Source organism: Candidatus Accumulibacter sp. ACC007 (genome assembly GCF_907163205.1).
Lineage (GTDB): Bacteria > Pseudomonadota > Gammaproteobacteria > Burkholderiales > Rhodocyclaceae > Accumulibacter > Accumulibacter regalis.
In genome coordinates this window covers 1-57,671 of record NZ_CAJQUD010000008.1, presented here as the reverse complement: position 1 = coordinate 57,671, position 57,671 = coordinate 1, and the positions used below count along the sequence as shown (strand labels likewise).

The 57,671-nt window shown below is 63.8% G+C and carries 43 protein-coding genes and 3 pseudogenes (1 of these 46 running past the window's edge); 35 read left to right on the top strand and 11 right to left on the bottom strand.

Features of this window, described 5'->3' with window-relative positions; all coding sequences use genetic code 11:
- The 3 genes in view from QZ634_RS16400 to QZ634_RS16390 are tightly spaced (at most 58 nt apart) and all read left to right on the top strand, a layout consistent with a single transcriptional unit that may run on beyond the window.
- Positions 1-257: the 3' portion of a YciI family protein gene (locus QZ634_RS16400; RefSeq protein ID WP_291990673.1), read on the top strand. It extends 46 nt beyond the left edge of the window; 257 of the gene's 303 nt are visible here — the last part of the coding sequence; its start codon lies beyond the left edge, outside the window; the stop codon is at positions 255-257.
- A complete protein-coding gene (locus QZ634_RS16395; protein ID WP_291990213.1) occupies positions 254-571 on the top strand; it encodes a BolA family protein in 318 nt (105 codons plus the stop codon). Before QZ634_RS16400 ends, QZ634_RS16395 begins: the two co-directional genes overlap by 4 nt.
- Positions 572-629: 58 nt before the next feature.
- The gene (locus tag QZ634_RS16390) at positions 630-1,418 is read left to right on the top strand and encodes a peptidyl-prolyl cis-trans isomerase (RefSeq protein ID WP_043563088.1); all 789 of its coding nucleotides are present in this window, start codon (positions 630-632) and stop codon (positions 1,416-1,418) included.
- 135 nt (positions 1,419-1,553) lie between these two features.
- Here QZ634_RS16390 and purL read toward each other — a convergent pair whose 3' ends face one another.
- Positions 1,554-5,594: a phosphoribosylformylglycinamidine synthase gene (gene purL / locus QZ634_RS16385; RefSeq protein WP_291990211.1), complete on the bottom strand. Its 4,041-nt coding sequence runs from the start codon at positions 5,592-5,594 to the stop codon at positions 1,554-1,556.
- 240 nt (positions 5,595-5,834) lie between these two features.
- A complete protein-coding gene (locus QZ634_RS16380) occupies positions 5,835-6,554 on the bottom strand; it encodes a hypothetical protein (RefSeq protein WP_291990209.1) in 720 nt (239 codons plus the stop codon).
- A 304-nt stretch (positions 6,555-6,858) separates the two neighbouring features.
- On the opposite strand from QZ634_RS16380, the gene QZ634_RS16375 reads away from it, so the two are divergent.
- From QZ634_RS16375 to QZ634_RS16360, 4 genes are all read left to right on the top strand, one after another.
- Positions 6,859-7,770, top strand: a complete 912-nt coding sequence (locus QZ634_RS16375) for a histone deacetylase (protein ID WP_291990207.1) — start codon at positions 6,859-6,861, stop codon at positions 7,768-7,770.
- Between the two features lie 9 nt (positions 7,771-7,779).
- Positions 7,780-9,291: an NAD(P)H-hydrate dehydratase gene (locus QZ634_RS16370; protein ID WP_291990205.1), complete on the top strand. Its 1,512-nt coding sequence runs from the start codon at positions 7,780-7,782 to the stop codon at positions 9,289-9,291.
- Complete coding sequence (locus tag QZ634_RS16365; RefSeq protein WP_291990203.1) at positions 9,281-10,192, top strand: DMT family transporter; 912 nt, start codon at positions 9,281-9,283, stop codon at positions 10,190-10,192. Before QZ634_RS16370 ends, QZ634_RS16365 begins: the two co-directional genes overlap by 11 nt.
- 270 nt (positions 10,193-10,462) lie before the next feature.
- Positions 10,463-10,918, top strand: coding sequence for a DUF995 domain-containing protein (locus QZ634_RS16360; RefSeq protein WP_043563094.1), 456 nt, complete (start codon positions 10,463-10,465; stop codon positions 10,916-10,918).
- A gap of 25 nt (positions 10,919-10,943) precedes the next feature.
- Here the strand turns inward: QZ634_RS16360 and QZ634_RS16355 are convergent, their stop codons facing one another.
- On the bottom strand, positions 10,944-11,927 hold the full coding sequence (locus QZ634_RS16355) for a patatin-like phospholipase family protein (RefSeq protein WP_291990201.1): 984 nt from the start codon (positions 11,925-11,927) through the stop codon (positions 10,944-10,946).
- A gap of 280 nt (positions 11,928-12,207) precedes the next feature.
- Here QZ634_RS16355 and QZ634_RS16350 point away from each other — a divergent pair, with 280 nt between their 5' ends.
- Positions 12,208-12,666, top strand: coding sequence for an HIT family protein (locus tag QZ634_RS16350; protein ID WP_291990200.1), 459 nt, complete (start codon positions 12,208-12,210; stop codon positions 12,664-12,666).
- 31 nt (positions 12,667-12,697) lie between these two features.
- Here the strand turns inward: QZ634_RS16350 and QZ634_RS16345 are convergent, their stop codons facing one another.
- From QZ634_RS16345 to QZ634_RS16310, 8 genes are all read right to left on the bottom strand, one after another.
- The gene (locus QZ634_RS16345; RefSeq protein ID WP_291868312.1) at positions 12,698-12,841 is read right to left on the bottom strand and encodes a hypothetical protein; all 144 of its coding nucleotides are present in this window, start codon (positions 12,839-12,841) and stop codon (positions 12,698-12,700) included.
- A gap of 23 nt (positions 12,842-12,864) precedes the next feature.
- The gene (locus QZ634_RS16340) at positions 12,865-13,734 is read right to left on the bottom strand and encodes an SPFH domain-containing protein (protein WP_291990672.1); all 870 of its coding nucleotides are present in this window, start codon (positions 13,732-13,734) and stop codon (positions 12,865-12,867) included.
- Positions 13,735-13,742: 8 nt separating this feature from the next.
- Complete coding sequence (locus QZ634_RS16335) at positions 13,743-14,189, bottom strand: NfeD family protein (protein WP_291990198.1); 447 nt, start codon at positions 14,187-14,189, stop codon at positions 13,743-13,745.
- A 209-nt stretch (positions 14,190-14,398) separates the two neighbouring features.
- A complete protein-coding gene (locus tag QZ634_RS16330) occupies positions 14,399-15,142 on the bottom strand; it encodes a DUF2894 domain-containing protein (RefSeq protein WP_291990196.1) in 744 nt (247 codons plus the stop codon).
- Positions 15,143-15,173: 31 nt separating this feature from the next.
- A complete protein-coding gene (locus QZ634_RS16325; RefSeq protein WP_291990194.1) occupies positions 15,174-15,827 on the bottom strand; it encodes an OmpA family protein in 654 nt (217 codons plus the stop codon).
- Entirely contained in the window at positions 15,827-17,713 is a 1,887-nt protein-coding gene (locus QZ634_RS16320; protein WP_291990670.1) for a hypothetical protein, read from the bottom strand. The genes QZ634_RS16325 and QZ634_RS16320 overlap by 1 nt, the downstream gene beginning before the upstream one ends.
- A gap of 56 nt (positions 17,714-17,769) precedes the next feature.
- Complete coding sequence (locus QZ634_RS16315; RefSeq protein WP_291990192.1) at positions 17,770-18,543, bottom strand: DUF3348 family protein; 774 nt, start codon at positions 18,541-18,543, stop codon at positions 17,770-17,772.
- 543 nt (positions 18,544-19,086) lie between these two features.
- Positions 19,087-20,601, bottom strand: a complete 1,515-nt coding sequence (locus QZ634_RS16310) for a PLP-dependent aminotransferase family protein (RefSeq protein ID WP_291990190.1) — start codon at positions 20,599-20,601, stop codon at positions 19,087-19,089.
- Between the two features lie 171 nt (positions 20,602-20,772).
- On the opposite strand from QZ634_RS16310, the gene gabD reads away from it, so the two are divergent.
- The 27 genes and pseudogenes from gabD to glp all read left to right on the top strand — a co-directional run.
- A complete protein-coding gene (gene gabD / locus QZ634_RS16305) occupies positions 20,773-22,227 on the top strand; it encodes an NADP-dependent succinate-semialdehyde dehydrogenase (RefSeq protein WP_291990188.1) in 1,455 nt (484 codons plus the stop codon).
- 38 nt (positions 22,228-22,265) lie between these two features.
- On the top strand, positions 22,266-23,573 hold the full coding sequence (gene gabT / locus QZ634_RS16300; RefSeq protein ID WP_291990186.1) for a 4-aminobutyrate--2-oxoglutarate transaminase: 1,308 nt from the start codon (positions 22,266-22,268) through the stop codon (positions 23,571-23,573).
- A 178-nt stretch (positions 23,574-23,751) separates the two neighbouring features.
- Positions 23,752-24,750, top strand: coding sequence for a carbon-nitrogen hydrolase family protein (locus tag QZ634_RS16295; RefSeq protein ID WP_291990184.1), 999 nt, complete (start codon positions 23,752-23,754; stop codon positions 24,748-24,750).
- A gap of 163 nt (positions 24,751-24,913) precedes the next feature.
- Entirely contained in the window at positions 24,914-26,389 is a 1,476-nt protein-coding gene (locus QZ634_RS16290; protein ID WP_291990182.1) for a biotin carboxylase, read from the top strand.
- Positions 26,390-26,408: 19 nt separating this feature from the next.
- Complete coding sequence (locus tag QZ634_RS16285) at positions 26,409-27,467, top strand: C45 family peptidase (protein WP_291990180.1); 1,059 nt, start codon at positions 26,409-26,411, stop codon at positions 27,465-27,467.
- Entirely contained in the window at positions 27,454-30,219 is a 2,766-nt protein-coding gene (locus tag QZ634_RS16280) for an aminotransferase class I/II-fold pyridoxal phosphate-dependent enzyme (protein ID WP_291990178.1), read from the top strand. The genes QZ634_RS16285 and QZ634_RS16280 overlap by 14 nt, the downstream gene beginning before the upstream one ends.
- Positions 30,220-30,301: 82 nt before the next feature.
- Entirely contained in the window at positions 30,302-31,084 is a 783-nt protein-coding gene (locus QZ634_RS16275; RefSeq protein WP_291990176.1) for an enoyl-CoA hydratase/isomerase family protein, read from the top strand.
- Between the two features lie 10 nt (positions 31,085-31,094).
- A complete protein-coding gene (locus QZ634_RS16270) occupies positions 31,095-33,275 on the top strand; it encodes an acetate--CoA ligase (RefSeq protein WP_291990174.1) in 2,181 nt (726 codons plus the stop codon).
- Positions 33,272-34,060 carry an enoyl-CoA hydratase-related protein gene (locus QZ634_RS16265; protein WP_291990172.1) on the top strand — a complete coding sequence of 263 codons (789 nt, stop codon included), beginning with the start codon at positions 33,272-33,274 and terminating at the stop codon, positions 34,058-34,060. The genes QZ634_RS16270 and QZ634_RS16265 overlap by 4 nt, the downstream gene beginning before the upstream one ends.
- Positions 34,057-34,281, top strand: a complete 225-nt coding sequence (locus QZ634_RS16260; RefSeq protein ID WP_291990170.1) for a hypothetical protein — start codon at positions 34,057-34,059, stop codon at positions 34,279-34,281. The genes QZ634_RS16265 and QZ634_RS16260 overlap by 4 nt, the downstream gene beginning before the upstream one ends.
- 184 nt (positions 34,282-34,465) lie before the next feature.
- Positions 34,466-35,431 (top strand): TAXI family TRAP transporter solute-binding subunit, encoded by a 966-nt coding sequence (locus tag QZ634_RS16255; protein WP_291990168.1) that lies wholly within the window; start codon positions 34,466-34,468, stop codon positions 35,429-35,431.
- A gap of 105 nt (positions 35,432-35,536) precedes the next feature.
- Positions 35,537-38,140: a TRAP transporter permease gene (locus tag QZ634_RS16250; protein WP_291990166.1), complete on the top strand. Its 2,604-nt coding sequence runs from the start codon at positions 35,537-35,539 to the stop codon at positions 38,138-38,140.
- Positions 38,141-38,467: 327 nt separating this feature from the next.
- The gene (locus QZ634_RS16245) at positions 38,468-40,558 is read left to right on the top strand and encodes an O-antigen ligase family protein (RefSeq protein WP_291990164.1); all 2,091 of its coding nucleotides are present in this window, start codon (positions 38,468-38,470) and stop codon (positions 40,556-40,558) included.
- A gap of 299 nt (positions 40,559-40,857) precedes the next feature.
- Positions 40,858-42,240 carry a TIGR03013 family XrtA/PEP-CTERM system glycosyltransferase gene (locus QZ634_RS16240; RefSeq protein WP_291990161.1) on the top strand — a complete coding sequence of 461 codons (1,383 nt, stop codon included), beginning with the start codon at positions 40,858-40,860 and terminating at the stop codon, positions 42,238-42,240.
- A gap of 61 nt (positions 42,241-42,301) precedes the next feature.
- Positions 42,302-44,413 carry an XrtA/PEP-CTERM system histidine kinase PrsK gene (prsK, locus tag QZ634_RS16235; protein ID WP_291990668.1) on the top strand — a complete coding sequence of 704 codons (2,112 nt, stop codon included), beginning with the start codon at positions 42,302-42,304 and terminating at the stop codon, positions 44,411-44,413.
- Positions 44,410-45,768, top strand: coding sequence for a PEP-CTERM-box response regulator transcription factor (prsR, locus tag QZ634_RS16230; protein ID WP_291990159.1), 1,359 nt, complete (start codon positions 44,410-44,412; stop codon positions 45,766-45,768). Before prsK ends, prsR begins: the two co-directional genes overlap by 4 nt.
- A gap of 36 nt (positions 45,769-45,804) precedes the next feature.
- The gene (gene prsT, locus QZ634_RS16225) at positions 45,805-47,823 is read left to right on the top strand and encodes an XrtA/PEP-CTERM system TPR-repeat protein PrsT (RefSeq protein ID WP_291990158.1); all 2,019 of its coding nucleotides are present in this window, start codon (positions 45,805-45,807) and stop codon (positions 47,821-47,823) included.
- Positions 47,808-48,593, top strand: coding sequence for a tetratricopeptide repeat protein (locus QZ634_RS16220; protein WP_291990156.1), 786 nt, complete (start codon positions 47,808-47,810; stop codon positions 48,591-48,593). The genes prsT and QZ634_RS16220 overlap by 16 nt, the downstream gene beginning before the upstream one ends.
- A gap of 45 nt (positions 48,594-48,638) precedes the next feature.
- Positions 48,639-49,919 (top strand): nucleotide sugar dehydrogenase, encoded by a 1,281-nt coding sequence (locus tag QZ634_RS16215; protein ID WP_291990154.1) that lies wholly within the window; start codon positions 48,639-48,641, stop codon positions 49,917-49,919.
- Between the two features lie 89 nt (positions 49,920-50,008).
- Positions 50,009-50,976 (top strand): annotated as a pseudogene (locus tag QZ634_RS16210) (SDR family oxidoreductase).
- A 253-nt stretch (positions 50,977-51,229) separates the two neighbouring features.
- Positions 51,230-51,568, top strand: a complete 339-nt coding sequence (locus QZ634_RS21600) for a hypothetical protein (RefSeq protein WP_366145413.1) — start codon at positions 51,230-51,232, stop codon at positions 51,566-51,568.
- Positions 51,493-51,884, top strand: a pseudogene (locus QZ634_RS16200) (lytic transglycosylase domain-containing protein). The gene QZ634_RS21600 and the pseudogene QZ634_RS16200 overlap by 76 nt, the downstream one beginning before the upstream one ends.
- Positions 51,885-52,607: 723 nt before the next feature.
- The gene (locus QZ634_RS21595) at positions 52,608-52,766 is read left to right on the top strand and encodes a trypsin-like peptidase domain-containing protein (protein WP_366145412.1); all 159 of its coding nucleotides are present in this window, start codon (positions 52,608-52,610) and stop codon (positions 52,764-52,766) included.
- Between the two features lie 147 nt (positions 52,767-52,913).
- Positions 52,914-54,868: pseudogene (locus tag QZ634_RS16190) on the top strand (ATP-dependent DNA helicase).
- Entirely contained in the window at positions 54,868-56,202 is a 1,335-nt protein-coding gene (locus QZ634_RS16185) for a hypothetical protein (protein ID WP_291990153.1), read from the top strand. The pseudogene QZ634_RS16190 and the gene QZ634_RS16185 overlap by 1 nt, the downstream one beginning before the upstream one ends.
- Positions 56,199-56,726 (top strand): molybdopterin-guanine dinucleotide biosynthesis protein B, encoded by a 528-nt coding sequence (mobB, locus tag QZ634_RS16180; RefSeq protein WP_291990150.1) that lies wholly within the window; start codon positions 56,199-56,201, stop codon positions 56,724-56,726. Before QZ634_RS16185 ends, mobB begins: the two co-directional genes overlap by 4 nt.
- The coding region (glp, locus tag QZ634_RS16175; protein ID WP_291990148.1) for a gephyrin-like molybdotransferase Glp at positions 56,713-57,671 on the top strand (959 nt) is incomplete at its 3' end. The genes mobB and glp, both read left to right, overlap by 14 nt.

Below are 57,671 nucleotides of genomic sequence, written 5' to 3'. Positions count from 1 at the left end.
ACCGGCTCGCGGCCCGGCCGGCGCACGTCGCCCGTCTGAAGGCGCTGGAAGCAGAAGGCCGCCTGCTCCTGGCCGGCCCTTTTCCGGCGATCGACTCTCCGGACCCCGGGCCAGCCGGTTTCTCGGGAAGCCTGATCGTCGCCGAGTTTTCCTCGCTCGCAGCGGCGCGCGCGTGGGCTGACCTTGACCCCTATGTGGCCGCCGGCGTTTACCAGTTGGTCTCCGTCAAGCCGTTCAAGAAAGCCCTGCCGGCGTGAGCGATCAGCACGCTGCCGGTGCTGCTGCCGACAGGGAAGGGGTCATCCAGCAGAGGCTGGCGGTTCTGACACCACTACGTAGCGAGCTGATCGACGACTCGGCTCGGCACGCCGGTCACGAAGGGGCCCGTGGCGGCGGCGCGCACTATCGCCTGCTGATCGTTTCGCCCGCTTTTGTCGGCCACAGCCGTGTCGCCAGGCACCGCATGGTTCATGACGCTCTTGGCGATCTGATGCGTAGTGCGATTCACGCACTGAGCATCAGGGCGCTGACCCCCGACGAAGCTGCCTCGACGTCTGCGGTCAACTCCTGATCAGGCTTGTTTCACCAATCCACAAATCGAATCTCACTCCAACAGAAGGAAGACAGACATGCACAAACTCACCAAGCTGGCTAGCGCGCTGCTGCTCGGCGCAATGATTTCCCTGCCGGCGGTCGCGGCCAAGGGCGGTACCCTGGTGACCGTAAACGGCGTCGCCATTTCCGATAACGTTGCCGGCGCCTTCCTGGCCGAACAGGAAGCACAGGGGACACCCGCGACGCCCGAGTTGAAGAACGCGATCAAGGAAGAACTCATCCGCCGCGAGTTGCTCGCCCAGGAAGCCAAGAAAATGGGCCTCGACAAGCAGGCCGACGTCGCTGCGCAGGCCGATCTGGCACGGCAGGCGATCTTTATCCGCGCCTTTATCCAGGACTACATCAAGAAGCATCCGATCAGCGACGAGCAGGTCAAGGCCGCGTATGACCGCGTCAAGGCCCAGATGGGTGGTACCGAGTACAAGGTGCGCCATGTGCTGGTCGAAAACGAAGAGGACGCCAAGCTGATCATCGTCAAGCTCAAGAAAGGCGAAAAATTCGAAGACCTGGCCAAGCAGTCGAAGGATCCGGGGTCACGCGAGAAAGGCGGCGACCTCGGCTGGAGCAGCCCGGCCAACTACGTCAAGCCTTTTGGCGACGCGGTCACCGGGCTGGCCAAGGGCAAGTACACCGAAACGCCGGTGAAGACCGATTTCGGCTATCACGTGATCCTGCTCGAGGACAGCCGCCCGCTGACTCCGCCGCCCTTCGACCAGATCAAGCAGCAACTGGCGCAACGCTTGCAGCAGGAACAGATCCAGAAGCTGGTCATCGATCTGCGCGCCAAGGCGAAGATTCAGTAACTCGACTCTGTAGTACGCAATGAGAAAAGGCGCCGGCAAAGCCGGCGCCTTTTTCAATTCTGGCAGCCATCTGAAAGTGATGACGAACTGGCCCGCGGTGGCCATTCGGGCATCTCTACATACACCAGTCCTGCATTAGCCAACCCAGCTCCGCGCGTTGCGGAACATCCTTAGCCAGGGCGAATCGTGCCAGCCGCGCGCGTCCCAATCGGCCGGGCGCCACGACATCTGGACGCTGCGAAAAACACGTTCGGGGTGCGGCATCATGATCGTGAAACGGCCGTCCGCGGTCGTAACACCGGTGATGCCGGCCGGCGAGCCGTTCGGGTTGTCCGGATAGCGCTCGGTTGGCTGCCCGGCCGGATCGACGTAGCGCATGGCCACCAAAGCGCTTGCCTGCTGCCCAGCCGACGCGAAGACAGCGCGCCCCTCGCCGTGTGAGACGACCACCGGCAAGCGGCTGCCGGCCATGCCGGCAAAAAAGGCGGACGGCGAGTCGGGCACTTCGACCAGCGAAAAGCGCGCCTCGAACTGCTCGACGCGGTTGCGCTCGAACCGCGGCCAGGCGTCGGCGCCGGGGATCATCTCCTTCAGCGCACTCATCATCTGGCAGCCGTTGCAGACGCCGAGGGCGAAGCTGTCCGGGCGGGCGAAGAAAGCCGAGAAGCTGTCGCGTGCGCGCGCGTTGAAAAGGATCGTCCGCGCCCAGCCCTGGCCGGCGCCGAGGACGTCCCCGTAGGAAAAGCCGCCGCAGGCGACGGCGCCCTTGAAATCGGCGAGTTCGACACGGCCGGCGAGGATGTCGCTCATGTGTACGTCGATGGCGGCGAAGCCGGCGCGATCGAAGGCGGCGGCCATCTCGACGTGCCCGTTGACGCCCTGTTCGCGCAGAATCGCGACGCGCGGGCGCGCCCCGCTGTTGATCATCGGCGCGGCAATATCGTCGCCCGGATCGAAGCTCAGGGTCACCGAAAGGCCGCTGTCGGCACTGTCGAGGATGCGGTCGTAAGCCTGCTGCGCGCATTCCGGGTTGTCACGCAATTGCTGCATGCGGAAACTGGTCTCCGACCAGGCGCGTTGCAGTTCGACGCGCGGTTCGGCGAGCACTGCCTTGGCATTGCGGATGATGCGCACCTGGTCCCAGGGGTTGGGCGAACCGATGAACTGGCTGCAGGCGCCGAGCCCGGCAGCCCGCAGAATATTCATCACCTGGCTGCGCTCGGCGCGGCGAATCTGCAGCACCGCGCCGAGTTCCTCGCTGAACAGCGCGCGCATCAGCAGCTCGAAGGAACGTCCGCCGAGCAGATCGGGCCGCTTCTCGTTGCCATCGACGTCGTTGATCAGCGGGTCGTAGCACAGGCTGTCGGTGTCGATCGAGACGCCGCAGTGCGCGGCGAAGGCCATTTCGCAGACGGTGGCGAAGAGGCCGCCGTCGGAGCGGTCGTGGTAGGCGAGCAGCAGATCGCCGGCGGCCAGCTTGCGGACGGCGCCGAAGAAGGCGACCAGGCGGGCCGGGTCGTCGACGTCCGGTGCTTCGCTGCCGGTGGCGTTGAACACCTGCGCCAGCGCCGAACCGCCGAGGCGGTTGCGGCCCGCGCCGAGGTCGATCAGCAGGAGGTCGGTCTCGCCGGCGTCGAGTACCAGTTGCGGGGTCAGCGTCCGGCGGGCATCCTGGACGCGCGCGAAGCCGGTGACGATCAGCGACAGGGGCGAGACGACCTGTTTCTGCTCACCCGCTTTTTCGTCGCCGCCTTCCTGCCACGCGGTACGCATGGACAGTGAATCCTTGCCGACCGGGATGGCGACGCCGAGTTGCTGGCAGAGGTCGGAAACCGCGCGCACGGTGTCGAACAGGCGCGCGTCTTCGCCGGGGAAACCCGCGGCAGCCATCCAGTTGGCCGACAGCTTGACGTCGCCGAGCGCGGCGATGTCGGCGGCGGCGATGTTGGTGATCGCTTCGCCGACGGCCATGCGTCCGGAAGCGGGTGCGTCGAGCACCGCCAATGGCGTGCGTTCGCCGATCGCGAAGGCTTCGCCGAGGTAGCCGTGAAAGGCCATCAGCGTCACCGCCACGTCGGCGCAGGGCACCTGCCACGGGCCGACCATCTGGTCACGCGCGGTCAGTCCGCCGACGCTGCGGTCGCCGATGCTGATCAGGAACGTCTTGTCGGCGACCGCCGGCAGGCGCAGCACACGACCGGCCGCTTCCCTGAGATCCACCGCGGTGGCGTCGAAAGGCACGCCCAGCGGCGGCAGGTGCGTGGCGCTGCGCGTCATCCGTGGCGGCTTGCCGAGCAGCGCGTCCATGTCCATATCGACGGGCTGGTTGCCGAAGTGGCTGTCGGCGACGACCAGGCGCTTCTCGTCGGTGGTTACGCCGACGACCGCGAAGGGGCAGCGCTCGCGTGCGCAGAGCGCCGTGAATTCGGCCAGGCGATCGGGTGCGACGGCCATCACGTAGCGTTCCTGCGCTTCGTTGCACCAGATTTCGGCCGGCGACATTCCCGGCTCCTCGATGTTCACCGCACGCAGCTCGAAGCGCGCGCCGCAGCCGGCGCCGTGCGCCAGTTCGGGCAAGGCGTTGGAAATGCCGCCGGCGCCGACGTCATGCAGCGAGAGAATCGGATTGCCGTCGCCGGCCGCTGAGCCATCGCCAGCGGGGGCGCCCATCTGCCAGCAGCGGTCGATGACTTCCTGCGCGCGGCGCTGGATTTCCGGGTTGCCGCGCTGTACCGACGCGAAGTCGAGGTCGGCGGCGTTGCTGCCGGTGGTCATCGAGCTGGCCGCTCCGCCGCCGAGGCCGATCAGCATGCCGGGACCGCCGAGCTGGATCAGCAAGGTGCCTGCGGGCAGGGTTTCGGACTTGAACGACTGGCTGGCGGCGATGTTGCCGACGCCGCCGGCGATCATGATCGGCTTGTGGTAGCCGCGCAGCAGTCGCCCTTGAGGACTGTCGGCGCTCCCCGTGAACTGCTCGTAGGTGCGGAAATAGCCGGCCAGGTTCGGGCGGCCAAATTCGTTGTTGAAGGCGGCGGCGCCGATCGGCCCCTCGAGCATGATGGCCAGCGGCGAAGCGATGCGTGCCGGTCGGCCGTAGGCGGCCGATTCGGCTTCCCAGGGCTGCATGGCACCGGGGATGTTGAGGTTGGAGACCGAGAAACCGCACAGGCCGGCTTTCGGTTTCGAGCCGCGGCCGGTCGCGCCTTCGTCGCGAATCTCGCCGCCGGAACCGGTCGCCGCGCCCGGAAATGGCGAAATCGCCGTCGGGTGGTTGTGCGTCTCGACCTTGGCCAGGATGTGCGTCAGCTCCTCGTGCCAGACGTAGCGACCATCCGCGCCGGGGTGGAACAGTGGCACGGTGGCACCTTCGATGACCGAAGAATTGTCCGAGTAGGCAACGACGGTTCCCGCCGGGTGCGCCGCGTGCGTCTCGCGAATCATTCCGAACAGCGTCTCGCTGCGTTCCTGCCCGTCGATCACCCACGAGGCATTGAAGATCTTGTGCCGGCAGTGCTCCGAATTGGCCTGTGCGAACATCATCAGCTCGACGTCGCTGGGATTGCGCTGCCCCTTCAGGAAAAGGTCGACGAGGTAATCGACTTCGTCGTCCGAAAGCGCCAGTCCCAGGCGCACGTTGGCTTCGGCCAGCGCGGCGTGACCGCCGGCGAGCAGATCGACGCTGGCCAGTGGCTGCGGTGGAAAGTGGCGGAAGAGGTCGGCGGTCTGCGCGAAGTCGTCGAGCACCGTTTCCAGCATGCGGTCGTGGAGCAGGGCGGCGACCGTTGTGCGCTCGGCTGCCGACAAGCGGCGCTTGCCGGCGTCGACCCGGAAGGCAACGCCGCGTTCGATGCGCTCGACGGCGCGCAGGCCGCTGTTCCAGGCGATGTCGGTGGCCTTCGACGACCAGGGCGAGATGGTGCCGACGCGGGGGGTGACCAGGAAGAGTTCGCCTTCGCCGTCGGTGGACTGCGCGGCCTGTTCTTCGAGCAGTTCGGCGAGTTGGCGACGCTCATTCTCGCCGAGTGCGCTGCGCAGGGCGACGAAGTGCCAGTAGTCGGCAGCGGCGACGCGCATCCCGGCGACGCCGGGCACGGTGGCAGCGACACGCTGCTGCAGACCCTGCAAACGGAAAGACGAAAACGCGGTGGCACCGCGGAGAAACAGGATATCGGCCATGGCGGGCGGGCTGCAGAGAAGGGCAGGCAAGGCTGCGCGGAAGGGAAGCCAGGAAAGACCGGCGAGGAGCCGCGATTATAGCCGACCGCAGCGCTGCCCCGACGGTCGTGCGCTTGCCGGCGGGGCTGCGGGAGGTCCTGCCATGCCCCGCCGATCGGAGCGAGACGAGGCGCCGGGAAGACCCTGTCGCGGCCGACCCAGGTCGCTTGCGCGGGCTCCGGCTGCCTGCCAATTCGGCTGCTAATTCGTCTGCGGATTGAGCGCTCTGTCCGGCCAGTAGCGCGATCCGGTGAGCTTGGCCTCGACTTTCCAACCGTTGTTGGTCAACACGAACACGGCCTTGCCTTCGTTGAAACGCAGCGCGAACTGATCCTTTTGCTCACCGGCCATGGTGCCCACCTCGGCGGCGGCATCCAGGCCCCGGGCAATGAATTTCTCGAGCTCGGCGCCGTTCTCGAAGAGGATTACCACATGCGACGCGAAGCCGCCGAGACCGAAACTGAGGCTGCCGCCGGTGGTCGCCATCTTCATATAGACGCGGGCATCGCTGTCGGCGTCGACCGCAACCCCTCGCCCGTAGCCGGCGACGAGGTAGAAGCTTGCTTCGCGCTTGTCGAATACCGCGTAGCCGGCGCTGCGATCGAACAGGTCGCGGCTATCCGCTTTCTCCGCGAACAGCCGCGCCAGCGTCCTTCTCGCCATCGCATCGAGCTTGGCACGCGTCGCTTCGGGCGTCGCCTCGTCTCCCAGGCTTTCCGTGGTGCCATCGACGCTCTCCTTGAGCGCTTCGGTGGCCTTGCCCGCGACTTCTCCGGCGGCGTCGACCGCACTTCCCGTCGTTTCGCCGACCGCACTGGCTGCCCTGGCGGCGCCTGCCTTCAGGCTGTCGAATGAAATCTGGGCGTTTCCGATCGTTGGCGTGATTACGAGAAACAGCATGCATAGAGCGGGGATGTGCATCGTCAGGCAACCTCTAACAAAAAGTGTAATCCGAAATAATCGCCAATGTCATTTCTAGTCACCACCATTGGCGCGCAAGTCGGGGTCTTGACCCTTGCTCAGGGGCACAAGTTCAAACTGTCGAGGTGCCTTCCCTGCGTCAAGATCACCTGAGCAACCGGGGCCGCTCCCGCGGCACGTCCCCGATTTTCCCCGCGGCGGTCGGGATGCACCCGGGACGAGCCCGATTCATCGGGCGATCTCCAGCGGCCCGTGGCAACCCACGTCGGCTAGAATCGGGCTGCTTTTCCCGTTGGCCGTCCTCGTGAAACTCTTCTATACCGACACCTTTGTCCTGCCGCTGCCCGCCGGCCATCGTTTTCCGATGGAAAAGTACGCGCGACTGCGCGAGCGCTTGCGTGCTTCCGGCGCCTTTGATCACGGCGACTTCGAGACCCCGGAGGCCGCCACGACCGAAGAGCTTTGCCGCGCCCACGACGCGGCTTACGTCGCGCGGGTGAGCGCGGGGGAATTGAGCGCTGCCGAGGTGCGGCGCATCGGCTTTCCGTGGAGCACGGGCATGGTCGAACGGTCGCGGCGTTCGGCGGGGGCGACGATTGCCGCCTGCCGGGCGGCGCTGAACACCGGCTGCGCGGTCAATCTGGCGGGCGGGACGCACCACGCGCATGCGGCGCATGGCGAGGGATTCTGCGTTTTCAACGACGCGGCGGTGGCTGCCCGCACGCTGCAGGCCGAGGGTCTGCTGCGGCGCGTCGCGGTGATCGACCTTGACGTCCATCAGGGAAACGGCACGGCGAGCATCTGTGCCGATGACCCAGAAATTTTCACTTTTTCGATGCACGGCGCGCGCAATTTCCCTTTTCGCAAGGCGAGCAGCGATCTCGACATCGAATTGCCCGACGCGACCGGCGATGCGGCGTACCTCGCGCAACTGGCGGGCGCGCTCGAACGTGTCTTCGCGCTCGCCCGTCCGCAACTGGTGATCTACCTGGCCGGCGCCGATCCCTATCATGACGACCGTCTCGGGCGCCTGGCGCTGAGCTTCGCGGGCCTCGCGGCGCGTGACGAAATGGTGCTTGCCGCCTGCCGCCAGCGCGCTGTCCCGGTGGCCATCGCCATGGCCGGCGGCTACGCACGCGACATCGACGACACGGTGCGCATCCACTGCCAAACGGTGCTTGCCGCGCGGCAGATGTTCAATCCTCTTCTGGGCTAGTATCCGACGATGACCACACCGATCCGATCCGAACCGCTTTATCGCGCCGCCGACTTGCGGCGCATCGAGGCCGCCGCCGCCGCACAACCGCTGATGCAGCGTGCCGGTGAGGCGGCAGCCGACCTGGCCACTTCGTTGTCACGTTTCGAAGGCGGCGCGGTGCTGATTCTCGCCGGCCCGGGCAACAACGGCGGCGACGCTTTCGTTGCCGCTCGCCACTTGCGCCAGCGCGGCTTCGCAGTGAGCGTCGTTTTTCTCGGCGAAATCAGTCGCTTGCCAGAGGACGCCGCCGCCGCGTATCGGGATTTCGACGACGACGGCGGCAGTGCGCTGCAGGCCATTCCTTCCGGCCCACGCTGGTCGCTGATCGTCGATGGCCTGTTCGGGATTGGCCTGCAGCGCCCGGTCAGCGGTCCCTTCGCCGAACTGGTGACGGCGGCCAACGCGCTGGCGTTGCGCCACCATTGTCCGCTGCTCGCCCTCGACTGCCCGAGTGGCCTCGACGCCGATACCGGCAGACGCTGTGGCGAGACGATTCGTGCCAGCCACACGATCACCTTCATCGCCGGCAAGCCGGGATTGTTCACCGGCGACGGTCCGGAGTACTGCGGCAGCATCACCCATGCGGCGCTCGATCTGCATGCCGAGCGCCTGGCGCCGCCCAGCGCGCGCACCATTGGCAGCGATCTTTTTGCCGCCTGGTTGCGTCCGCGCGCCAAGAACACGCACAAGGGCAGCTTCGGCAACGCCGGCGTGCTTGGCGGTGCGAGCAGCATGGTCGGCGCCGTCTTTCTCGCCGGACGCGCGGCGCTGAAGCTGGGTAGCGGTCGCGTTTATCTCGGCCTGATCGATGCACGGGCGCCGGCGCTCGATCCACTGCAGCCGGAGCTCATGTTGCGCCGCCCCGAGGCGTTGCTGGCCACCGCGTTGAGCGCGCTCGCCTGTGGCCCGGGAATGGGCGGCAGCGACGAAGCGTGCGAGCTGCTGCTGCGCGCCTGCGCCCTGGAGCTGCCGCTGCTGCTCGACGCCGATGCGCTGAACCTGCTGGCCAGAGAGGCGCGATTGCAGGAAGCGGTGCGCGCGCGCGCGCACCGCGGCGCCGTGACGCTGCTTACGCCGCACCCGACCGAGGCCGCGCGCCTGCTCGCCGGCGACACCGCGCAGGTGCAGGCGGATCGCGCGGGTGCGGCGCTCGAACTCGCCAGCCGGTATCAGGCACTGGTGGTCCTGAAAGGCTGCGGCACGATCGTCGCCGCGCCCGACGGGCGCTGGTTCGTGAACACCACCGGCCATCCGGCGCTGGCCACGGCAGGCACCGGCGATGTCCTCAGCGGCATGATCGTCGCCCTTCTCGCGCAGGGCTGGCCGGGGCTGGAAGCCTTGCTCGCCGCCGTACACCTGCACGGCGCCGCCGCCGAGGAGCGGGTTACCAGCGGCTGCGGGCCGGTCGGGCTGACCGCCGGCGAGATCATCGACAGCGCTCGCCTGTGTCTCAACCACTGGATTGCGCATGGCCGTTAGCCAGGCGGGCCAGGCTGCTCAGGTCAGCCTGGCTGGCGAGGGCGGCGCGCCGCTTCGCCTGCACGCCGCCCTGCTCTTCCTGGCGGCGCTGCTCCTTTTTGCCGCGCTCGACGCAACCGCCAAACACCTCAGCGTCTATCTCGCCGTACCGCTGCTCGTCTGGGCGCGCTACCTCGTGCACCTGGTGATCATGCTGGCGGCCGTCGCGCCAAGCATGGGGCGTCGGCTGGTCGTCACCGGGCGGCCGTGGCTGATGAGCCTGCGTGGCCTGACGCTGGTCGCCGTTACGCTGCTCGGTCAACTGGCGTTGAAGACGCTGCCGCTCGCCGAAACGACGGCGCTGATCTTCGTCGCGCCGCTGCTCGTGGCGCTTCTCGCCGCGCCGCTGCTCGGCGAGAAGGTACGGTTGCGCACCTGGCTGGCGACGATCGCCGGTTTCGTTGGCGTGTTGCTCATCGCCCGCCCCGGCGGCAGCCTGTTCGGTCCCGGCGTGGCGTACGCGCTCGGCGCGGCGCTGAGCTACGCCGCTTACCAGATTCTGACCCGCAAGCTCGCCGCCACAGAGCATCCAATGCGTCTGCTGTTCTACACCGCCTTGCTCGGCACGCTGGCCATGCTGCCCGCACTCCCGGTCTATTGGGATGGAATCTGGCCGACGCCGACGCAGAGCCTGCTGATCATCTCGCTCGGTCTCTACGGCGGCATCGGTCACTTCCTGCTGATCCGCGCCTTCCACGAGACTTCGGCCTCGCTGCTCGCGCCGCTGATCTACACCCAGCTGGTCTGGGCGACGCTGCTCGGCTGGCTGGTCTTCGACCATTTTCCGGACTTGCTGACCGTCGTCGGAATGATGGTCATCGGCGCGTCGGGGCTCAGCCTGGCGATTCGCGGTCCGCGCTGATTGCCTGACTGCGCGCCCGCTGGCCAGCGCGGGATTTCTCGACTGCGCTCGCGATGACGGCTGTGGCGCCCGCGCCGGTCATGCGAGCGGCTTGACCACCAGCACGCTTGGCCTAGAATCAGGAGCAGCCCTGGGCTACAGGAACGTGATGTCAAGGTGATCGGGCTGTCGCGAGCCGTCGGCGGCGAGGCAGGGGGTCGCGGGGCGGCAGAGAACCGCCACGCCTGGGTGTCGAATCGATCCAAATCATTCAACTGAAAGGAGTTCGCCGTGAGAACAATTCTCGTCGTCGTCGCCGTACTCGCGCTTTGTCCGTCAACTCAGGTTCTCGGGCAGGAATCGGGCAGCTTGAGGCTCAGCGATCTCACTGCCCAGGGCGCAACGCAGCTAGCAAAGGACGAACTGCAAGCACTGCTCCCCGGGGCAAAAGTGGAAAGCAAGACGGCGCAGGGCTCAACCCGGTTTTGGGAAAACTCGGCGGACGGCAGCCTCGTCGCGTCCTCGGACGGGCGCGGAGGGAACTCGTCCTTCACCGCCGGGGCCAAGAGCACTGCCCGCGGTACCTGGCAGCTGAGCGACAATGGTACCTATTGCGTTCTTCTCGAGTGGAAGAGGACGACCGAGCAATGGTGTCGCTATATTTTCAAGTCCGGCGACAAGTACTTCGCAGTCAAGTCCACCGTCGATCAATCCACTGTCGCCCATGAACTTGCGTTCTCGCATTGAGAGACTCAGTCGACGCGGGCGGTTCTTACGACCCCTTGTCGTGTCTTGAAAACAGCGTCGCCGCTTCTTCCTGGCCGAGTTCGAAGTAGCGCTTCTGGGCGCTGCTGTCCTTCAGCGAAATGGTCATGCTTTCGAGGTCTTTCGGGCGCAGCACGTGTACGGGTTTGGCGTAGTAGCGCTTGCCGTCGATATCCACGCTTTTCCTGCCCATCGCCTCGAGCATGTTATTGATGAGTCTGGCCTGCGTGAACACGCGGGCGTTGGGCAGCGAGAGCTGCATGTCGCTGACCAGCAGGTGGGTATCGATGCTGGTAAACGGCAGGCTGAAAGTGCTCGAGTTGTAGAGCTTGTCGAGTTCGCGGTGATAGTCGTAGTCGGTGAAGTCGACGGCGATGATCTCGTCGACCTCGTCGTCCTCGAAGAGCGTGCGCAGTGGCGTGTTGTCCAGGTACCCGCCTTCGATGAAGTAGTCGCCATCGATGGTGATCGCCTTGAAGTAGGGAATGGTGGTGATGCCGGCGAGGAAGGCTTCCATGAAAATGTCGAGGCTGGCGTCGTTGACCGTTTTCAGGATGTCGTTGACCTTGAAGAAGTGCCCCGTCCGTTTGCTGAGATTGGTCGCCCGGATGTCCCAGCGCAGCGTCTCGAGATGTTCGCCGAGGAGCGCCCGCCGTTCGGGTTCGTCGAGCAACAACGATTTGCGGCACTTGTCCTTGTTGACCGTGAACAGGTGCGTTCCGGTGGGCAGCAGCTGCGGGCGCAGACCGAGAAAGTTGGAAAAGATATGGAAAATGTCGGTCGCGTTCATTCGCGTCGTGCGCGTCAGCACCGGCGGCAGTTCCTCGGTCTGCGGGTCCCACAGCAGGTAGTCGACGACGATGTTGTTGCCCGAGCTGGTCGAGGTGATGTGCACCAGCGGAACTTCGTTCCGCTTCAGCCACACCAGAACACCCTCGGTGTAGAAGCTCCGATAGCCGCCGCCCGAGGCGACGAAACCGTACCTGGTCATACTCTTACCCCCTTTTTTGGTGGCCTGCCGGCGAGTGCCAGCCGCGCGGTCGACTGTGCCACAGTTGCGCGGGCGCGAGGAGGGGGAAGGGTCCGCCAAGCGGGCAGTTCACTCACCGGCTGGATGCGGCGGCGTGAACTCGGGGGCGCTCGGCCGAGCCATTTTTATGTGCTACCGTCGGGTCATCACGGCGCTTGCCAGGGGGCGGGTGTGGCGAAGCCAGGCCTGGACGGACTCGCACGCGGGCGCCTTTTCTTTCAGCTTCGATTGGAGGACGAATATGGACGTCGATGAAGCACAGCTGCTCGTTGAGTTTCGAGGCAAGTTTCGCGTTGACGAATTGCTGATCGCGAGCACACCGGCCTGGTCATGGTCGCTCAGGCCAGCGCAGGCGACGCTGGGAGCAGGGGTCCTTTCTCTGAATCGCTACGCGGCCAGCTTTTCCGACGTCAGCGGCGCGGAAATGGCCGAGATGGCGGTGCTCGTCGGCCAGCTGGAGAAGGCCCTCAAGTGTGTCTTCGGCTACGACGTGATCAATTACCTGATGCTGATGATGGTCGACAAGCACGTCCATTTTCACGTCATTCCCCGATACCAGGCGGCACGCCAGTTTGCCGGGCTTGAGTGGCTTGACAGCGGCTGGCCGGCACTGCCGGCCTTGTCCGTCAGTCAGCACGCGGAGCACGAGGGCGTCCTGTCCGCCGTCCGTGAAGCGCTCGGTTTGGCCTGCGCCGGCTAGCGAGCAAGGGCAAGGTTCTGGCAGCGCGGGGTTACTTCTCGTTGCGCCAGTCGCGCAGCGTCTCCTTGCGCGGGATCGGCGGTGTGCTGCCGGCGCCACGTTTGCCGATCAGCGGCAGCGCCGCGCCGACGACGAAGACGATACAAATCACGAAAACGATCCAGCCAGCGCTCATGGCATCACTCCATCGGGAACAGGTCAGGCTTGTCCGCTCTTGTTGACGCGCTGGAAGAGCCCGCGCAGCGTGCTCTGCAGATCGGCCGGCAGGAGCACGACCTTGGCGTTTTCGGATTCGGCGAGCTTGCCGACGCTGCTGATGTATTTCTCGCCGAGCAGGTAGAGCATCGGCAGTTCGTTGTCGCCAAAGGCCGCGTTTACCTTCCTGATCGCCTGTGCGGAGGCTTCGGCGAGGGTGACCTGGGCCACGGCGTCGCGCTTGGCCGATTCCAGGCGCGCTTCGGCGCCGAGGATCATCGACTGCTTTTCGCCTTCGGCGCGGGTGACCATCGCCTTGCGCTCGCGCTCTGCCGAAGCCTGCAGTTCCATCGCCCGCTGCATCGATTGCGAGGGCTTGATGTCCTGGATCTCGACCGACTTGACGGTCAGCCCCCAGTCCAGCGCCTCGTCGGCGACGCCCGCTTTCAGGCGCGCCTTGATCATGTCGCGTGACGACAGCGCTTCGTCGAGTTCCATGTCACCAACGATGGAACGTAGGGTAGTCATGATCATGTTGCGAATCGCTTCGGCATAGTCCTCGACGCCGTAGACCGCTTTCACCGGGTCGGTGACCTTGATGAACGAGATCGCGTTGACCACGATCACGGCGTTGTCACGGGTGATCACCTCCTGTTCCTGGACATCGAGGATGATGTCCTTGGTGGTCACCTTGTACGAGATGATGTCGATGTAGGGGATGATGAAGCGCAACCCGGGGAGCAGCGTCGTGCGGTATTTGCCAAGCCGCTGCACGATCCATTCTTCGCCCTGGGGAATGATGCGCACGCCGTTGGCGACGGTCACCACCACGAACAGCAGGATGACCAGCGATACGATGGTCATCCCGTTCAACAGCTCGCTCATTTTGCCTTCTCCACTTTGATATAGCTGCCGTCGACAGAGACGACACGAACCCTTTCGCCAGCGGCGATCGCCGCATCGGCGTACGCCTCCCAGACGTCGGCGCCGAGAATCGGTTTCTGGAAACGCACCTGACCGCGGCTATCCGGCGTCAGGTTGGCGACCAGGATGCCGACTTCGCCGGCCACCGTCGCCGCCGAAGTGCCGACCGTGGTCATCGTTCGCGGCCGGAGGTAGCGAAACCAGATTAGCACCAGCGCTGTCGAGAGGCCCGCCCAGAGCAGCAACTGAGTCGGCAGCGCAAGGGTCGGCGCAGCCAGCAGGATCAACCCGACCACCGCCGCCGCAATCCCGAACCAGACCACGAAGAACGAGACGATGGCCAGTTCGGCCATCGTCAGGAGTAGTCCGAGTACCAACCAGTGCCACCATTGCGGCGAAAACATGTCGTGTTCCTCTGTCGTTCCACCCGCGTGTACGTCACCTCGCCCCCGCGCCGAAGCACGGCAGCACCCGAGCGCGGCGTCTGCAGGCGTCGAGCGCACGCGCGGCGATGCCTGCGGATTAGACGCCAGAACGGGGTGGCTGGCAAGTCTGTCAGGAGTCGCGGTAAGAAGCTGCGGTTGGCTCCGCAGCGTTCTTTCAGGCGACGGACTCAGCGCGCGTCGCGCTTGCTCCTGCCCGGCTTGAGCCTGGCAGGCTTGCCTTTCTCGCCGGCCTGTTCAAGCCAGAGCAGTGTATCCGCATAGCAAACGAATCGGTTGAGGTAGTCGGGTGACAAATCACGCAGGGCGGCAAGGGTGCGTATCACCAGCGCCTGCGCATTCAGTGGTCCGGGGGCTGCGGGGCCTTCCTTGATGGCTCGTGTTACCAACTTCTCGGAATCCAGTTTCACCAGGAGTTCCCTGAACTGGCGCACGGAATGCGGCTCGCCGGCCGGCCCCGAACGGACACTGTCGCCAGCCGCCAACGCGCCCTGGTTGATCTCCTCGGTCAAGCTGCCAAGCGGACTGGTTTCTTCCGTGCCGGCCTTCGGCCCTCCTTGTCTGTTCAGCCTGGCGTGCAGTCGTTCCACTGCGCTGAAGTCGGCGTTGGCAAACAACGACCGAACCCGCTCCGCTGAAGCGGGGAATCGCTCAAGGACCCGGGTGACGATGGTCGCCGCGTGTCCCTGTGCCGTCAGGAAGTCGGTCCGGTAATCGGCTAGGGCGACGAGTGCCTTTTCTTCCAGGATCGCGCGCACGGGCGGTTTTTGTTCGCGGGCTCTTCGGGCCATCGTTTCAATGAACCGAAAGCGTACCGGAGCAAAGCGGCGCGCTCCACTTTGTTCCAGGTCGGCGATGCCTTGCCTGACCCTGGCGGGCGCAGTCTCAGACAGATGGGCGGGAGGACCGGCCATTCGTTCCGCTGGAAGACGAGGGTCGACCCCCTCAGTCATGCGCGGATGTCGGCTGGCTTCCCTGGCCGCTGGCCCGCGGCACTGGCGCCATCTCCACTCGCCGATTGCGCGATCGCCCGGGCGCGTCGTCATTGGCAACGACCGGTTGCTGGGAGCCAAACGCCGCGGCGAAGATCATCGCTGCAGGCATGCCGTCTTCGATCAACGCCCTGGTCACGGTCAGGGCCCGTTCCGACGACAGCTGCCAATTGTCGTCGTAGCGACTGTTTCCTTTTTGAATCGGCAGGTCGTCGGTGAAACCGCTGACCATCAACAGTTGGTCGCGCTGGTCGAGATAGACCCTGAGCGGACCCACCAGCGTGCGCAGCAATGCACGCCCTTCCGGCTGCAATTCGTCGGAATTCAGCGAGAACAGGACGCTGCCGCTGATGCCGATGCGACCGTCACGCAGCGTCACGCGTCCAGCGGCAAGCGGATCGGCCAGTGCTTGCTCGAGGGCCATACGGCGCTGCTCCTCGGCGTGGCGTTTTTCGACTTCGCGCTCGAGAGACTGCGCAAGGTCCAGCTGGGATCCTAGCGCCCACACCAGAAGCAGGACGAACACACCGACCAGCGCCGACATCAGGTCGCCAAAAATCGCCCAGATAGGTGTTTCCGGAGAGAAGCTGTCTTCAAGCTCGTCCATCAAGCCACCTCATCCAGTGCTCGCTCGGGAACGCTTTCCCGATGCTGGCGAAGCTGGCGCAACTCGTCAAAAATCTCCTTCTGGGAGAGCAGGCTGTGATCGATGATGGCCCTGGCCTGGGACACGTAGTAGGCCAGTTGCTCATCGCTTCGCGTCGTCGACCTGTCCAGCGACTGCTCGATGTGATCGAGGCTTTCGACGAGCTTGTTATTGGACTCGTTGAACAGGTTGACGGCGAGTGTGAATGCCTCGCCGAGACTCGATATTTCGATCGCGCTGCCAGCAAAATCGTCGGCAAAGCGGGTCGCATTGCTGGCGAGGCCGTCGGCGATTCCGGAAAGTGTGGATAATCCGGATTCGACCTGCGCGGAAAATTGGCAACCCACATTCCCAAGCATCGTAGCTGACGAGTTGAGCAGTGACTCCACGGCTTCTCGCTGCCCGTTCGTCGCCTGTTGCAGCGAGGCCGACAGGGCGCCGAGCTCGGTCAGGATCTGTTGTCGCTCTTCGAGCAGGCTGTTGTCGCGCTCGATGTTGTTCGCTATTTCACGGCGCAGATGGGCAATGACTTCGGCCGCAGCGCGCGGTGCTTCCGAGGCGGTCTGAACCAGGCGCGTCATGGGTTCTTCAAGCGCTTTCCCGAGGCTGGCCAGTTGTGACGCCACGCTCGACTGCAGGCCGGAAAGACGATCAACAGCGGCCTGGCCGCGACCTTGTTCATCATCTCTGAGCGCTTGCAGTTCGGTCCTCAGTGTCGATGTCAGCTCCTTCATCCGCTCGCCGTGGCCTTGTAGCCAGGTGGCTTCGGCGTCGATCCTGGCGCGCACCAGAGCCTCGGAAGAGTGCAGGAGGGTGGCCACCTCGGCGACCATGTCGCTGGTGCTTGCACGAGTATTGTCGGCCATGTCAGCGGCCGTCTTCTGCAGTGAGTCCGCCAGCGAGCTGGTCACACCCGCAAGTTGCTGCTCGACGCTGAGGGTCAGTTGCTGATGCGTTCTTTGTGCTTCCTTGCCGATATCCGTGATCAGCGCTGCCAGCAGCGGTTTGATGCTCTCGCCGGCCAGTCGTCCACTCGCGATGGCCTGCCGACCGCTCTCCGCAATGCTCTCCCTGAGTGATCGACCGAGCGAACTGGCGAGTTCGGAATAGGTTCTTCCTGCGGAGCGGTGAAACTGCTCCTGGTTGGCAATCAACTTGTCCCCCAGCTGGTCACCCATGCGCTCCATTGCACTCGCCAAAGCGTGCAGTCTTTCTGCCACCTGCGGGAGCACGTTCGCCTGCGCCTGCATCGCCCTGAAAGCCTGCTGCCGGTTGTAGACCAGGGAAAACTCACGGAAGACCGTCGTAAGCTGGCCATCCAGCTGGCGGGTGGCGGAGATCCTGTCGCGTCGGCTCAGGGCGGCAATCAGGCCCAGCATGGCGGACGCCGCGACGCCAGCAACCGAGGTGCCGAAGGCCAGCCCGAGACCCTTGATGGGCGCGGCCAGACCGGCACGAATGGCCTGCAACTCGGTCGTTCCTTCGAGCGCCAGAACGGCGCCCTGCAGGGTGGCGACCATGCCGAGGAAGGTTCCCAGCAGACCGAGCATGACCAGCAGACTCACCAGGTAGGGTGTCAGCACGGGGGCGGGCAAGCCGACGCGTTCTCCCTCGATGCGCAGGCGCACAGAGTTTTGCAGCGATGGATGGAGCTTGTTCAGCCATTGATCAAGAAAGTCAGGCGCAGCTTCCGGTGCGGTCGGGGATAGTCCCGAGAGCGCGTTGACGAGCGTCGACGTTGCTTGCCGGAAGCGCAGGATCTCGGTAAAGCCGATGATGTATACGCCGCCAATCACAGCCGTGACGGTCAGGCCCAGGAGATTCGATCCGGCAAACGTCAGCCCCATCGACACGATCGCTGCGGCTCCCAACAGGAATGCCGTCGCAAAAACAAATCTGCTTATCAACTTTCCTCTACCTCTTCGTAAAGTGCTTCTATCAGTCCAAGAACCGGTTGCAGTCGCGCGTCCAGTTCTGCCAGCAGCGACGCCTGCATTTCAGCCGTGAATTGTTCAAGCCAGCCTCCTGCTTGGTTGGCCAACTGAGGATTGTCCCTGCCTTGTTGAACGGCGATCGTCTGCTGGTGGCCTTGATACAGCCATTCAAAACGTTTTCCAAGCAGCTTGGGGACTTCGGCAAACAGTTTCCGGGTGGGTGCAGAAAGCGTCGCTTCCAGCGTGGCATCGAGGACAGCCAGTCTGGCGAGCCTCGATGAACGACCGGACAGAGTCGCCCGTATATGGGATCTGAGTTTGTCGACCTTTCCGGCGATCTCTCTTTGTTGATTAACATAAAATAACTGATAGCGTTCATGGCTCACCACTTCCTCCGCTGACGCAGCCGCTTTTGCCTTGCGCAAGCCTGACCACAAGGCGCCTGAGCCTGGAGCGAAGCTGCTGATTATTGATTCCACGATGGCCTTGCGAGCGGCGAGAAAATCCTCGCTTACCGAGTTCCTGGAAAGTGCTTTCCCTGTCTCGGGGCCAGGTTTGGATTTCGTCGTCGAAAGCTTTCCATGCGCACTGGACAGATCGATCGAGTCCGCGAGTTCGATCAGCCGGCCAAGCCGTTCAGGGAAGTCTTTATGCGAGATTTCGACATCGGCAATGGCAAGGTCGGACAGGAAGCGAACCAGCCTGGAGCCGCGCAGGGCTGTTGGCAGTGGGGCATGAGTCATTGAATATCGTTAACCACATTGCGGCGGGTAAATTGGCCGGAAATTGAAGGCGGCTTGTCAGGCTGGACGGCTGGCACCAGATTCTGGCCGGTTTGTTTCTCGTCTCGACAAAAATATAATCGGCAATTATTTGCGTCCTGGTGCATGGAGAACGATTATGTCGGCCGCTGGAATGGCAAGCAAGGCAAGCGCCCGTTTGACACTTCGCTGCCGGCAGCACGATGCCGCGACGAGTGCCAAGTCTTGCATGACGAATGCAACCCGGGATGGGCAGTGAAAAGCCTGACCCGGTGATTCGGTACCCCGTTTTCTTGCTGACCCCGTAAGGCGTCGAGAGGGCGGCTACGGCGGCACCCCGCAAGGTGGGGCGATAGCATACACCGGGATTGCGTCAATGACCTGTCTGGGCAGCATCTTGCGCGCTCCGTCTCTGGCCGGTCGCGCAATCGAAGATCGGCCACTTGTTCGTGCGCGACGGGCTTAGCGACCCCGGCGATGCGGCGATCGGCAGGCCCCTCGCAAACGATCGTCGCGGCTGCCTGGTCAGGCCGTGCAGGGCTGGCCGTCCTGCTCGCGCCGGCAGCGGCGCTCGACGACACGACACAATTGCGCGGCGGCGGTCTCGCTGGCCTGGACGTCGGTCGCGGCAAAACCGAGAACCATCCCGGAACGACAGTTCGCTGTGTCTGCGTAATACATGGACAGCGGACGCACGACGATGCCGGCTTCGAGCATCTCGTTGGACAGTGCGACGTCGTCGAGCGGCTGGCTGAAGAAGTAGGGAAGGTGCAGGCCGGCGAGACCTCCGCTGGTGCTCACCAGGTTGCCGAGGCGAGATTCGATGGCCCGGCGCAGCACGTTGCGGCGTTCCTGATAGATGCTGCGAACACGCTTCAGGTGCGCGCCGAGGTGGCCGTCGTCGATGAACTCCGCAAGTGCCGCCTGCTCGATCATGCGCCCCTCCCGGTAGAGCTCGGCGTTGCCGATGGCGAAGGCTTCGGCGAGCGCTTCGGGGACGACCAGGTAGGCCAGGCGCAATCCGGGGAACATGGTCTTGCTGAAGGTGCCGAGGTAGATCACGCGCTGCGAACGGGCCTGCCCGAACAGCGAGCCAATGGTGTAGGGGTGATAGCGGATCTCGTTGTCGTAGTCGTCCTCGATGACCCAGGCGTTGTTCGTTTCGGCCAGATCGAGAAGCTGCATGCGCCGCCTCAGCGACATCACCACTCCTGTCGGGTACTGGCTCGATGGGGAGACGAAGATCAGACGCGGCGTCGCCGGCGCACCCGGCGGCGGCAGCGATAGGCCTTCTTCGTCGACCGGAATCGGTGCGATCTGCAGGCCGTTGGCGCGCAGTACAGTGCTCGCCCCCCAGTAGCCGGGGTCTTCCATCCACGCCTGATCGCCGCTGTCACAAAGCATGCGTGCGCAGAGATCGATGGCTTGATGCGAGCCATTGAGGATCAGGATTTGCCGCGGCGAGCAGCTCATCCGGCGTGAGGCACGCAGGTAATCGGCGAGCACCGCCTTCAAGGGCCCGTAGCCGCCGTGACTGTAGCGGGCGAGGTGGCGCTGTTCGAAGCGAATGTTCTTCGCCAGCAGGCGCCGCCAGGTAGCGAAGGGAAACAGGCCAACGTCGGGCGCTCCCGGTACGAAGGCGCCGCCCTGGATGCGGCTGCTGCTCGCGTGCAGCGTGATCTCGCTGCCGCGCCGCGACAAGCTCGTTGCGTGGATGGCGTGCTGGGCCGGGCGACTCCGGCGCGCGCAGGCGGGCGCTGACGCGGGCAGCGCCTCCGACACCAGCGTGCCCGAGCCGCCGCGACTCTGCAGATAGCCTTCGACGAGCAGTTGCTCATAGACCCTGACCAGCGTGCTGCGGCTGACACCGAGTTCGTCGGCCAGGCGCCGGGTTGGCGGCAGCAGGCTGCCTGAGGGCAGTTCGCCGTCCAGAATCAGTCGTCGCAGGACAAGGTGCAGGGCGGCTTGCGTTCGCGATCCGCGCAGCTCGCTGGTCGCGAAGCGCTCGCGAATGAGATCCATACGCAGCGACTTGTCCATCAATCAGGGCCGATGAGCGGGTCGAATTGGTATCAGAATTGAGCAACTAATTGGTTCGATTGTGCACCGCCTTGGGGCGTACAGTCAATCCGGGATAGCCGGCGCTGGTTGCGGCTGCTGTCCAGCCGGTGGGCTTTACGGCAATTGACTACGCCAGAAGGAGAAACAGCGTTGAAACTTAGCGATTCCACACTGCTCAGGCAGCTGTGCTACATCAACGGCCAATGGGCTGCTGCCGACAGCGGGCGCAGCTTTGCGGTGATCAATCCGGCCAGCGGCGAACAGCTGGCGACGGTGCCTGAGATGGGCGCTGACGAAACGCGGCGGGCCATAGAAGCGGCGCGGGTTGCGCAGCCGGCCTGGCGGGCGCGCACCGCCGGCGAGCGGGCGAAGGTCCTGCGGCGCTGGTTCGAGTTGCTGCTCGCCAACCAGGAGGATCTGGCGCAACTGATGACTGCCGAGCAGGGCAAGCCGCTCGCCGAAGCGCGCGGCGAGATCGCCTATGCCGCTTCGTTCATCGAGTGGTTTGCCGAGGAAGGCAAGCGCATTTACGGTGATATCGTTCCGCCGCATCACGCCGATAAGCGCGTCCTGGTGACCAAGGAGCCGATTGGCGTCTGTGCGGCGATCACGCCGTGGAATTTTCCGGCGGCGATGATTACCCGCAAGGTGGGTCCGGCGCTGGCCGCCGGCTGTTGCGTGGTGCTCAAGCCGGCCGAAGCGACGCCGCTGTCGGCGCTGGCGCTGGCCGAACTTGCCGAGCGCGCAGGTGTCCCGGCAGGCGTTTTCAATGTCGTTACCGGCGACGCGCCGGCCATTGGCGGCGAGTTGTGTGCCAATCCGACGGTCCGCAAGCTCAGCTTCACCGGCTCGACCGAAGTCGGCCGCATTCTCATGCAGCAGTGCGCACCGACGATCAAGAAGCTGTCGCTGGAACTGGGCGGCAACGCACCGTTCATCGTTTTCGATGATGCTGATCTCGATGCTGCGGTGCAGGGCGCGATCCTTTCCAAGTATCGCAACGCGGGTCAGACCTGTGTCTGCGCCAACCGCCTGCTGGTGCAGGAAGGCGTCTACGACGCCTTCGTTGAAAAACTCGGTGTTGCCGTGGCCGGGCTGCGTGTCGGCAACGGTGTCGACGACGGCGTGACGCAGGGTCCGCTGATCGACGCTGCGGCCATCGCCAAGGTCGAGGAGCTGGTCGGAGACGCGCGCAGCAAGGGCGCTCGCGTGGTCTGCGGTGGCAAGCCGCACAGTCTCGGGCGAACCTACTACGAGCCGACCATTCTGGCCAACGTGACCCCGGCGATGCGCATCGCCCGCGAGGAGGTGTTCGGGCCGGTCGCGCCGGTTTTTGCGTTCAAGACCGAAGCCGACGCGGTGGCCATGGCCAACGATACCGAGTATGGCCTGGCGTCTTACTTCTATACCGAGAATCTGGCGCGCAGCATGCGCGTTTCGAGTGCTCTGGAATACGGCATCGTCGGCGTAAACACCGGCCTGATCTCGACCGAAGTGGCCCCGTTCGGCGGCATGAAGTCGTCGGGACTCGGCCGCGAGGGTTCCAAGTACGGGATCGAGGATTATCTCGAAATCAAGCACGTTTGCATTGGCGGGATCAACTGAGCCTGCGGGCGAATTGACGAATTGCACAGGAGAAGCTAATGAATGCACCGATCGAAAAGCCGACCACCCAAACCAACGCCGAGCTGATGGCCCGACGCCAGGCGGCCTTGCCGCGGGGTGTCGGCCAGGCGCATCCGCTCTTCGCGGAAAGTGCCCGCAACGCCGAGCTCTGGGACGTCGAGGGTCGCCGCTGGATCGATTTCTGCGCCGGTATCGCGGTGGTCAATACCGGTCACTGTCATCCCCGGCTGGTCGCCGCGGCGCGCGAGCAGCTGGAGGCGTTTACGCACACCTGCTTCCAGGTGGTCGCCTACGAGTCCTACGTCGAACTGTGCGAGCGGCTCAATGCGGCCGCTCCGGGCAGTACGCCGAAGAAATCGTTTCTGGTCAACACGGGTGCGGAAGCGGTCGAGAACGCGGTGAAAATCGCCCGTGCGGCCACCGGCCGTACCGGTGTCATCGCCTTCGGCGGCGGCTTCCACGGTCGCACCATGTTCGGTCTGGCGTTGACCGGCAAGGTGGCTCCGTACAAGGTCAAGTTCGGACCTTTTCCCGGGGGCATCTTCCATGTTCCGTTTCCGAATGCACTGCACGGGGTCTCGGAAGACGACTCCATGGTGGCGATCGAGCGCCTCTTCGCCTACAGCATCGAACCGGCCGACGTTGGCGCCATCGTTATCGAACCGGTGCAGGGCGAGGGAGGCTACTTGCCCGCGCCGCCCGGTTTCCTGCGTCGCCTGCGGACACTGTGCGACAAACACGGAATCCTGCTGGTTGCCGATGAAGTGCAGTCCGGCATCGCCCGTTGCGGCAAGTTGTTCGCCACCGAACACTACGATGTCGAGCCGGACATCATTACCCTGGCCAAGGGTCTCGGCGGCGGCTTGCCGGTTGCTGCGATCGTCGGCAAGGCGGAGATCATGGATGCTGCCGAAGTCGGCGGGCTCGGTTCCACCTACGCCGGCAGTCCGATTGCCGTCGCCGGCGCGCTGGCGGTGCTCGACATTGTCGAGGAGGAAAAGTTGTGCAGTCGCTCGATGGCCCTCGGCGAGCGCATGCGCACTCGCTTCACGGCGATGCAGAAGAAATATTCGAGCATTGCCGATGTGCGCGGCCTCGGGGCGATGACGGCGGTCGAGTTCTGCCGCAATGGTGACCCGCAGCAGCCGGCGGGCGACATGGCCCTGGCCCTGAAGAACGAAGCGGCGAAACGTGGCTTGCTGTTGCTGTTGTGCGGAGCGCACGGTAATGTACTGCGGGTAATGATTCCGCTGACCATCTCCGAGGCGCTGCTCGATGAGGGACTGGACGTCATCGAGGCGTCGCTGCAGGCGATTGGCGCCTGAGTTTGCCGACTTCGCGGCCCTGGCGGGATGCCGCTTTTCGGCATTCCGGCTGGTTCAGGAAGTGCGCGTCTTCCCGTGACCTCCGCGTTGTGGACCGTTCGAGTTCGCTGCGCTGGAGCTTGACGTTGATTCGACAAATTTTCGTAGCGCTACCTAGAGCGGCAGGAGAGCCCATTTCATGATTCCTTTTTCAATTGCCGGCATCCAGATGAACGTCTCCATGGAGCGCGAGAACATTACCGCGATGGGGCACAAGCTGGACGTCGTCATGGCCCGCTTTCCGTGGGTGCAGATGGTCGTCTTCAGCGAGCTGGCTCCCTACGGACCGGCGCCCTATCACGCCCAGCCGACGGGCGGGCCGGCCGAGCAGATCTTCTGCCAGATGGCAGCCAAGCATGGCCTCTGGCTGTTGCCGGGGTCGATGTTCGAACGGGTTGGTGACGACATCTACAACACCACTTCGGTGATTGATCCGAACGGGAAAGTCGTCGCCCGCTACCGCAAGATGTTCCCCTTCCTGCCCTACGAAATGGGTATCAAGCCGGGTACCGATTTCTGTGTCTTCGACGTGCCCGACGTCGGGCGCTTCGGTGTTTCCATATGCTACGACATGTGGTTTCCGGAAACGACGCGCACGCTGGTGTCGATGGGCGCCGAATGCATTCTCCATCCGACGATGACCGACACTATCGACCGCGATGTGGAATTGCCGATTGCCCGTGCCAGCGCAACGATCAACCAGTGCTACTTTTTCGATGTCAATGGTGTCGGCGACTGCGGCACTGGGCACTCGATCGTCGTCGGCCCTTCCGGCTACGTCATCCACGTGGCGGGCGGCGGCGAGGAAATCATCCCGGTGGAAATCGACCTGTCGCGGGTGCGTCGGGAACGCGAGGTCGGTATCCGCGGTCTGGGTCAGACGCTGAAGAGTTTCCGTGATCGGCCGGTCGAGTTTCCGGTTTATCAGAAACACCTCGGGCGGCAGGACGACTATCTGAACAGCCTCGGGCCGTTGGTCAAACCGGGCCGCGGATCGCGTGGCGAAGCGGCGGTCCTGCCCGCGGGCACGGTCGCCGGACCGGATGGCTCGATTTTCCAGGTTGCCGATCTGACGCCGCATAGCGACGTCACTGCGGCAACGACGGAGAATGCGCCCCCGTACCACACGGGCCCGTGAGCAACTCGGTTTTCGGACGAGAGGGGGTAAACAAGTGAGTATCGGTTTGATTATCCTCGGGCTGGCCATCGGCACCCTCCTTGGATTCGGGATTTTTGCGCTTCAGCAGCGCCGCAAGAAAGTAGTACCGCAGAAAAATACATCGCCACATAGGAGACAAGAAATGATCCAAGAAAAACCCACGATGCCGACGATCACCAGCATGTCGGACCTGCGCCTGTTCTTCCATCGCAACACGCGCCCGATCTACTTCATCAGCGCCACCAACTTCAACCTGGCCGGCATGGATGAGCGGGTGCCGCACTTCAAGCACATCAACTACATCGACTGTTACGACGGTCGCCATCCGAACGTCTTCGTTCCCAGCGAGCAACCGCATCCGGAGTTCGAAGGGATCGAGGACATCAACAACTATCTGTTGCAGAACAAGGAGGTCATCGACTACATCAAGCGTCGCGGCGGCGATCCGGTCGCCGTCTTCCTGATGTTCGACGAGAAAACCGAAGAGCTGTGCAAGGAACTGGGTATCGAGCTGTGGTTCCCGCCGGCATCGTTGCGCACGCGTTGCGACAACAAGATGGAAACCGTGCGCATCGGCAACAAGGCAGGCGTACCGTCGGTGCCGAACGTGTTGGCCAAGGTCGAGAGCTACGAACAGCTGATCAAGCTGACCGAGGAAAACGGACTCGGCAGCGACCTGGTGATTCAGTCGGCTTTTGGCGACTCCGGCCACACCACCTTCTTCATCTCCAACGAAACGGAATGGAAGAAGTACGCCGACGAGATCGTCAAGGATCCCGAGGTCAAGGTCATGAAGCGGATCAACTGCCGCGGCGGCACCCTGGAAGCCTGTGTGACCCGTTGCGGCACGGTCGTTGGTCCGCTGCTCACCGAAATCGTCGGCGCCAAGGAGCTGACCCCCTACAAGGGCGGCTGGTGCGGTAACGAGGTCTTCCCGGGAGCATTCCCGGAAAAAGCGCGCATTACCGCGCGCGACTACGCCTACGCCTTCGGCAACCAGCTGCTCGAGGAAGGCTATCGCGGCTACTTCGATCTGGACTTTCTGATCGACCAGGATACCGAGGAAGTCTATCTGGGCGAACTCAACCCGCGCGTCTGCGGCGCCAGCCCGATGACCAACCACGCGGCTTTCGCGTACGCCGACGCACCGCTGTTCTTCTTTCACCTGCTCGAATTCAGTGGCGTTGACTTCAAGCTGGACGTTGCAGCGATGAACGAACGCTGGAAAAACCCCAAGTACATCGACAGCTGGAGCCAGCTGGTCATGAAATACACCGACGAGGAAGTCGATATCGTCGACCAGGCTCCAGAATCGGGAATCTACCGCATGGACGACGCCGGTAACGTCAGTTTTCACCGCTTCGACTATCACCGCCTGGCGGTTGAAGGGGAAAACGAGGCTTTCTGGCTGCGCATCACCGGTCCCGGTGACTACCGCTATGAAGGCGCCGATCTGGGTATCCTGATCACCCGCGGTCGCTCGATGACCGAGGAATTCAAGATCAACGCCCGCGCAGAAAACTGGATCCGTGGGATCAAGGGCTTCTACAAGGGTCGTCCTCTGGATACCGCCGTCGCCGAACAGGTGCCGTCGGCCGGCGCGTTCAAGATTCTCTAATCGCCGGCTGAGGAGGTAGATGCCTCTCATTCAGACCCAGTCGCTGCTCTTCCGGGCCATGGAAGAAGCACGACCGGGGGCGGTCTGGCAAAGCCTGTTCAGAGAATTCTGGCCGTCGTATCGCCGCTGGTATCTGCAAAGCGGCGAAGCCGCGCGCCCCTACTACCTGCCCTGCGTGCGGGCGCTGCGCAAGCACATGCCGGAACTGCTGCCCACCTACGAGGCGCTCTCCGAACTCTCGGGTGGCGGCGATGTCGAGGCCCGCTTCCTGTCGCTTTTCTGCCCGCCGCCGTACGTTACGGGCTGCTCGCAGCTGGTCTGGCCCGGCGAGCGACCGCTGCTGGTGCGCAACTACGACTATCCGCCACAGTTGTGCGAAGGCGTCATCCTGAAGACGGCCTGGAACGGTCGTGAAGTGATCGGCCTCAGTGACTGCATGTGGGGCCTGCTCGATGGCATCAACGAGGATGGCCTTGCCGTGGCCTTGTCGTTTGGTGGTCGCCAGGAGGTCGGCGAAGGTTTTGGCGTGCCGCTGGTCTTGCGCTACGTTCTGGAAACCTGCACGCGCACCGACGAGGCCTGCGCGGCACTGGCGCGGGTTCCGGTGCATATGAGCTACAACGTGACGGTGGTCGACCGCAGCGGCGATTTCTCGACGGTCTTCCTCGCCCCGGGCAAGAGCGGCGACATCCGTCGCCTGGCGGCGGCGACCAATCACCAGAAGAAGGTCGAATGGCACCAGCACGCCCGCGCGACGTCGACGGTCGAGCGCCTGCGGCGGTTGATGGAGATGCTTGACGAAAGCACAATGACTAGCGAGGCGCTGATCGCCGCCTTCCTGCGACCGCCCATTTACTCGAACGCCTTCGCGCGCGGCCTCGGCACCCTTTATTCGGCGGCGTATTGGCCCGGCGAAGGGCGCGCCGATTTCTTCTGGCCAGGGGTCAGCTGGTCGCAGTCATTTGCCGATTTCACGGTCGGCGATCGGCTCATCGAGTTTGGCAGTTCGCCACCGCCACCTAACAACGATACGCGAGGCATGGACCTGCGTGAGGAGACCAGCAATGAAGGCAGATAGCAAGAACAAGAAGTCGCTCGGTGAATACTACAGTGCGCTGCAACTGCGCACCGATCGCTGGAGCGCCCTGAAAATAGCCTGCGAGCAACTCACCCAGAGTCACTCGGAACGCCGGCGCAACGAGGCCGAGCGCAAAGTCGGCGAGTTGATCGATGCCTTGCGCCCGATCGAACTCTACTGGGCGTTCCCGGGGCACGACACTTTCGGCCGACTCGGCGAACTGGTTACCCAGGGACGCTTCGATGTGCTGGCAATTACCGTGCGCAACATCTGTCACGCCCTGCTCAGCAACAGCTATCGACGCAATCCTCACCACCATGACGTCGAGGAACTGACCGAGGGCAGTCCTGACGATGAATCCACGGAGCACGCCGGCAAGGACCTGCTCTACTTCGAAGTACTGTTCGTGGACAAATTCTCGCCAATGCAGGAAGAGAACCTGCGCCGTACCCTGCGTTCGCTACGCCGTATCGAGGACCCCTTCGTCTATGAACCGGTGTTCGTACCCAGTCTCACCGACGCCCTGATCGGCGTGATGTTCAACCACAACGTCCAGGCAGTGGTCATTCGCAACGACCTCCGGCGCGATTCGGAGCAGACGTTGGAGCTCCTGCATCGCTATCTCTCGCGCCTCGAAGAGGCCGTCCTCGAAGAAGTCGAACCCAAGGAGTATGGCCCCGAGCTGTGCCGGATGATCGCCAAGCTTCGTCCCGAGCTCGACGTCTACCTGTTCACCGATCAATCGGTCGAGGAGATCGCCGGTGCCAAGCTCGGCAACTGCCGACGGGTCTTCTACAACCAGGAGGATCATCTCGATCTGCACCTGAATATCCTGCGCGGCGTTGCGGAGCGCTTCGAGGCGCCGTTCTTCAATGCCCTGACACAGTATGCGCGCATCCCCACCGGCGTCTTTCACGCCATGCCGATCAGTCGCGGCAAGTCGATCACCGCCTCGCACTGGATCAAGGACATGGGCGACTTCTACGGGATGAACATCTTTCTCGCGGAAACTTCGGCCACCTCGGGCGGACTCGACAGCCTGCTCGAGCCGCACGGGCCGATCAAGAAAGCGCAGGAGATGGCGGCCCGTGCCTTCGGCTCGAAGCAGACCTTCTTTGCCACCAACGGTACGTCGACCTGCAACAAGATTGTCGTGCAGGCGATCGTCCGCCCTGGCGACATCGTTCTCCTCGATCGCGATTGTCACAAGTCGCATCACTATGGCATGGTCCTGGCCGGGGCGCAGGTGGTCTATCTGGACAGCTACCCGCTCAATGACTTTTCAATGTACGGCGCCGTGCCGATGAAGGAAATCAAGCACCGCCTGCTGGAACTGAAGGCCGCCGGCAAGCTCGATCGCGTGCGCATGCTGCTGCTCACCAACTGCACATTCGACGGCGTGGTCTATAACGTCGAACGGGTGATGGAGGAGTGCCTGGCGATAAAACCCGATCTGGTCTTCCTGTGGGACGAGGCGTGGTTTGCCTTTGCCCGTTTCGGCCCCGCCTACCGGCGGCGCACGGCGATGTACTGCGCCGGTCAGCTGCGCGAGCGTTACCGCTCGCCGGAATACCGAGTGGACTACGCCAAGTACCAGGAAAAAATGGCCAATGCCGACGACGAAACCTTGCTCAAGACCCGGTTGATGCCAGACCCGGACAAAGTGCGCGTTCGTGCCTACGCCTGCCAATCGACGCACAAGACACTGACCGCTCTGCGCCAGGGTTCGATGATCCATGTGCACGACCAGGACTTCAAGGACGAGGTCGAGCAAGCCTTTCACGAGGCCTACATGACGCATACCTCGACCTCGCCGAACTACCAGATCATCGCCTCGCTGGATATCGGCCGCCGGCAGGTGGAGCTCGAGGGCTTCGAGTTCATCCAGCGCCAGGTCGAGCAGGCGATGTCGCTGCGCAAGGTGATCAATACCCACCCGCTGATCAGCAAGTACTTCCACGTCGTCACCGTCGCCGAAATGATTCCCGCCGAGTATCGCAAGTCGGGGATCAAGAGCTACTGGGATCCGGAGCATGGCTGGAGCGACATCATGGCCGCCTGGAGCGAAGACGAATTCGTTCTCGACGCGACCCGGATCACCCTGTCGGTGGCAGGCTCGGGCTGGGACGGCGATACGTTCAAGAACGAGATCCTGATGAACAAGCACGGCATCCAGATCAACAAGACCTCGCGCAACACGGTGCTGTTCATGACCAACATCGGCACCACGCGCTCGTCGGTCGCCTACCTGATCGAGGTGCTGGTCAAGATCGCGCGCGATCTTGATGACCGCCTGGATGACGCCAGCAACGTCGAGCGCAAGATCTTCGAACGTCAGGTCAAGGCCTTGCGCGAGGATCTGCCGCCGCTGCCCGACTTCAGTTGCTTTCACGACTCGTTCCGGTTGAGTTCGGGCAACGGCACGCCTGAAGGCGACATTCGCTCGGCCTTCTTCCTCGCCTACGACGAAAGCAAGTGCGAATACGTGCCGATCGCGGGCAAGGCCATCGAGAGGGAAATCGCCGCCGGACGCCAGTTGGTATCGACGACCTTTGTCATCCCCTACCCGCCGGGTTTTCCGATTCTGGTCCCCGGGCAGGTGATCAGTCAGGAAATCATTACCTTCATGCGGGCGCTGGATGTCAAGGAGATTCATGGCTACCGGCCGGAGCTTGGCCTGCGCGTGTTTACCGAGCAGGCACTGGCGGTACTCGAGGCATCACCGTCGTCGATTCAGGAACTGCCCACCTGACGACACCCGGCGCGGTTCGCCATTCTTCGGGTCGCGCCCAATCGCTCATTCGTTCATTCACTGAAGAGGACAGCCGTTGCCTATGCCGAGCGAAACCATCATCTATGAAGCGCGCGGCGGGATTGCCGAAATTCGACTGAACCGGCCGCATCGCCTCAACGCGGTGACGCAGCAGCTCTATGACGAGCTCAACGCCGCGCTGGGCGTCGCCGAGGCCGACGGCGACGTGCGCGTGGTGCTGTTGACCGGCGAGGGCCGTGCTTTCTGTGTTGGCGCCGACCTCAAGGAACACCAGGCGGGGCGAACCGCCTACGATCGACGCCAGTACCTGCGCGGCGAGCAGATCGTCTGCAGGCGACTGCTGCTGTTGTCGAAGCCGGTGGTGGCCGCGGTGAATGGCTTCGCCGTCGGCGCCGGCGCCGAAATGGCGATCGCGTCCGACTTCATTGTGATGGCCGAGAGCGCGCAGATAGGGCTGCCCGAGGTGAGCATCGGCACTTTTCTAGGAGGGGGCGTCACCTATTTGCTGCCGCGGCTGGTCGGTCTGGCCAAGGCGCGCGAACTGGTTTTTCTCGGCGAACGGATCAAGGGCGACGAGGCGGTGCGTATCGGCCTGGCCAATCGCGTGTTGCCGGATGAGGGATTTCTCGATGCGGCACGCGAATTCGCCGGCCGGATTGCCGGCAAGGCGCCATTGTCGATGCAACTGGCCAAGGAGCAGCTGAACATGGCTGCCGAGCGTACTTTCGATGCCGCGCTGACCGCCGAACTCGAAGGGATGACCTTCGTCGGTACCACCCAGGACTGGCAGGAGGGAATCGACGCCTTCGCTGAAAAACGTCCGCCGGCTTTCAAGGGGTGCTGAGATGACGACCATGGCTAACGCAACTCAGCGCAGTCCGCTGCACGGTTTCCTCGCTCCCGATTCGATCGCCATCATTGGCGCTTCGGCCGATCCCACCAAGCGCGGCTACAAGGCCATGGTCGGGCTGATCAAGGATGGCTACGCAGGCAGGATCTACCCGATCAATCCCAAGGTCGACACGGTTCTCGGCGTCAAGGCGTATCGCTCGCTGGCCGACATTCCGGGAACCGCCGACCTGGCGCTGATCTGCACCCCTGCGGCCAGCGTTCCGGGCTTGCTCGTCGAGTGCGGCAAGAAAGGCGTCAAGGGGGCGGTGGTCCTGGCCAGCGGTTTTCGCGAAACAGGCCGTCCGGACGGCATCAAGCTGGAGCAGGAAATGCTGGCCGCTGCGCACCAGAGCGGCGTGCGGGTCATCGGCCCGAACACCTCGGGGATGTTCAACCTGCACAAGAAAGTCAATCTGCTGGCCCTGAACAACGTCAAGGCGGGTGACATCGGACTCATCTCGCAGTCGGGCAACATGCTGCTGTCGCTGGTGCTGGAGGCCGAGCGCAACGGTCACGTCGGCTTCAGTACCTACGCCGGGCCGGGCAATCAGGCGGATATCGGCTTCAACGATTACCTGCGCTATCTCGGCGAGGATCCACACACCCGAGTGGCGACGCTGTACGTCGAAGGCTTTCGTGACGGGCGGCGCTTCCTCGACGCGGCGCGTAAAATCACCGCGCTCAAGCCGGTCGTGGTGTACAAGTCGGGGTCAACCGAAGCGGGCCAGCGGGCGGCCAGTTCGCACACCGGCGCACTGGCCGGCAGCTATGCGATGACGGTCGACGTCCTGCGTCAGGTCGGCGTCAGCGTGGTCCAGCATTCGGACGAGATTCTGCCCGTCGCCGAAGGCCTGGGACTGCTGCAGAAAGCGCGCGGCAAGCGTGTGGCGGTGGTTGCCGACGGTGGCGGTCAGGCGACCATCGCTTCCGATCGCCTCGCCGAAGCGGGCCTGGAACTGGCCGAGCTGAGCGAAACAACACGTCGGCGTCTCGGCGAAATCCTTTTCCCGCAGGCGTCGCTGCTCAACCCGGTCGATGTCGCCGGCAGCAGCGACGCCAACCCGGCGCTGCTCGCCGATTGTCTGGAGATCGTCGCCGCAGACGACAATGTCGACAGCATTTTCCTGGTCGGCATGTTCGGCGGCTACTACACGCGCTTCGCCGAAGACCTGCTCGGCGGCGAGATGCGTGGCGCCGAGGCGATGATCGAGCTGGCGCGCAGGAGCGACAAGCCGCTGATCGTCTATAGCCTTTACGCACCGGTCAATCCGCCGGCCTTGCGCCGCCTGCACGAAGCCGGCCTGCCGGTCTATAGCTCGATCGAGCACGCGGTGCGCGTCCTGTCGGCACTCGGTGAACGCGGTATCTATCTGGCGGCCTGCACTGGCCAGAAGGCGGTGCCAACGGTGGTTCCCGAGCGCGCAGCGCAGCTCGCTTTCGCCGAGGCGCAGGCCGCAGGCCGCGATCTCTTCGAATACGAAGCCAAGAACCTGCTGCGTGCGCACGGCGTTGCCGTGCCGGAGGAACTGCTGGCCGGCTCGGCCGACGATCTCGCCAGTATCGCCGCGCGTTTCGGCGACCAGCCGCTGGCCATGAAGGTCGTTTCCAAGGACATCCTGCACAAGTCGGACGCCGGCGGGGTCAAGCTCAACGTCCGTGGCGAAGCGGGCATGCGCGTCGCTTTCGACGAGATCATGGCCGCCAGCCGGGCGTACGATTCGCAGGCGGTGATCAAAGGCGTGCTGCTGACGCCGATGGCGCGCAAAGGGGTCGAGGTGATCATCGGCGTCATTCGCGACCCCATTTTCGGGCCGGTATTGATGTTCGGCCTGGGCGGCATTTTCGTCGAGATTCTCGAGGACGTGGCTTTCCGTGCCATTCCACTGTCGCCGCACGATGCGTCGTCGATGCTCGAGCAGATCAAGTCGCGCAAGATCCTCGCCGGCGTGCGCGGCGAAGCGGCCGTTGACAAGGCGGCGCTGGTCGATCTGCTGTTGAAGGTTTCGAGCCTCGTCGAGGCCTACCCGGAGCTGATCGAACTGGACCTCAACCCGGTCATCGCCCGGCCCGACGGCTACGCCGTGGTCGATGCGAGGGTAATCGTCAGCCGCAAGCCGCTGGCGGCAAAGGAGGCTTGGCGATGAACATTCCGCCAGTCGTCGATGCCTTGCTCGAAGTCGATGGCCGTGTCGCGCTTCTGACGCTCAATCGTGACGACGTGCGCAACGCCCTGACCGGGACGCAACTGATCGAAGACATCGTCGCCGTTGCCGAATGGGTCAACCGCTGCGACGACGTGTCTGTGCTGGTCATCACCGGCGCCGGCGCCGCTTTCTCGGCCGGCGGCAACGTCAAGGACATGGCCAGGCGCGGCGGTGATTTCGCGGGCGACGTGGCCGAGGTCGCGCAGCGCTATCGTCGTGGCATCCAGCGCATCCCGCTGGCGCTGAGCGAAGTCGAGATCCCGGTCATCGCGGCGGTGAACGGTGCGGCGATCGGCGCCGGCTTCGATCTGGCCAACATGGCCGATATACGCCTGGCGTCGCGGCGCGCCAGGTTCGGCGAGACCTTTCTCAACCTGGGCATTATTCCCGGGGATGGCGGCGCCTGGTTCATGCAGCGGCTGATCGGTTACCAGCAGGCCTTCGAGCTGACCCTGACCGGACGCATCGTCAGCGCTGACGAGGCCAAGGCACTGGGGATTGTGCTCGACGTCGTCGAGCCCGAGCATTTATTGCCGACGGCGCTTGACCTCGCAGCGCGCATTGCAGCCCAGCCGCCAAAGGCGCTGCGCCTCACCAAGCGATTGATGAAAATGGCTCAACGCATGGAGTTAAAAGACTTTCTCGATCTTTGCGCGTCCTTCCAGGGAATGTGCCATAACGAAGCGGAGCATCTGGAGGCGGTGCACAGAATGCTTAAGGAATGACGGCGGCGGTCGGCGCAGGAACCCGCAGCGCTGTGACGATTGTCGATTTCCTGCGCCGTCGCTCCCCTAAGGAAGCCGCCAACGGTCGCCAGCAAGCCATTGCGGCGCTGCATTGGTATCAGGAATTTTCCTGGAATTGGTCTAAACGTGAGCGGGTTTTATGTGTAGAGTCGATCAGCGTTGGCTTTTGTCCGTTGCACGAGAGGGAATATTTCGGGTAAATTGACGTTGGCCAACGCGCCGACAGGCCCGGAACTTGAATCATGAATAACTGCTCTGGGGGCGGATCAGCGCTGAAGGGAAGGCGGAGAAGTCTTGCTCACCCTCGCATGATCAAGCCGCTAGTGTGTGTGGTTGCGGCATGGCTCGTTCCAATTGCTTGAATATAATTGAGGAGACAAACTCTTGAAGAAACTTACCACCCTTGCAGCCGCCCTTGCCGTTTCCGCCAGCATCGCCAGCCCGGCAGCTTTTGCGGAACAGAAGTTCGTGACCATTGGTACCGGCGGGGTAACCGGCGTTTATTACGCAGCCGGCGGCGCGATCTGCCGACTGATGAACAAGGAAAAGAAAACGCACGGTATTCGCTGCTCGGTCGAGAGCACCGGTGGCTCGGTGTACAACGTCAATACCATCAAGGCCGGCGAACTCGACTTCGGCGTTGCGCAGTCGGACGTCGCCTACAATGCCTTGAAGGGAGAAAACCAGTTCAAGGGTGCAGCTTTCGGCGAATTGCGCTCGGTGTTCTCGATCCATCCGGAGCCGCTGGTCGTGCTCGCACGCAAGGACGCCAACGTCACCGCCTTGCCGGACTTCAAGGGCAAGCGCTTCAACATCGGTAACCCAGGCTCAGGCCAGCGCGCGACAATGGATATCCTGCTTCCGGCGATGGGCATGAAGACCAGCGATTTCTCGCTGGTTTCCGAGATGAAGGCCGACGAGCATGGCGCGGCGCTGTGCGACAACAAAATCGACGGTTTTGCCTACGTCGTCGGCAACCCGTCCGCCAACATCCAGGACCCGACCACCACCTGCCACGCGCAGCTCATCAATGTCATCGGGCCGGCAGTAGACAAGCTGGTGAAGACCTATCCCTACTACGCGGCGGTGACGATCCCTGGCGGTATGTACGCCAACAACCCGAACCCGGTGAATACCTTCGGCGTGGTGGCGGCTTTCGTCTCGTCGTCGAAGGTTTCCAACGACGTTGTCTATGCCATGGTCAAAGCCGTCTTCGACAATCTGGACGACTTCAAGAAGCTGCATCCGGCTTTTGCCCATCTCGATCCGAAGGAGATGATCAAGAACGGTCTGTCGGCACCACTGCACGATGGCGCTGTAAAGTACTACAAGGAGAAGGGCTGGATGTAATCGGTCGGAAGCATGCGGGATCGGCAAGGAGTTCGCCGTTCCCGGTAGACCTGCCGACGGCCCCGACGGGGCCGTCTTACGTTGAAGTCTGCGGAGATTCTGCACATGGCTGAAAAAGAAGCTGAAGCCGTCCTGACGGACGAGCAACTAAAACAACTGGTCGCCGAAGCAGATACCGGTGGCCGCAAGCCGACCGGCATGGTCGCCAAGCTGGTCATGTTTACCGCGCTGGCCTGGTCGCTGTTTCAACTCTGGATCGCTTCGCCGCTGCCGTATTCGCTGGGCATTCTGGTGCTCAATGATACCGAGTCGCGTTCGGTCCATCTGGCTTTTGCCATTTTTCTCGCTTATCTTGCCTACCCGGCATTCAAGAGCTCTCCGCGTGCCTATGTGCCGCCCCTGGACTGGGTTCTGGCACTGGCGGGCGTTTTCTGCGCCTCGTATCTTTTCGTTTTCTACTCCGAGCTGTCGACGCGACCCGGTCAGCCGACGACGCTCGACCTTGTCGCCTCGGTCGCCGGCATCGTGCTGCTGCTCGAGGCGGCGCGCCGTGCGCTTGGCCTGCCGATGGTCATTCTGGCGGTGATCTTCATTGGCTACATCTTCCTCGGCCCCTATATGCCGGACTTGATCGCCCACAAGGGGGCTTCGCTCGGCAAGGGCATGTCGCACCTGTGGCTGAGTACGGAGGGCGTTTTCGGTGTCGCGCTGGGTGTGTCGTCGGGCTTCATCTTCCTCTTCGTCCTGTTCGGCGCTCTTCTGGAAACGGCAGGCGCCGGCAACTATTTCATCAAGTCGGCCATCTCGCTCCTTGGTCACCTGCGTGGCGGTCCGGCGAAGGCCGCGGTGGTGGCCTCGGCGTGTACGGGCCTGATTTCCGGGTCGTCGATCGCCAATGTCGTCACCACCGGGACGTTTACCATTCCGCTCATGAAGCGCGTCGGTTATCGACCCGACAAGGCCGCCGCCGTCGAGGTCGCGGCTTCGGTCGACGGTCAGATCATGCCGCCGGTGATGGGTGCGGCTGCCTTCCTGATGGTCGAGTACGTTGGCATTCCCTACACGCAGGTGCTCAAGCACGCCATCCTGCCGGCGCTGATCTCGTACATCGCGCTGTTCTACATCGTGCACCTGGAAGCGATGAAGGCCGACATTCGCGGCATTCCGCATGTGCACGAGGCCACCTTGAGCCAGCGCATGATTTCCTTCCTGATGACCGTTTCCGGAATGGTCATCCTTGCCGGCATCGTCTACTACGGCTTTGGCTGGCTCAAGGATGTCTTCGGTGACGCCTCGATCTATATCGTCGGTGTGGTGATGATGGCTGGCTACATCGGCCTGTTGAAGTTCGGTACACGTTATCCCGAATTGCACATGGACGATCCGGATACGCCTATCGACCACCTGCCGGATGCCGGTCCGACGCTGAAGTCCGGTCTGCACTTCCTGCTGCCGGTGGTGGTGCTGATCTGGAACCTGATGGTCGAGGAGCTCTCGCCGGCCTTGTCCGCGTTCTGGGCGACGGTGTTCCTGATGTTCATCCTGGTCACGCAACGGCCGATGATTGCTTTCTTCCGCCAGCACGGTGACCTTGGTGCAGCGGCTCGCCAGGGCTTCCAGGACCTGCTTGACGGTCTGGTCACCGGTGCGCGCAACATGATCGGTATCGGTATCGCCACTGCGGCCGCCGGCATCATCGTCGGTACCGTGACGCTGACCGGCATCGGACTGGTGATGAGCGAGCTGGTCGAGCTGATCTCGGGCGGCAACCTGATGATCATGCTCTGTCTGGTGGCGGTGATCTGCCTGATCCTTGGCATGGGTCTGCCGACGACGGCCAACTACATCGTCGTATCCACCCTGATGGCTCCGGTGGTGGTCGAACTCGGTGCGCAGAGCGGTCTGCTGGTGCCGCTGATTGCCGTACACCTGTTCGTCTTCTATTTCGGACTGATGGCCGACGTGACACCGCCCGTAGGCCTGGCGTCGTATGCCGCGGCCGGGATAGCGCGCTGCGACCCGATCAAGGTCGGTGTCACGGCCTTCGGCTACAGCATTCGAACGGCGATCCTGCCCTTCATGTTCATCTTCAACACGCAGTTGTTGCTGATCGGCATCGACAGCCTCGGACACCTCTTCCTGACGGTGTCTACGGCGATCATCGCCAATCTCCTTTTCGCCGCCGCGACGCAGGGCTGGTTCATGACCCGCAACCGCTGGTGGGAAGCCCTGGTTCTACTGCTGGTGACCTTCACTCTGTTCCGTCCGGGTTTCTGGATGGACATCATCCATCCGCCTTACGACAAGTTGCCGCCGACCAAGATCATGGAGGTTGTCGAGCAGGCGCCCGACGGTGCTGGTCTGAGGGTCTGGATCGAGGGTGAGGACATCAACGGCAAGAAGGTCGCCAAGGGGGTCCTGCTGCCGCTCGGCGTCCAGGCGCCCGCACTGCAGCGTCTCAATGCCGTGGGCCTCAGCCTGATGGCGTCGGGTGATCAGGTCGATATCCTGGGGGTCAAGTTCGGCAGCCGTGCGGCGAAGCTCGGCATCGAGCAGGGCTTTGTCATCACTGCCCTCGAGGTGGCCACCGAGCGACCGGACAAGGAATGGTTCTATATTCCTGCCTTTCTGCTGATGGGGCTGGTGATTGTCATCCAGCTTCGGCGTGCGCGGGTGATTGCTGCCAACGAGCTGAAGCCGGCTAGCTAGCAGGGCTGCTTGCCTCTGGCATGGGCTTTGCTGCGTTGAGGCCACCTTTCGACCATGCTGCACGATCGTGGTCCACCGGTGGCCTCTTCCGTTTGCGCGCTAGCCGCTCCCGTCGCTGAGCGCTTGCGTCGGCGTTGTGTCCGGCTCATGAGCTTCGCGGTCGCGAGGCTTGATCGATTGACAGGTACGGGTCGCACCGACAGTATTCCCGCGCCAAGGTCTTGCGCCGGCCAGGCGAACGGAAAAAAAAAGAGGGCTGATGACCACTGGAAGCCGGCAGGCAGGCCGCGTTGAGAGTGTCCGCTGTGTTTGCTCGGGCGGCAGGCCGTGAGCTGGCCGCTCGGGCTGCATACTGCGCTGGCGGCTCTCACTGGCGCACTGGGCCTGTTCATCGCCGCCAATCATCCCTTGTGGCCGAACCTGCTCGGTGTCGCTTTCGTCGCCTGGGCCATGGCGGTCGGCCTGCGCCCGTCGCTCTTCCTGTTCGTCCTCCCGGCACTCTTGCCGGTCGCCAGTTTCTCGGCGTGGACCGGCTGGATCGGCATCGACGAATTCGACCTCTTGCTACTGGCAGCGGTGAGCGGCTGCCAGGCACGCATGGCCGCCGATTGCTGGCCACGCCGGGGTCGATCGCCAGCGCGCCCCGGTTACGGCGCCCGGACGGTGCAGCGAGGGCGGCTGAAGGCGCTCCTCACCCGTTGCTGCCGTCCGGACGGCAGCGCGGGATCCGCGGAATTCACCCTCGTTCGCCTGGCCAGAATCGGGCTGGCGGCGCTCGCCGTATCCTACGCTGTGGCCCTGGTGCGTGGTCTGAGCGCTGCCGATCCCTCGCTGGCGGGATGGTTCCAGGGCTACGAAGAGCCCTTGAACAGCTTGCGCGCAGGCAAGGCTTTCTTTTTCGCATTGCTCCTCTTGCCGTCGTTGCGCCAGCTGCACGAACGCGCGCCGGCGCTGGCGGCGTCCCGTCTCGCCGCGGGCGTGGCGACCGGCCTGGGGCTGCTCTGTGTGGCGATTGTCTGGGAGCGCAGCGCCTACCCGGGGCTGTTCGACTTCTCGACGGCCTATCGCAGCACGGCCCTGTTCTGGGAGATGCACGTCGGTGGCGCGGCGCTCGACGGCTATCTTGCGCTGGCGGTTCCGTTTGCCGTCCATGCAGTGGTGCGCGCGCCGGATCGGCGGCGCTGGGGCATCGCCGCAGCGCTGGCGGTGCTCGTCGCCTACGCCTGCCTGACCAGTTTCTCGCGCAGCGTCTATCTTGGCGTGGGGCTGTCCCTGGCGCTGCTGGCCTGGCGTTTGTCGGCGCAGCGGCAGTCGTTTCCGCCGACGAGCTTGCCGGCAACAAGCGCGCCGACGGATTCGCCATTCCCGCCGCCGGAGGCCTGGCGCCTGTGGGGAGGACGTGTCCTGCTGGTGGTCCTGGCCTTCGAGGTGGTCGCGGTGCTTGGCTTCGGCAACTTCATGAGCCGGCGGCTGTCGGCCAGCGAGCGCGATCTGGGCGGGCGCCTGGAGCACTGGACTGCCGGGCTGAACCTCTTGCGATCGCCGTCAGAGATAATGTTCGGCAGGGGCCTGGGACGTTTTCCTGCCAATTATTCACAGGCCGTGCCGGAGAGCGCGATTCCCGGCCGCCTGCTGCTTGTCGACGACCGCCGGAGCGGCACCTATTTGCGCCTTTCCGGCCCGTCACAAGACGCGCGTCGGCAGGGCGCTTTCGAACTGCTGCAACGCGTGTCGCCACTGCACGACGGGACCTACACGCTGGCGATGGACCTGCGTGCGCCGCAGGAAGCCAGGCTGAGTGTGGCTGTCTGCCAGAGGCATCTACTCTACGAGGCTTCCTGCCGTGGGACGCTGGTGCGGGTTCCGGCAGGGGACGCGCAATGGCACCACTTCTCGCTGCGCCTGAACGCTCCCGCTGCCAGCACCGCCGGTGCGTGGCCACCGGCTCTCGGTTTTCTCAGTTTGCGCCTCCTGGCCGGGTCGGGTGACGCCATCGACGTCGCCAAGCTGCACCTCCTTGACGACACGGGGCGGGACCTGTTGGAGAATGGCGGCTTTTCCGACGGGCTCGCGCATTGGTTCTTTGCCGGTCGCCATTATTTCGTTCCCTGGCACATCGACAACCTGTTTCTCGAAATGCTCATCGATCAGGGCGTCTGCGGCCTCCTGCTCCTGCTCGTCCTGCTGGCGCTGGCCTGCGTCAACCTGCTCCGCGGGCCGGGACGTACGCATGTTTTGGCCCCCTTTTTACTGGCTACATTAATTGCATTTATGACCGTCGGCGTTTTTTCCAGCCTTCTGGACATGCCGCGGCCTGCTTTCCTGTTCTTCTTGCTGCTATGCTTTGCCCTGTTCCTGAACGGGCGCGCTGCTGCCAACCCTCTTGCAGCGCCGTCGGTTCCCGGTCGGACGCCCTGACAGACGCCGCAGCTTGCAGAATTCCTGACTGCACGCGCTCGTCAAAAATCAATAGAAACAAGACATATCAATGTATTAGCGCATTGTATTGAAGTGCACGTTTGGTATTTGTAGGGAGTTGGACGGTATGTTTTACAAGGTATTCCCCCCCGCTTGTGTATTCGGTCACGGTCTTGGCGTTGTTCCGTTGATAACCTCTGTTTCGTGATACTTGCCTGCTTTCCCTTTCACCAGGGCGACGTTCGGCAAGTCCGTTATCAACGAAAAGCTTTCAGATTGGCGATTGCAAGGGGTCTGTCGTGATCAAGGTCTTCAATCATTGGTTTTATCGGGCGACCATCGCCCGGGTGGCGATCGATCTGATGTTCCCGGTGGTCTGCGTGATCCTGGTCGCCGTCTGGGTCGGTCGTGGCGGCGAGATAGCACTCGAGAAGGTGGCTTTCTATGCGCTGATCTTCGCGCTGATGAGCATTGCCTTCAACGCCTGGCTGGGTATCTATCAGCGCGTTCATAGCCGCACTCGGGCCGAGACGCGGGCGCGTGCAGTGCTGTCCCTGTATCTGGCCATTCCATTGGCCTATGTCGTGTTCTCCATGCTCTCCGTGGCCGAGGTCGATCGTGGCTTCATGCTCCTCTCCGGCCTGGCGGCGCTCTTCGCGACCTTGCTGCACCGCGTCCATTCGGCGCACAGCCGTAGCGGCCTGCTGCTCAGTCACCGGGTGCTGGTCTTTGGCGCCGGCGACGAGGCGGAAAATGTCGGTCGCGTCTTGCGCAAGTCGGATCCGGATATCCACATCGTCGGCTTTTATCCCAGCCCGACCGATACCGAGATCGTCGTTCCGGCGCAGGTCCTCCTGTCGCGCGACATGTCGCTGTCCGACACCGCGCATTCGCTGAAGGTGGACGAGATCATCGTCGCTGTTCGCGAGCGTCGTGGTGGCGCGCTTCCCTTGCGCGAACTCCTGGACTGCAAACTGTCCGGGGTCAAGGTTCTCGACCTGGCGAGCTACTTCGAACGTGCCCTCGGGCAGATTCGCATCGATTCGCTGCGTGTCAGCTGGCTGATCTTCGGCGACGGCTTTCGGCAGAGCTGGCGGCGGACCGGCGTCAAGCGCCTGTTCGATATCGTCGCCGCCAGCGTCCTCTTGCTGCTGGCCGCACCGGTGATGCTGCTGACCATGCTGATGATCATCCTCGAAGACGGCTTTTCAGTCTTCTACCGGCAGGAGCGGGTGGGTCTCGACGGCCGCCTGTTCAATGTCATCAAGTTTCGCAGCATGCGCAAGGATGCCGAAAGCGATGGCCAACCGCGCTGGGCGACGGCCAACGACGATCGCGTGACGCGTGTCGGCAGGATCATCCGCAAGCTGCGCATCGACGAGTTGCCGCAGCTGTACAGCGTGCTGACCGGTGACATGAGCCTGGTCGGACCGCGTCCGGAGCGCCCCTATTTCGTCGATCAACTGACTCGCGACGTACCCTTCTACGCCGTGCGCCACAGTGTCAAGCCCGGGGTCACCGGCTGGGCGCAGGTAAGCTACCACTACGGTTCGACGGTCGACGATTCGATTCAGAAGCTGCAGTACGATTTGTTTTACGTCAAGAATCACAGCCTGTTTCTCGATGTCGTGATTCTCTTTCAGACGGTCGGCGTGGTGTTGACCGGCAAAGGCGCTCAGTGAGCTTTCTGGCGATCCTGGCAGATGGCGTGTGGGCGCGAATTGGGGAGGCTGGTCGATCGTGATGGCAACCAATATGGCGATGATTGCTACCTGGAGCTACGGGCTGACCGGACTGCTGGCCGCCTTCCTGGCGCTCTATCTGGCCTCGGGTTGGCGAGTCGGAGGACGCAGCCGCGCGATGTTCCTGGCGGTCAGCCTGTGTGCCGTATGGGGACTGCTGGGGATGGCTTTTGCGCTGACCCATAACCTTGTCTTCCTCGCCGGCAGCATGCTCGCCGATGCCTTGCGCTTCGGTGGCTGGTATCTGTTCCTGATCCTGTTGATGAAGCCGGAGCCCGGCGACGGTGCGCCGGCGCGCGTGCGCGTCGGCTGGTTGGGTGGCATCGCCCTGCTCCTCGTCGTCGTTGGTTTCGGCGCGCAGGTACTGGTGGTCACCGGCATTGACCTGCTCCTGCCCGCGCAGCGCCTGTCGCTATTTACGTCGCTGGCGATGAGTGTCTTCGGTCTGGTCCTGCTCGAACAACTGTTTCGCAACGTCTCGCCCGACTTTCGCTGGAGTATCAAGCCGCTGTGTCTGGGCCTTGGTGGCACATTCCTGTTCGATCTCTACCTTTACTCCGACGCGCTGTTGTTCAACCAGGTCGACGCCGACGCCTTCAGTATCCGTGGTTTTGCGCACGCCGTGAGCTTGCCGATGGTCGCTCTTTCGGCGATCCGCAGCCACGACTGGAAGCGCCGTCTGGTGATGTCGCAGCGTGCCGCCCTGCAGTCGGCAACCCTGGTCATCGTTGGCATCTATCTGTTGTTCATGGCTTCCGCCGGCTATTACGTTCGCTTGTTCGGCGGCGAGTGGGGGCGGGCCCTGCAGTTGGCGCTGCTCTTTGCTGCCCTGCTGGTTCTCGTTGCGCTGACCTTTTCGGGGTCCATGCGTGCGCGCTTGCGGGTCCAGGTTGGCAAGCACTTCTTCAGCTACCGCTATGACTACCGTGAGGAATGGCTGCGCTTCACGCAGACGCTTTCCTCGCAAGGCGGGTTCTCGGGAATGGGCCGTCACGCCGTGCGCGGCCTGGCCGACATGGTCGAGAGTCCCGGCGGTGCGCTGTGGTTGAAGGATCCTTCGGGGCGTTTCTTTGCCCAGGCCGCGTGCTGGAACATGCCCGTGTCGGCGGCCACGGAGGATGATGGCAGTCCTTTGTGCAGGTTTCTGATCGACAGCGGCTGGGTGATCAATCTCGAGGAGTATCGCTCGCTGCCGCGGCGCTATGATGGCCTCGCCCTGCCGTCGTGGCTGGTCGAAGTGCCGAACGCATGGCTGGTTGTGCCGCTGACCACCGGCAACGAGCTGATCGCCTTTGTCGTGCTGGCCACGGCTCGGGCCCGAATCGACGTGAACTGGGAGGTCAACGACCTGCTGAAAACGGCTGGCCGGCAGGCGGGAGCGTTTCTTGGCCAGATGCAGGCCAGCGAAGCGCTGCTTGAAGTGCGCAAGTTCGACTCCTTCAACCGCATGTCGGCTTTTGTCGTCCATGACCTGAAAAATATCGTCGCCCAGTTGTCGTTGATGATCAAGAACGCAGAACGCCACCGCGACAACCCCGAATTCCAGAAAGACATGCTGATGACCGTCGAAAACTCGGTCGAACGAATGCGCCAGTTGATGTTGCAGCTGCGCGAGGGCGCAACGCCGCTTGACAGTCCACGCGGCATCGATCTGGCTGACGCGGTGCGCCGCATCCAGACCGCCAAGTCGGGTCAGGGACGCGAGGTCGAATTGACCATCGAGGATAAGCTCGTCGCCCGCGGCCACGAAGACCGTATCGAACGTGTCATCGGCCATCTCGTCCAGAACGCGCTGGAGGCCACGGACCCGACTGGGCGCGTGTGGATCCGTCTTGCCAGGCAAGGGAACTATGCGCTGGTCGAGGTCGGTGACAGCGGCCACGGGATGAGTCCGGAGTTTGTTCGCGAGCGCCTGTTCAAGCCTTTTCAGACGACCAAGCCGACCGGCATGGGGATTGGTGCCTACGAGAGTTTTCAGTACGTGCATGAGCTGGGCGGCAAGCTGTCGGTCGACAGCGCTGTCGATGTCGGTACGCAGGTGGCCCTGCTGTTGCCATTGTTCGACGCGGGCTCGACAAAGAACTCCGCTGATTTGCCCGAGGAGTCGGAATGAGTTCCGAAAAGCTACCCCATCTGCTCATCGTCGAGGACGATCGAGCATTGCAGAAACAGATTCGCTGGGCTTTCGACCAGTACGAGACCATCACCGCCGACGACCGCGAGAGTGCTCTGGCGCAGATTCGCCGCTTCCAGCCACCAGTGGTGACCATGGACCTCGGCTTGCCACCCGATGCCGACTCCGTTTCCGAGGGGTTCAGGCTGCTCGAGGAAGTCCTGACCCTGGCGCCGGACACCAAGGTCATCGTTCTCACCGGCCAGAACGATCGCGCCAATGCCTTGCGGGCGATTGCCCTCGGAGCCTACGATTTCTTTGCCAAGCCCTTCGAGATCGAAATGCTCGGCCTGACCATCGATCGTGCCTACCGCCTGCATGAACTGCAGCAGGAAAACAAGCGACTGCAATCGATGCAGCAGCCCGATGTGCTGTCCGGCCTGCTCACTCGCGACCCCGCGCTGCTGCGCGTTTGCCGAACCATTGAGCGGGTGTCGGTCAGTGATGCGACGGTCTTGCTGCTCGGCGAAAGTGGAACCGGCAAGGAAATTCTGGCGCGCGCGGTACATGAGTCGTCTACGCGGCGTGGTGAACGCTTCGTGGCCATCAACTGCGCAGCGATACCGGAGAATCTGCTGGAAAGCGAGCTGTTCGGTTACGAGAAGGGCGCTTTTACCGGCGCCGCACGAATGACTCTGGGCAAGATCGAGACCGCCAACAACGGTACCCTGATGCTCGACGAGATCGGCGATCTGCCGCATTCGCTGCAGGCCAAACTGCTGCGTTTTCTGCAGGAGCGTGTTGTCGAGAGGATCGGCGGGCGGCAGGAGATTCCGGTCAATGTGCGCATCGTCTGTGCCACGCACCAGAATCTCAAATCCCTGATCGCAGACGGGGGATTTCGTGAAGATTTGTACTATCGCCTTGCCGAAATTGTGGTAAATATCCCTCCCTTGCGGGAACGCTCCGGGGACCCCGCTCTATTGGCGCATGCCTTCGTCCGACGCTTTGCCGAGGAACAGAATCGCGGCGCGATGACCCTGCGCGAAGATGCCACCCGGGCGATCGAAGCCCACCGCTGGCCGGGCAATGTGCGCGAACTCGAAAACTGCATCAAGCGGGCGGTCATCATGGCCGATGGCAATCAGATCACCGCCGACGACATCGGCTTGTCCACCGCGCAACCGCCGGAAGCGACGCCGCTGGATCTGCGCCAGGCGCGCGACGAAGCCGAGAGGCGGGTGATCATCACCGCCATGGCGCGTGCCGACGGGAACGTGGTCAAGGCCGCCGAACTGCTTGGCGTCAGCCGCCCGACCCTGTACGACCTGATGCATCGATTTGGACTCAAGTAGACTAATTGCAATTTTTACCACTCCGTGGGGATACCTATGAATACGCGTGACTCATCAATGCAGCGATTGCGTAAAGCGACCGTTTCGGGTTTGCTGGCCGCTCTGCTCCTGGTTGGTTGTGGCGGCGAGAAACCGGAAGCCATGCTCGCATCGGCCAAGGAGTACCTGGCCAAGCACGATGCCAAGGCCGCGACCATCCAGCTGAAGAACGCTCTGCAGCAGAAACCGGACCTGGCCGAAGCGCGTTTTCTTCTCGGCAAGGCGCTGCTCGAGGCCGGCGACGCGACCGGCGCCGAGGTCGAATTGCGCAAGGCCAAGCTCTACAATTATTCGGCCGACGAGGTGACGCCGGCTCTTGCGCGCAGCATGCTGGCGCTGGGGCAGGCCGACAAGGTGACCGACGAATTTGCCAACGCCGACCTGTCCACGGCGCAGGCCAAGGCCGACCTGCAGACGTCACTGGCGACGGCCTACCTGATGCAAAACAAGCCGGTGCAGGCCGAAACCGCTTATGCGGCCGCCGTCGCGGCGCAACCGGGCTACGGCCCGGCGCTGCTTGGCCAGGCCGGGCAGAAGGCGAGGAAGGGCGAGCTGCCGGCCGCGCTGGTGCTGGTCGACTCGGCGATCGAGAAGTCGCCGGACCTCTACGACGCCTGGCAATTCAAGGGCGACGTTCTGTCGTCCCAGGGCGACTCAGCGGGCGCCATGCTGGCGTATCGGAAGGCCCTGGAGCTGCGGCCAGCGTACCTGCCAGCGCATGCGGCGATCGTCAGGCTGTTCATGGCCGACGGCAAACTCGCCGAGGCGGGGCAACAGATCGCGGCGATGAAGAACATCGCTCCGACCCATCCGCAGACGACCTACCTGTCGGCCTTGATGGCTTACCAGCAAAAGGACTTTCCGGCGGCCAGGGAATCCATCCAGCAGATGTTCAAGTTCACGCCGGACAGTCCTCTCGGCCTGCAGCTGGCCGGCCTCATCGAGTACGAGCTGAAGGCCTATCCGCAGGCCGAGATCTACCTGCTCAAGGCGCTTCCGAGCACGCCGGAGCTGGGGATCGCGCGGCGCGTGCTGATTGCCAGTTACCTGCGTAGCTCGCAGCCCGGCAAGGCGCTGGGCGTTCTCACGCCGGTGCTCGGCAAGATCGACAAGGATTCGAACATGCTGGCCCTGGCCGGCCAGGTCTATGTTCAGAACGGCGAGATCGACAAAGGGGGTGAATACTTCGCCAAGGCTGCCGCGCTCGACCCGCAGAACGCCGGCAAGCGGACCTCGCTGGCGATGGTCAATCTGGCGCAAGGCGAGAGCGAGGTGGCCTTCCGCGACCTCGAGCAGGTTGCCGCTGCCGACCCGGGCAACCGCGCCGACCTGGCCCTGATTGCCGCGCACCTGCAGCGTCGTGAGTTCGACGCTGCCCTCAAGGCCATCACCAGCATGGAGAAGAAGCAGCCCGATGACCCGCTGGTGCATAACCTGCGCGGCACGGCACTGCTCGGCAAGCACGACCTGGCTGGCGCGCGGGCGAGTTTCGAGAAAGCTCTGGCCGTGAATGCGGCGTTCTATCCGGCAGCGGCCAACCTGGCCAATCTGGATATCGTCGAGAAAAAGCCCGCCGACGCCAAGAAGCGCTTCGAAGCGGTGCTCGCCAAGGATCCCAAGAGCATGCAGGCGCTTCTCGCTCTCGCGCAGATGCGTGCCAAGGAAGGCGGCTCGACCGAGGACGTTGCCGCCCTCATCAATCGGGCAATGGCGGCAAACCCGACCGAGTCCGCACCCCATCTCGGCCTGATCGGTCTTTATCTCGGCAAGAACGACATCAAGAGCGCGCTTTCCGCCGCCAGAATGCGGTCGCCGTGCTGCCCAACGAGGCCGAGATCCTGGACGCTGCCGGACGTGCCCAGCAGGCCGCCGGAGAGTTCAACCAGGCGCTGGCCACCTACGGCAAGCTGGCCGCGCTCAAGCCCGATCTGCCATTGCCCTATCTGCGCATGGCCGAAGTCGAAGTTGCGGCAAAGAACAAGGAAGCGGCTTTGCAGAGCTTGCACAAGGCCTTGAAGGTCATGCCCGATTCGCTCGAGGCACAGCGCGGAATCATCATGCTCCAACTCGACGCCGGTCGCCTGCCGGAGGCGGTCGCTGTCGCCCGTGAGGTGCAGAAGCAGCGGCCGAAGGAGCCTGTCGGCTACATTTTCGAGGGCGATGCCTATGCCGCCAAGCGCTCGTGGACGGAGGCCGCAACGGCCTACCGGGCCGGGCTCACGCAGATTCCCGCGGCGACCGAGCTGGCCGTCAAGTTGCATGTGGCCATGTCCGTGGGTGGAAATGCTGCCGAAGCGGACAGGTTTTCTCAGACCTGGCTCAAGGATCACCCCAAGGATGGTCGCTTCCGCCTGTATCTGGCCGAGGCGGATACCGCCCGCAAGGACTATGCCGCAGCGGCCAAGCAATATCGCATCCTGCTCGATGCACAGCCGGACAACGCCGCGGTGCTCAACAACATGGCCTGGGTGGCCGGTCAGTTGAAGGATCCGAAGGCCGTCGATTATGCCGAGAAAGCGAACAAGTTGGCACCCAAGCAGCCGGCCGTGATGGATACTCTCGGTGTCCTGCTGATGGAAAAGGGCGACAAGGCGCGCGGAGTGGCGCTGCTCAAGGAAGCGGTGGAACTGGCCCCGCAGGCGTCGCTGATCCGTTTCAATTATGCCAAGGCACTGATCAAGGCCGGACAGAAGAAGGAAGCCAGGAGCGAGCTTGAGCAGCTTGCCAAGCTGGGCGACAAGTTTGCGGCGCAGGCCGAAGTCACCGACCTGCTCAAGGGGCTCTGAGCGCAAACGTCTGGCAATCGATGATCTTGAAAGGATGACAAGTAAATGACTACCGTTGCTGTGGTTGGTTTGGGGTACGTGGGTTTGCCGCTGGCAGTCGAGTTTGGCAAGCGGCGGCGGACCATCGGTTTCGACCTCTCAGCCAGCAAGATTGCGCATTACCGGCAGCACCTCGATCCGACCGGCGAAGTCAGCAGCGCCGACCTCAAGGCCGCTACACACCTGGAGGTGGGTACCGATCCGGCGGCATTGGCGGAAGCCGATTTCGTGATTGTCGCCGTGCCGACGCCGGTCGACGAGGCGCATCGGCCGGATTTCGGGCCCCTGGTCGGCTCGTCTGAAGCGGTCGGCAGGAACCTCAAGCGTGGTGCGACGGTCGTTTTCGAGTCGACGGTCTACCCCGGTGCCACCGAGGAAGTCTGCATCCCGATCATCGAGAAGTTCTCCGGAATGAAGTGGAAAGTCGATTTCTTCGTCGGTTATTCGCCCGAGCGGATCAACCCCGGCGACAAGGAGCGGACACTGACGAAAATCGTCAAGGTCGTTTCCGGCGACACGCCGGAGACCCTCGAACGGGTCTCCGCCGTCTATTCGGAAATCATCACCGCGGGAATTTTCCCGGCCTCGAGCATCAAGGTCGCCGAAGCGGCGAAGGTCATCGAGAACACCCAGCGCGACCTCAATATTGCCTTGATGAACGAGTTGGCGATCATTTTCGATCGCATCGGCATCGATACGCTCGAAGTGCTCGAAGCGGCCGGCAGCAAGTGGAATTTCCTGCCTTTCCGTCCCGGTCTGGTCGGCGGTCACTGTATCGGCGTCGATCCCTACTACCTGACGCACAAGGCCGAGATGCTCGGTTATCACCCGCAGGTGATCAACGCCGGGCGGCGAATCAACGATGGCATGGGAAAATTCATCGCCGAACAGACGATCAAGCACATGATTCGCAATGGCCTGCCGGTCAAGGGCGCGCCGATCATCGTCCTGGGCCTGACCTTCAAGGAGGACTGCCCCGATCTGCGCAACTCGCACGTCATTGACGTGATCCGGGAACTCGAGTCGTACGGGGCACAGGTGCTGGTGCACGAGCCGGTCGCCGACGCCGACGAAGCGCGCCACGAGTACGGTGTCGAGCTGACGCCCTGGGAGCAATTGCCGGCCGCTGTGGCAATCGTCGCCGCCGTCGCCCACCGCGAGTTCAAGCAGCGGCCGCTGGCCGACATCGCCGGCAAGCTGCAGAAAGGCGGTGTTCTGGCCGACGTCAAGAGCATGTTCAGTGCGGCGCAGCTGCGTGCCCAGGGTGTGACCGTGTGGCGCCTGTAATGTCTGCATTGCCGACCGCTTTTGCCGCCCTTGAGCAGCGCCTGCTGGCCCGGTCGGCACGCTGGCTGGTGACCGGCAGCGCCGGCTTCATCGGGTCGCATCTGGTCGAGAAGCTGCTCAGCCTCGGCAGACGGTGGTCGGTCTGGACAACTTTGCCACCGGACATCGTCGCAATATCGACGAGGTGCAGGCGCTGCTCACTCCCGGGCAGTGGCGGCTTCATCGTTTCATCGAAGCGGACATCTGCGATCCCGACGCCTGCCGCGAGGCGTGCACCGGGGTCGACTTCGTTCTTCATCAGGCAGCGCTGGGTTCGGTGCCGCGCTCGCTGGCCAATCCGCAGGCCACCAACGCCGCCAACATCGACGGCTTTCTCAACATGCTGGTCGCCGCCCGCGACGCGGGCGTCAGGCGCTTTGTCTATGCCGCGTCGAGTTCGACCTACGGTGATCATCAGGCGCTGCCGAAAGTCGAAGACACGATCGGGCGACCCCTGTCGCCGTATGCGGTGACCAAGCTGGTCAACGAGCTCTACGCGGAGGTCTTCGCTCGCTGCTACGCCTTCCCGTCGATCGGCCTGCGCTATTTCAACGTCTTCGGCGCGCGCCAGGATCCGCAGGGCGCCTACGCGGCGGTCATTCCCCGCTGGACACGGGCTCTGCTCCTCGGTGAGCCGGTGACGATCAACGGCGACGGTGAGACGAGCCGTGACTTCTGTTTCGTGGACAACGCCGTGCAGGCCAATCTGCTGGCCGCGACGAGCGACGAGCCGGCGGCGCTCAACCAGGTCTATAACGTCGCCGTCGATGACCGCACGACGCTCAATCGGCTGTTCGAAATCCTCCGCGACGCGCTTGCCGATATTCGCCCCGACGTACGCCAGGTGCAAGCCGCCTACGGGGACTTTCGGGCCGGTGACGTGCGCCACTCGCAGGCCGATATCGGCAAGGCCAGGCGCTTGCTCGGCTATCTCCCGAGCCAAGCACTGCAGGCGGGGGTGCAAGCCGCCATGCCTTGGTATGTGTCACGCTTCGCCGTCACCGGCGGGGGTGCGTGATGACCGCCGCCGTTCGCAGTCCGCTGCCAGTCTGCGCCGCAATGCTCGTTTGCGCCTTGCTCGTCTTCGCCGCGCCGGCGCCCGCCGTGGCGGCGGACAAGGCTGCCGATGCCGTGCGCTGGCTGGCGGTGCGCACCGAGGCGCTGAGCTACGAGCATGGTGAAGGGGTGGCCAAGGACCGGCGCGGGCGGCTCGTCTGTACTGTGAAGCGGCGCTGCTCGGCGACGCCGAGGCGCAGTTCAACCTTGGCTGGATGTACGCCAACGGTCGCGGGGTCGACCGCGACGACGCGCGTGCGGCGTACTTTTTCGCTCTGGCGGCGAAACAGGGGCACGCGCAGTCGCAGAAAATGCTGCGCTTCGTGGGTGAGCCGGGCGCCAAGGTGCCCGAATGCATGCGTCCGGCGCTTCTTGCCGACGACGGTCGCGATATGCTGGTTGCCCGCGGTGAAGCTCAGGAATGCGGGTTTTGGTCTGGTCCGGCAATTGGCGCCCCAGTACGGTGTCAGCCCGCGCCATGGCTCTGGCGGTCATCCGCGCCGAGTCCAACTTCAACCCGCAGGCGCTCTCGAACAAGAACGCGCAGGGCCTGATGCAACTGATCCCGGACACCTCGGCGCGCTTCAACGTCAGCAACCGTTTGACCCGGAGCAGAATCTGCGTGGCGGTCTCGCCTATCTGCGCTGGCTGCTGGCCTATTTCGAAGGCGACGTCAGCCTGGTCGCGGCGGCGTACAACGCCGGCGAGGGTGCGGTCAATCGTTACCGCGGCGTACCGCCGTACGCCGAGACGCGCGGCTACGTGAAACGCATCATGAGTCTTTTCCAGCGCGAAGCGCATCCCTACGACGCCAGCGTGACGACGCCTTCGCCGGAGTTGCCGCGCATCCGCCTGACCCAGGGAAGCTAGGAAAGCTGGCGCGCCGAGGCGCGGCGCTGTCGGCTGCTCGTTCCCCGGTCGCTTCCGTGTCAGCAAGCGTCTGATCGTCGTCGAAGGAACATGATGAGCCTCTGGTCCCGAATTCCTTTCCTCTCGCGCAACCGCCTCGGCGACCTGCCGGCAGCTTTTCCCTGCCCGCAGCCCGGGCACGGGCAGTGGCGTACTACTGGTGCACAGCCGTCGCGGCGGCCAGCTTGCTGCTTTTCGCCGCGCCAGTGGCGGCGGATCTGCCCGACGTGATTGATCGGGTGAAGCCTTCGATCGTCGTCATCGGCACCTATCAGCTGACGCGCATGCCCGCAGTTCATGATGCGCGGTACCGGCTTCGTCGTCGGCGATGGCCGTCAGGTGGCGACCAATTCGGCACGTCCTGCCGGACAAGATCGACGAAGCGGCCGGCGAGCGCCTGGTGATCATGGCCCGTCCAGCGGGACCCTCGCTGCAGCGGCGCGAAGCGCGAACGGTGGCGGGTCGACAAGATTCACGATCTCGCCCTGCTGCGGGTCGACGGCCCGAGCATGCCGGCGCTGACGCTGCACGACTCCAATCGGGTGCGCGAGGGACAGTCAGTGGCATTTACCGGTTTTCCGATGGTGCCGTTCTCGGCCTTTCGCCGGTCACGCACCGGGGAATCATTTCGTCGATCACGCCGATCGTCCTGCCCAGCTCGAACGCCGCAACCTCAACGCCAAAGTGATCGCTCGCTTGCGCCGGGGCAGCTTCGACATTTTCCAGCTCGACGCGACCGCCTATCCGGGCAACAGTGGTGGCCCCCTGTACGAGCTTGACCGCGGCGAAGTGGTCGGCATCATCAACATGGTCTTCGTCAAGGAGAGCAAGAATCAACGCTGAGCAAGCCGTCGGGATCAGTTTTGCCATTCCCTCCGAGTATCTGAGCGACTTGCTGCGCGAAGCCAGGCAATAGTTCGCGGCGCAGTCGGGAATCGCGCGGCTGCGCCGGCTTCTGGTAGCATGCGCGCTGCTTCCGACGATTCGCGCATGACCGCCCTGCTTTCCGAAGTTTTCTCTGCCGATGGCCCGCTGGCCAGCGGTGTTCCCGGCTATCGGCTGCGCACTCAGCAGCTCGAACTGGCCGAGCGCATCGCCGCCGCGATGGCCGACAATAGCGTGCTGACGCCGAAGCGGGCACCGGCACCGGCAAGACCTATGCCTATCTGGTTCCGGCGCTGCTCTCGGGCGGCAAGGTGATCGTGTCGACGGGCACCAAGAACCTGCAGGACCAGCTCTTCTCGCGCGACATTCCGACCATCCGCAAGGCGCTCAAGGCACCCGTCAAGGTGGCGCTGCTCAAGGGCCGCGCCAACTACCTCTGTCACTATCATCTCGAGCGAGCGCTGGCCGACGGCCGTTTCCTGGCGCGCGAGGATGCCGCCTACGCGCGGCACATCGCCCGTTTCGCCAAACAGACGCGCAGCGGCGACAAGGCCGACTGCGCCGACGTTCCCGAGAACGCCACGGTGTGGGGGATGGTCACCTCGACGCGCGACAATTGCCTCGGGCAGGACTGCCCGCAGCACAAGGAATGCTTCGTCCTGGCGGCGCGCCGCGAAGCGCTGGCCGCCGACCTGGTGGTGGTCAACCATCACCTGTTCTTTGCCGACGTGATGCTGCGTGACGAAGGAACGGCCGAGTTGCTGCCGGCGTGCAACACGGTAATTTTCGACGAAGCGCATCAGCTACCGGAAATCGCCAGCCTGTTTTTCGGCGAGAGCGTGTCGACGGCGCAGCTCGGCGAGCTGGCGCGTGATACCCAGATCGCCGCTCTGGCGTCGGCGCGCGACTGCCTCGATCTTCCCAGGCTGTGTGCCAGCCTGGAAAAGGCGGCGCGCGACCTGCGTCTGACGCTGCCGGTGGAGCCGGCGCGTTTCGCGCTCCTGCAACTCGAGGGAAGGGCTGGCTTCGAGAGTGGCGTCGCCGGCGTGGTCGACGAGCTCGAAGCGCTGGCCGGTTTGCTGGAAACGCAGGCGCAGCGTTCCGAGGGCCTGGACAGCTGCTGGCGGCGTGCGGGCGAATTGCTGCTGCGCGTGCGCAACTGGCAGAACGGCGGGCAGAGCGGCGCCCACGCCGATTTCGTCCGCTGGGGGGAAACGCATAGCCATAGCCTGCAGCTCAACGCGACGCCGCTGGTGATTGCCGAGATCATGCAAAAGCAGATGAGCGGTCATCCGCGGGCCTGGATATTCACCTCGGCGACGCTTGCCGTGCAGGACGATTTTAGCCATTACTGTGCCGAGATGGGGCTTGCCGACGCCAGTTCGGCACGTTGGGAGAGCCCCTTCGACTACGCGCGTCAGGCCTTGCTGTACGTGCCGAAAGGTCTCCCCGAGCCGAACAGTCAGGGTTACAGCGAAGCAGTGGTCAAGGCCGCCTTTCCCTTGCTCGAGGCCAGTCACGGGCGGGCGTTCTTTCTGTGCACCTCGCTGCGCGCGATGCGGCGAACGCATGAACTGCTTGGCGAACAGCTTGAGCGGGCAGGACTCGACCTGCCTTTGCTGCTGCAGGGCGAGCGCAGCAAGAACGAGTTGCTGGAGCGTTTTCGCCGCCTCGGCAACGCCATCCTGATCGGCAGCCAGAGCTTCTGGGAAGGCGTCGACGTGCGCGGCGAAGCCTTGTCGCTGGTGGTCATCGACAAGCTGCCCTTTGCGCCGCCCGACGATCCGGTGCTCTCGGCGCGCATCGAGCGCATGAAGAGCGCCGGCCGCAATGCCTTCATGGAGTACCAGTTGCCGCGCACGGTGATCAACGTCAAGCAGGGTGCCGGGCGCCTGATTCGCGACGAGAGCGATCGCGGCGTGTTGATGATCTGCGACCCGCGCCTGATCAGCAAACCCTACGGCAAGCGCATCTGGCGAAGCCTGCCACCGATGAAGCGCAGCCGCGATGTCGAAGAAGCGCTGGCCTTCTTCGCCTCGCCAGGGGTGGCGGGCAGTTGATGGCCGCGCCCCTGCCGCCGGCGGTTGCCGAACTGATGCCCGCCGACTGCGCTGCCGCAGCCGAGTGGCTCAATCGCGGCTGCGCGTGCATTTCCGTCGATCACCCGTCGCTGAAGCGGGCGCTCGAAGAAGGCCAGGGGAGCGTCTCGCATGCCGAACTCCTGGCGACGCGGCCACACCTGTTCTCCGACAGCGTCGTCTTTGTCAGCGAAGCGCACCTGTTGCGCATGGCGCAGACCATTGCCGCTCTCGAACGCGTGCTGCGGCTGCCCGCCTATCGCGAGCGGGTGCTCGCCTACGCGCCGGCAATCGCCCGCCATTCACCGGCCGCCGCGGGCGTTTTCCTCGGCTACGATTTTCACCTCGGGCCGGACGGTCCGCAGCTTATCGAGGTCAATTCGAATGCCGGCGGGGCACTGCTCAACGCCCGCCTTTTGCGTGCCCAGCGCGCCTGCTGCGCTCCGGTGGCGAAAATGATGCCTGCCCCGCGTCCGCTGGAGGCGGCTTTCGTCAACATGTTTCGCGAGGAGTGGCGGCTGGCGCGAGGAAAGTCTCCCGAACAGCCGCTGACGCGCGTAGCGATCGTCGATACCCGCCCCCGCGAGCAGTATCTGGCGCCCGAGTTCGAGCTCTTCCGCGAGTTGTTCGAAGCGCATGGCATCGCGACGGTGGTTGCCGACCCGGAAGAGCTTTCCTTTGACGGCGAGCGTCTCGCCTGTCGCGGCGCGACCGTGGACCTGGTCTACAACCGGCTGACCGACTTCGCGCTTGCCGAGGCGCAGCATGCAGCGCTGCGTGCCGCCTATCTGGCCGACGCGGTGGTCCTCACCCCGCATCCACAGATGCACGCGCTGTACGCCGACAAGCGCAATCTGGCGCTGCTCGGCGACGAGCAATGGCTGGCGCAGATCGGCGTCGGGGAGCACGATCGGCGGCTCCTGGCGAGCAGTATTCCGCGTACCGAGGAAGTCCTGCCGGCCGCGGCCGAAGCGTTCTGGAAAAGTCGCAAGCAATGGTTCTTCAAACCGGCGGCCGGTTTTGGCAGCAAGGCGGCGTACCGGGGCGACAAGGTCACCCGCCGCGTTTTCGCCGAGATCGCGCGCGGCGGCTACGTCGCGCAGGCACTGGTCGCGCCATCCGAGCGCCACCTCCTGGTCGATGGCGTTGGCCAGGATTTCAAGCTGGACTTGCGCAACTACGTCTACCAGGGCGAGGTACAACTGCTTTCCGCACGCCTCTACCGTGGCCAGACGACCAATTTCAGAACCCGCGGTGGCGGTTTTGCGGCGGTGCTGCCGGTGTCTTGTCAGGATTCTTCCGGAGGCTGTCGATGAAGGTTTTCGGGGTCGCCGGCTATTCCGGTTCGGGCAAGACGACGCTGCTCGAAAAGCTGTTGCCACAGATGACGGCACGCGGTCTGCGCGTTTCGGTGATCAAGCACACGCATCACGATTTCGATATCGATCGTCCGGGCAAGGACTCTTTCCGGCACCGCCAGGCGGGCGCCGGCGAGGTGTTGCTGGCCAGCAGTTCGCGCTGGGTGCTGATGAACGAGTTGCGCGGCGCTCGCGAGCCGTCGCTGGCCGAATATCTGGCCCGTTTTTCGCCGTGTGATCTGGTTCTCGTCGAGGGTTTCAAGGACGAGGCGGTGCCGACGCTGGAGGTCTATCGGCCGGCCAACGGCAAGCCGCCGCTGTGGCCCGTGCATCGCCAGATCGTCGGCGTGGCCTCCGACCAGCCGCTGCCGCCGGGTTTTCCCGCCGGCCTGGTGGCGCTGGACCTGAACGACACGCCGGCGATTGTCGGCTACATTCTCGATACCGTTCAACTGAGGGGAGCGAGCCATGCTGTCTTTTGATCAGGCGCTGTCGCAGTTGCTGGGCGCGGCGTCGGCGCTTGCCGAAGCGAGCTCGCTGCCCACCCTGGCCGCCGCCGGCCGCGTGCTGGCGCAGGCGCAGCGGGCACCGATCGATGCGCCGCCACTCGATAACTCGGCGATGGACGGCTACGCCGTCGCCGTCGCCGACGTCCGCCAGGTGCCGACACGCTTGTCGGTGGCGCAGCGCATCCCGGCGGGCAGCGTCGGCAGCCCCTTGCAGCCGGGAAGCGCCGCGCGGATTTTCACCGGCGCGGCGATCCCGGCCGGCGCCGACGCCGTCGTCATGCAGGAACTCTGCCAGCACGTCGCCGGCGAAGTGACGATCAATCATCTGCCCGAAGCTGGCGACCACATCCGTCGTGCCGGCAGCGACATCGCCGCCGGCAGCGAGATTCTCGCCGCCGGCCAGCGCCTGCGGCCACAGGACACGGCGCTGGCGGCGTCGGTGGGGATCGCTTCGCTGCCGGTGTTGCGGCGCCTGCGGGTGGCCGTTTTCTTCACCGGCGACGAACTGCGCATGCCCGGCGAGGCGCTGCAGGAAGGGGCGATCTACAACGCCAACCGGTTCCTGTTGACCGGTTTGCTGGACGGTCTGGGCTGCGAGCTGCTCGATCACGGACAGGTTCCCGACGACCTTGCCGCGACCCGCCAGGCGCTGCGCGCTGCGGCGCTGGACAGCGATCTGATCCTCACCTCGGGTGGCGTTTCCGTCGGCGAGGAGGATCACGTCAAGGCTGCTGTCGAAGCCGAGGGTCGGCTCGAGATGTGGAAAATCGCCATCAAGCCGGGCAAGCCACTGGCTTTCGGTCAGGTCCGCGGAGCGCAGCGCGAGGTGGCCTTCATCGGCCTGCCGGGTAACCCGGTGTCGAGCCTGGTCACTTTCCTGATGCTGGTGCGGCCCTTCGTACTCAAGATGCAGGGCAT

Excerpts from the sequence above, each read along its gene's own strand:
- QZ634_RS16320 (WP_291990670.1), bottom strand. The coding sequence starts at position 17,713 with ATGGGGCTGACGTTTGCCGGATCGAATCTCCTGGGCCTGACCGTCACG.
- QZ634_RS16295 (WP_291990184.1), top strand. The coding sequence starts at position 23,752 with ATGATTCCTTTTTCAATTGCCGGCATCCAGATGAACGTCTCCATGGAG.
- prsR (WP_291990159.1), top strand. The coding sequence starts at position 44,410 with ATGAGTTCCGAAAAGCTACCCCATCTGCTCATCGTCGAGGACGATCGA.
- QZ634_RS21600 (WP_366145413.1), top strand. The coding sequence starts at position 51,230 with ATGTACGCCAACGGTCGCGGGGTCGACCGCGACGACGCGCGTGCGGCG.
- gabT (WP_291990186.1), top strand. The coding sequence starts at position 22,266 with ATGAATGCACCGATCGAAAAGCCGACCACCCAAACCAACGCCGAGCTG.
- QZ634_RS16365 (WP_291990203.1), top strand. The coding sequence starts at position 9,281 with ATGGCCGTTAGCCAGGCGGGCCAGGCTGCTCAGGTCAGCCTGGCTGGC.
- prsK (WP_291990668.1), top strand. The coding sequence starts at position 42,302 with ATGGCAACCAATATGGCGATGATTGCTACCTGGAGCTACGGGCTGACC.
- QZ634_RS16265 (WP_291990172.1), top strand. The coding sequence starts at position 33,272 with ATGAACATTCCGCCAGTCGTCGATGCCTTGCTCGAAGTCGATGGCCGT.
- QZ634_RS16335 (WP_291990198.1), bottom strand. The coding sequence starts at position 14,189 with ATGTTTTCGCCGCAATGGTGGCACTGGTTGGTACTCGGACTACTCCTG.
- QZ634_RS16285 (WP_291990180.1), top strand. The coding sequence starts at position 26,409 with ATGCCTCTCATTCAGACCCAGTCGCTGCTCTTCCGGGCCATGGAAGAA.
- QZ634_RS16270 (WP_291990174.1), top strand. The coding sequence starts at position 31,095 with ATGGCTAACGCAACTCAGCGCAGTCCGCTGCACGGTTTCCTCGCTCCC.
- QZ634_RS16390 (WP_043563088.1), top strand. The coding sequence starts at position 630 with ATGCACAAACTCACCAAGCTGGCTAGCGCGCTGCTGCTCGGCGCAATG.
- QZ634_RS16330 (WP_291990196.1), bottom strand. The coding sequence starts at position 15,142 with ATGGCCGGTCCTCCCGCCCATCTGTCTGAGACTGCGCCCGCCAGGGTC.
- QZ634_RS16250 (WP_291990166.1), top strand. The coding sequence starts at position 35,537 with ATGGCTGAAAAAGAAGCTGAAGCCGTCCTGACGGACGAGCAACTAAAA.
- QZ634_RS16215 (WP_291990154.1), top strand. The coding sequence starts at position 48,639 with ATGACTACCGTTGCTGTGGTTGGTTTGGGGTACGTGGGTTTGCCGCTG.
- QZ634_RS16355 (WP_291990201.1), bottom strand. The coding sequence starts at position 11,927 with ATGACCAGGTACGGTTTCGTCGCCTCGGGCGGCGGCTATCGGAGCTTC.
- QZ634_RS16290 (WP_291990182.1), top strand. The coding sequence starts at position 24,914 with ATGATCCAAGAAAAACCCACGATGCCGACGATCACCAGCATGTCGGAC.
- QZ634_RS16370 (WP_291990205.1), top strand. The coding sequence starts at position 7,780 with ATGACCACACCGATCCGATCCGAACCGCTTTATCGCGCCGCCGACTTG.
- QZ634_RS16185 (WP_291990153.1), top strand. The coding sequence starts at position 54,868 with ATGGCCGCGCCCCTGCCGCCGGCGGTTGCCGAACTGATGCCCGCCGAC.
- QZ634_RS16325 (WP_291990194.1), bottom strand. The coding sequence starts at position 15,827 with ATGGACGAGCTTGAAGACAGCTTCTCTCCGGAAACACCTATCTGGGCG.
- QZ634_RS16275 (WP_291990176.1), top strand. The coding sequence starts at position 30,302 with ATGCCGAGCGAAACCATCATCTATGAAGCGCGCGGCGGGATTGCCGAA.
- QZ634_RS16280 (WP_291990178.1), top strand. The coding sequence starts at position 27,454 with ATGAAGGCAGATAGCAAGAACAAGAAGTCGCTCGGTGAATACTACAGT.
- QZ634_RS16310 (WP_291990190.1), bottom strand. The coding sequence starts at position 20,601 with ATGGACAAGTCGCTGCGTATGGATCTCATTCGCGAGCGCTTCGCGACC.
- purL (WP_291990211.1), bottom strand. The coding sequence starts at position 5,594 with ATGGCCGATATCCTGTTTCTCCGCGGTGCCACCGCGTTTTCGTCTTTC.
- QZ634_RS16260 (WP_291990170.1), top strand. The coding sequence starts at position 34,057 with ATGACGGCGGCGGTCGGCGCAGGAACCCGCAGCGCTGTGACGATTGTC.
- mobB (WP_291990150.1), top strand. The coding sequence starts at position 56,199 with ATGAAGGTTTTCGGGGTCGCCGGCTATTCCGGTTCGGGCAAGACGACG.
- QZ634_RS16350 (WP_291990200.1), top strand. The coding sequence starts at position 12,208 with ATGGACGTCGATGAAGCACAGCTGCTCGTTGAGTTTCGAGGCAAGTTT.
- QZ634_RS16315 (WP_291990192.1), bottom strand. The coding sequence starts at position 18,543 with ATGACTCATGCCCCACTGCCAACAGCCCTGCGCGGCTCCAGGCTGGTT.
- prsT (WP_291990158.1), top strand. The coding sequence starts at position 45,805 with ATGAATACGCGTGACTCATCAATGCAGCGATTGCGTAAAGCGACCGTT.
- QZ634_RS16380 (WP_291990209.1), bottom strand. The coding sequence starts at position 6,554 with ATGCACATCCCCGCTCTATGCATGCTGTTTCTCGTAATCACGCCAACG.
- QZ634_RS16345 (WP_291868312.1), bottom strand. The coding sequence starts at position 12,841 with ATGAGCGCTGGCTGGATCGTTTTCGTGATTTGTATCGTCTTCGTCGTC.